The following is a 56,752-nucleotide window of genomic DNA, read 5'->3' as shown; positions in this document are numbered from 1 at the left end:
CCGGGGCCTTAATAAGGTGAGTGCCCCGCTGTTCGAAAATCGCGACACGAGCCTCTTCCCGCAGCCGTTGCTTACGCCGCGCGGTTGCCTGACCGTGGCCAATGCGGCGAGCATTGCCGATCTTGAAAACTTTGCGCGCACCAGTGTCGGTGTCGAGATCATTTCTGTCGATCGTGCCGTTGAAATGGTGCCGATACTCAACGCAGACCATATTGCTGCAGCATGCTATCAGGCCGATGCCTGGGATATCGACGTCAATGCACTGCATCAGGGCTGGTTGCGCAAGGCTGCATCTCTCGGCGTTGAAATCCATACCAAGTCTGAGGTCGCCGGGGCGGAACGCATCGGCGACGAATGGCACGTTCAAGCCGGCGGCAAGGTGTTCGTGGCGCAAACCATCGTTAATGCCTCAGGTGCCTGGGCAGATCTGACGGCTGCGTTTTTTGGTGCAAGGCCGCTCGGCCTGACGCCGTTGCGCCGCAGCATCGCAGTGCTGCCCGCACCCGAAAACCACGACACCCGCGGTTGGCCCCTGGTCGATGACGTGAACGAAGCCTGGTATATGAAGCCGGACGGCGGACGGATGTTCGTTTCGCCCTGCGATGAAACACCAGTTGATCCGCACGACGCTTTCGCCGATGACATGGTGCTCGCGGAAGGTCTCTACCGTTTCGAGCAGGCGGTGACCGTTCCAGTCACGCGGGTCGAGCATAGCTGGGCAGGTTTGCGCACTTTTGCCCCGGACCGCACGCCCGTCGCCGGCTTTGACGCTGAAGTCGAGGGTTTGTTCTGGCTCGCCGGACAAGGCGGCTATGGAATTCAGACGTCCCCTGCCCTGTCGGCGTTGGCGGCAGCGCTCATTCGCGGTGAAGCGCCGGAACCCGAGCTTGAACCACTCCTGCCGAAACTGTCGCCGGCGCGCTTTTCCTGATCAGCCGAGAATCGGTTCTCCGGCAAAAACGCTGGATTGCGTTTTCACCTCGGACTTTATGAAATCGCTCAAGGCGCGGATACGCGGCGTGCTGACGATATCCTCGTGGCAGATCATCCAATAGTCCCGGTTGAGGTGCAGGTCTTTTGGCAGGACCGGCACCAGCTCGGGATATTTGCATGCAATGAAGTATGGCAGGATGCAGAGCCCGAAGCCCGAACGGGTGGCGCTGAGTTGCGCGAAAATACTCGAGCTTTGATAGGCTGGATGGAGACCAGGCAGGATCTCGCGCATGTAGTCGAGGCCCGGCGTGAAGATCATATCCTCAATGTAACCGATAAAGCGATGATTGGAGAGGTCTGACTGCTCGCGGATTGGCGAATGGCGCGCGAGATAATCGCGCGATCCATAAATGAACAGGCGATACGGCGTCAGCTTTTCCTGGAAATATGGCCCGGTTCGTGTCGCATGAAGCGTGATCGACAGGTCTGCATCGCGGCGCGACAGCGATACGATCTGCTGGATGGTCACCATTTCAATGGAAAGGCCAGGGTAGGACTGCGCCATGCGCGGCATGCGATCGGCCAGGAAGAAGTTGGCAAACCCTTCCAGGATGCTGAGGCGGACAACCCCGGTCAGCGAGACCGTCCCCTCCGAGGCTTCGTTTTGAAAACGGTCGGCTTCCCGTTCCATGATCTCGGCCGACTCGACAAGTTTTTCTCCGAGCGCCGTCAGTACATAGCCACGAGGATTGCGTTCGAATAAACGCGCAGACAGCGATTCCTCTAGCCTGTCGATCCGCCGCGAAACCGTCACATGATTGGTGCGCAGGCGGCGCGCGGCCGTCGTCAATTGACCGGTGCGAGCGACGGCAAGGAAATACTGGAGATCGTCCCAAGTGAACTGGCGCAAAAACGGCCCTTTATGGTCTGTACATTTTCGTACTTATTCTGTGCAAAAATAGGTGTTTGTGTACCTATTTGTCAATGTTACAGTTTTTTCAAACGCGTGGTTGCCGGTCGGGAGAAACAGGGCAATCATAAGATGAATTTTGTCCGCTCCAAGGGGCGGATTGAGGAGGAACCGGAACCAGGGAACGCGGAACTGTCCGCGTGTATTCCTTGGGCATTTTCATTGAACCATTCGGCGCGCAGCAGTCCATCACCCGATGATCCTGTGAGCGTACAATCTTTGGGAGGAGTTACGAATGAGACTTTTGGCAATTGCAACAGCAGCTCTGATGGCCGCAACAGTCATCCCCGCGGCCAGCGCCGAGATATCGGACGGCAAGGTCAAGATCGGTATTCTTAACGACCAGTCGGGCGTTTACGCTGATTTTGGTGGCAAGTGGTCGTTCGAAGCCGCAAAGATGGCGGCCGAAGATTTTGGCGGCAAGGTGCTCGACGCACCGATCGAAGTCATTTCCGCAGACCATCAGAACAAGCCTGACATTGCCTCCAATATCGCGCGCCAATGGTATGACACCGAGCAGGTCGATACCATCATGGAGCTGACCACCTCCTCGGTGGCGCTGGCCGTGCAGGGCATCTCCAAGGAAAAGAAGAAAATCGATCTCGTGACCGGGGCAGCGACTGCGGAACTCACAGGCAAGCAATGCTCGCCTTATGGATTCCATTGGGCCTATGATACGCACGCTCTTGCTGTCGGTACTGGTGGCGCCCTCGTGGCGCAGGGCGGCGATACCTGGTTCTTTCTCACCGCCGACTATGCCTTTGGCTATTCGCTGGAAGAACAGACGAGCAAGTTCGTAACGTCGAAGGGCGGCAAGATTGTCGGATCAGTGCGCCACCCCTTGGCGACGACCGATTACTCGTCCTTCCTGTTGCAGGCACAATCCTCGGGCGCAAAGGTCATCGGCCTTGCCAATGCCGGTCTTGATACGGCCAATGCCATCAAGCAGGCGGCCGAATTCGGCATCGTTTCCGGAGGTCAGCGCCTCGCGGCGCTTCTCTTCACCCTTGCCGAAGTACACGGTCTCGGTCTTGAAGCCGCACAGGGGCTGACGCTGACGGAGAGCTTCTATTGGGACCGCGACGATCAATCGCGTGAGTTCGGCCAGAAATTCTTCAAGCGGACCGGCCGTATGCCAAACATGATCCAGGCCGCGACCTATTCGGGCGTAACGCAATATTTGAAGGCTATTCAGAAGGCTGGCACAGACGACACGGAAAAGGTGGCGGCCGCCATGCATGAAATGCCGGTTGATGACGTCTTTGGCCGGGGCGCAAAGGTCGGACCGAACGGGCGCCTCTTCAGCGACGTCTACCTGATGGAGGTCAAGAAGCCGGATGAGAGCAAGGCGCCCTGGGACTACTACAAGGTACTTGCAACCGTTCCGGGAGCCGAAGCTTACATCAAGCCGGAAGAGAGCGGCTGCCCGCTGGTCAAATAACGCATGGCCGCAACCCAGACCAATCCGGCGGGCGGGGGAGGAACCTCCTCTCCCCTCGCCGACCAACGACAAGGACCATCGGTGGTCCTGTCGGCGCGTGGCCTGCGTCGCGACTTTGGCGGCTTCATCGCCGTAAACAATGTCGATCTCGACGTTTACCATGCGCGCGTGCACGCCCTGATTGGGCCGAATGGCGCGGGCAAGACGACGGTTTTCAACCTTCTCACCAAATTCTTGCAACCATCGAGCGGGACGATCACGCTGCTTGGCAACGACATCACAAAGACCAACCCTGCCAAGGTCGCGCGCATGGGGCTGGTCCGCTCGTTTCAAATCTCCGCCGTTTTTCCGCATCTCACCGTGCTTGATAATGTCCGCGTCGCGCTGCAACGGCCGAGCGGCCTGTCGAACCAATTTTGGCTACCGATGACATCGCTCAACCGGCTCAACGAGCGGGCGCTGGAATTGATCGAGGCCGTAGGTCTTACTGACGCACGCAACAGCCCGGCGGCGGATCTCTCCTATGGCCGCAAGCGCGTGCTCGAGATTGCCACGACGCTAGCGCTTGATCCCAAGGTCCTCCTGCTCGACGAGCCGATGGCCGGCATGGGGCACGAAGATGTTCATACCGTTTCGGACATTATTCGCGAGGTGGCCAAGGATCGCGCCATCCTGATGGTCGAACATAATCTCAAGGTAGTTGCCGACCTCTGCCATCAGGTCACGGTTCTGCAGCGAGGCGAGATTCTGACGTCCGGTGATTATCGCACCGTCAGTCAGGACGAGCGTGTCCGCGTGGCCTATATGGGGACCGAACATGACTAAGCCGCTTCTGGCCGTACGCGGTCTCAATGCCTGGTATGGCGAGGGCCATGCCCTCCATGGCGTCGATCTCGATATCAACGAAGGCGAAACGGTGACGTTGCTTGGGCGCAACGGCGTCGGCAAGACAACGACGCTCCGCTCTATCATGGGTATCATTCGCAAACGCACCGGCACCATCACGTTCGATGGCAAGGATATGATGCGCGTGCCGCTGCATCGCACCGCCCATGCCGGCATTGGTTTCGTACCGGAAGAGCGCGGCATCTTTGCCACGCTTTCCGTCGACGAGAATCTGAACCTCCCGCCTGTGGTTGCCAAGGGCGGGATGTCGATCAACGAAATCTATGAACTCTTCCCCAACCTCAAGGAGCGGCGCAACAGCCCCGGCACCAAGCTTTCCGGCGGCGAACAGCAAATGCTGGCGATTGCCCGCATCCTGCGGACTGGTGTCAAGCTGTTGCTCCTGGACGAGCCGACAGAAGGCCTCGCGCCTGTCATCGTACAGCGCATCGGCGAGGTTCTGGTAACGCTCAAGCAGCGCGGCATGACGATCCTTCTTGTGGAACAGAACTTTCGTTTTGCCAGCAAGGTGGCCGACCGATTCTACGTGGTCGACCATGGCAGGATCATCGACAACTTTCATGTCAGCGAACTTACCGGCCGCATGTCGATGCTCAACGAAGCTTTGGGAGTCTGACGATGACCATGATATTCGGCGTTCCTCTCCAGGCGTTCCTCGGGCAATTGCTGATCGGGCTAATCAATGGCTCTTTTTATGCCATGTTGAGCCTCGGCCTTGCGATCATTTTCGGGCTGCTTCGCGTCATCAATTTCGCTCATGGCGCCCAATATATGCTGGGTGCCTTCATCGGCTACCTGCTCCTGGCCAAGCTTGGCATCGGCTACTGGCCGGCTTTGATCCTTGCGCCCCTGGCCGTCGGCCTCGCAGGAGCCGTCATTGAGCGGGTTGCGCTGTCGCGCCTATATAATCTCGACCATCTCTATGGCCTGTTGTTCACGTTCGGCCTCGCGCTCGTGATCGAAGGCACCTTCCGCTATTATTTTGGTGCCGCCGGACAGCCCTATGCGGTGCCGAATGCCCTGGCTGGCGGCGTCAACCTCGGCTTCATGTTCCTGCCGAAATATCGTGCGTGGGTGGTCGTCGCATCGCTCGTCGTCTGTCTAGGCACCTGGCTCCTGATCGAGAAGACCCGCCTTGGCGCGTACTTGCGTGCAGCGACGGAAAATCCGACGCTTGTCCGGGCCTTTGGCATCAATGTGCCTTTGCTGCTCACGTTTACCTATGGCCTTGGGGCCGCACTCGCCGGGCTCGCGGGAATCCTTGCGGCGCCGATCTATCAGGTCAGCCCGCTGATGGGCTCGAACATCATCATCATCGTTTTCGCGGTGGTGGTGGTCGGGGGCATGGGGTCGATACTCGGGGCGATCGTGACCGGTTATATGCTTGGCATTTTTGAAGGGTTGACGAAGGTCTTCTATCCCGAAGCATCGAGCATCGTCATCTTCGTCATCATGGCAATCGTGCTGCTTGTGCGCCCTGCGGGGCTGTTCGGTAAGGAAGCGTGAGATGAGCGAAGCTGCCCTATCCGCGCCGAAGGCGCGCCTCAACCGGGAAACGGTTCTGATACTTATCGGCGTGGCTCTTTTGATATTTGCGCCGTTTCATGTCTATCCCGTGTTCCTGATGAAGGTCCTCTGTTTCGCGCTCTTCGCCTGTGCCTTCAATTTGCTCCTCGGCTATACCGGCATCCTTTCCTTTGGCCACGCAGCATTTTTTGGCGGCGCGGCCTATTTTACGGCCCACGCGGTCAAGGAATGGGGCTTTTCACCGGAACTCGGCATTCTCACCGGTGTCGCCGGTGCGACCGCCCTTGGCCTGGTCATTGGGTTTCTTGCGATCCGCCGCCAGGGCATCTACTCGACGATGATTACACTTGCGATGGCGCAGATGTTTGCCTTCTTCTGTTTGCAGGCGCCTTTTACCCACGGCGAAGACGGCATTCAGGGAGTGCCACGAGGGTATCTCTTCGGGTTTATCGATCTCGAACAACCGCTCAACATGTATTTCTTCGTGCTCGGCGTGTTTCTGGTCGGGATGTTCATCATCTGGCGCATCATCAATTCGCCCTTCGGCATGATCCTAAAATCCGTCCGCGAAAATGAAAACCGCGCCATATCGCTCGGCTATTCGGTCTCGCGCTACAAACTCGCCGCCTTTGTGATGTCCGCGGCGTTGACAGGCCTTGCCGGCGGGCTCAAGGCTATTGTCTTCCAGTTCGCCACACTGACGGATGTAAGCTGGCAAATGTCGGGTGAAGTTGTGCTGATGACGTTGCTGGGTGGCATTGGTACTCTCGTCGGGCCTATCTTCGGCGCCGCACTCATCGCGACGCTGGAGAACTACCTTGCAACCTCCGAGTTTCCGGTGACGGTCATCACCGGCATCATCTTCATGGTTTGCGTCCTCGTCTTCCGACGCGGCATCATTGGCGAACTCTATGCCTCGCGCCTCGGCAGGATGCTTGCGAGCAAACCTGAGAACTGATCAAAATGGACGGAACCTATGATTACATCATCGTCGGTGCGGGAACGGCGGGTTGCACGCTCGCCAATCGCCTGTCGGCAGATCGCAACGTTTCGGTTCTGCTTCTCGAGGCCGGCGGCAAGGACAATTACCCCTGGATTCATATTCCGGTTGGCTACCTTTACTGCATTTCCAACCCCCGGACGGATTGGTGTTTTTCCACGGAGGCGGAGCCGGGCCTGAATGGACGGATATTGAACTATCCGCGCGGAAAGGTCCTTGGCGGCTGCTCCTCGATCAACGGCATGATCTACATGCGCGGGCAGGCGCGCGATTACGATCTTTGGCGGCAGGACGGGTGCACCGGCTGGGGATGGGACGACGTGCTGCCCTATTTCAGGAAATCGGAAGACTATTATCGGGGCGCTGACGAATTTCATGGTGCGGGAGGCGAGTGGCGCGTCGAGGAAGCGCGCCTCCACTGGGATATTCTCGATGCGTTTCGCGATGCCGCGGAGGCGGCGGGCATTCCGCGCACCGATGATTTCAATCGAGGCAATAATGAAGGGTCGTCCTATTTCAAAGTGAACCAGAAACGCGGTATCCGGTGGAATACCGCGAAGGCGTTTTTGCGCCCTGCCCTCAAGCGGCCGAACCTCACCGTGGCGACCAGCGCGCATGTGCGCAGACTGGTTCTCGATGGGCTCGAAGTCAAAGGCGTCGAGTTCGATCAAGAGGGCGCGGCCAGGACCGTGGATTGCCGCCGCGAAGTCATTCTCGCCGCAGGCGCTGTCGGCTCTCCGCATATTCTGGAGCTTTCCGGTATCGGACGGGGCGAAGCCCTCCAGGCGGCTGGTATCGAGACGGTGCTCGATCGGCGTAGCGTGGGCGAGAACCTGCAGGATCATTTGCAGTTGCGCTGCGCCTACAAGGTGACCGGGATTCCGACACTCAACGAGAAAGCCAACCGCTTGCTCGGCAAGGCTTCGATTGCACTGGAATATCTGCTGAGACAGTCAGGTCCCATGTCGATGGCGCCAAGCCAGCTCGGTGTGTTCACGCGTTCGGATCCATCATTTGATACACCCAACTTGCAATATCACGTGCAACCGCTTTCATTGGAGAAGTTCGGCGAGAACGTACACGCATTTCCGGCTTTTACGGCAAGTGTATGCAATCTCCGTCCCGAAAGCCGAGGGACAGTGCACGTGAAGTCGCCCGACCACCGGATGCAGCCCGCCATTCGACCCAACTACCTGATGACGCCGGGTGATCGTCATGTGGCTGCCGATTCGATCCGCATCACCCGCAACATTGTGGCGCAGAAACCATTGCAACGGTTTCAGCCGGAGGAATTCAAGCCCGGACCCTCCTATCAGACGGAAGAAGAGTTGATTGAAGCTGCCGGTGCGGTCGGCACGACAATCTTTCACCCGGTCGGGACGTGCCGGATGGGCGCGGATGAAGCCTCGGTGGTCGATCCGCAATTGCGGGTCCGTGGCATCAAGGGGCTGCGGGTGGCGGACGCATCGATCATGCCGACAATCACCTCAGGCAATACCAATTCGCCGACAATCATGATTGCGGAAAAGGCTGCGGAAATGATCGTGCGCGGTTAGCGGATCAGAAACGGGACGGTGAAGCTTTGGCGCGATACTGTGACATTGGCGGGAGCGGATGGTACTGGTGATGCCCGACGTACGGCATCGAGAACGCCCTGGTCAAGGATTGGGTTGCCAGAACTGCCAACGATGCGGGCGGAAACAATATCGCCGTCGCGCGTGACGGTAAAGCTGACGCGAACCGTGCCCTCGCCTGATGTGCGGGCGCTGCGGGTGCGGCGGATAAGATAGGCCTGGACCCGTGAACTCCACTTTTCCGCCTGCCGCGCCGACGCTGCGCTGGAAGCTGCAGGCTGCGGCTGCTGCACTGCCTGACGGGGCGTTTCAGCCTCGGTCCTTGCAACCGCCGTCTTCGGTTCCGGCCTGCGGACGGCCTTCTCCTTCTTTGGCGTGTCAGGCTTTTCCGGCTCTGGGCGGACGACGGGTAAAGGCACGTCGACATTGGGAAGTTCCACGACTTCCTCGGCCTGTTCCTGCACCGGTTCGGGCGTCACCTCCTCCACGGGCTCTGCCTCTTCAACCGGCGTTACCTGCTCTTCCGGTTCCGGCTGGACTTCGGGCAGAGCTTCGGGTGATGCAGCCTCCTGCTCGACAGCTTCCGGCTCAGTCGGTTCGGGCTCGATTGGTTGCGCTTCCGGTGCAACCGGTTCAGGCACGATCGGCGCAGGCAGTGGCTCCATGTCGATGATAATGGCGTTCGCGATATCACCTGCAGGTTCAACACTTTGCCGGCTTTGTAAATACCAGGCTCCGCCCGCGTGGAGCGCGACGACGACCAGTCCGGCTGCCGACCAGAGACCGACTTCGCGCCAATCGAGACGCGGGCCCCCTCCCCCGGCGGTGCCAGACCCATTGGACATCACTGCGCGCTTTCACCTTTGGGAGCCAGAGGTGCGCTTTCAAGTCCGACCAACGCAATCTTGAGGTAACCATGGTCCCGCAGCGCGTTCATCAGGTCCATGAGCGAACCGTAGTCAACCGCCTTGTCGGCGCGCAGGAAGATTCGCGTCTCCTTGTTGCCCGTCGTCTTCTGGTCGAGGAACTGGCCGAGGGAGTCGCGTGTCATCGTGTCGTTGCCAATGGCGATGGATTTATCGTCCTTCAAAGTCAGATAGACCGGCTGGTCTGGACGAGGCGCCGGCGTCGCCGTCGAGGCCGGCAGGTCGACATTGATGTCTACTGTCGCGAGCGGCGCCGCGACCATGAAGATGATCAGGAGTACCAGCATGACGTCGATGAATGGCGTCACGTTGATTTCGTGGTTTTCCTGAAGTTCGTCGTCGGAGACGTTGTGCCGGATGCCGCCTGCCATGGTCGTGCCGCCTATTCTGCCGCTGCGGCGCGCTTTGATGCTTGTGGGACAAGCGCATAATCGGCGTCGCGGCTGACGAGACGTTCGACGCCGGCCGATGCATCGGCAATCAATTGGCGGTAACCGGTAATCGACCGCGCAAACACGTTATAGATCACAACCGCCGGAATTGCGGCGACAAGGCCGATCGCAGTTGCCAGCAGCGCTTCAGCAATGCCCGGAGCCACGATCGCAAGGTTGGTTGTCTGCGATTCCGAGATGCCGATGAAAGAATTCATGATGCCCCAGACCGTCCCGAACAGGCCGACGAAGGGCGCGGTGGAACCAATCGTGGCGAGAACGCCAGTGCCACGGCTCATGCGCCTGCCTGCCTGCACCTCGATACGAGCAAGGCGCGAGGCAACGCGTTCCTTCAGACCGTCGGCGCCGGCATGTTCTCTCGCATCTGCGGACAGGCGGACTTCCTGGCGAGCGGCATTAACGAGTGCAGCCCCGGGCCCTCCCCTCCCCTCAAGCGCTTTTTCCGCGTCGCTCAACGTGGCTGCGTTGGTGATGATCTGGAGTGCGCGATGAGCGCGAAGGCGCGCGCCTGCAAGTTCGAGTGTCTTGGCGAGCCATACGGTCCAGGTGACGAGCGAAGCAAAGCCAAGCCCGATCATCACACCTTTGACGACCCAATCGGCCGCCATGAACATGCCCCATGGTGAGAGATTGTGCGGCAAATTCCGCAGCGTGACCTGCGGGGTTGGAGCCGCCGCATCCATCGGCAGAACCGCGCCTGAAGGCGCAGGTGATATCGTTTGTGGAGACGTGGTTACAGCAGGGTTTGTGGTTTCCGGGGCGGGCGCCGATTGTTGCGCTGAGTTGGATTCCGGAGGGGTTGCCGTTTCCTGTGCGTGTGCCGTTCCGCAAACGGTAGCCGCGAATACGAGCGCGGCCAACAATGGGCCAACCGGCAACCATTGCGAAAAACATGCCTTCGAGACTTTGTCGGCCTGTGTCTGCATCATTAGCCGTTCCTTCAACTGTAAGTAGAAAGCGGCTTATTATTTATGAGAAAATTAATCAACTATATTCTGGGGAATATTCGCTCGCTAGATGAGTCCCCATGCGCGGTAGCGCCCGCGGCCGGTCATCTCGCGCACGCCAAGTTCCGCGATAAGGTTGAGGGCGCCGCGCTGGGACACCTTGAGTTCCTTGGCAATCAGAGCCGTCGAAACCATAGGGAGTGAAAGCACAAGATCGATCATCCCCGGGAGGCTGGAGGTGGAGCGGCGGTCCTTCAATTTGCGCTCCATCTGCATGCGGGCGAGTCCAAGCCGTTCGACATCCTTGAGACCGGTCGTTGAGGAGGTCTGGACTGCCTCCAGAAACGCGAGCAGACGCGTTGTGCGGTCGCGCGAGCGGCGCCGCTCGCGTGGGACGGAACGCAGACCCGCATTCAAGGCGGCCATGTGTGATTTTGTCTTGCCGCGTTCCCGCAACATGGCGGCAACGAGCATGGGACCAAGCCAATGCTGGTGCTGTAACGGCTCGATCTGTTCCCACGCATCCCAGGCCACCGCGGCTGCAAGCAGTGGCGGTAGGCCATGCGAACGTTCATACACCTTGAGCCAACGATCCAGTCGCGCATCTTCATCCCAATCGGGATCATAAACGAGTGGGTCGCCGTCCGGGGTCACCGCCGAGGGAGGCGGTTCTGTCCCCTGCCTGGAGGGAGGATTCGGAAAAGCGGAATTTCCGGGTTCTGCGAGAAGCCGCGTCGTGCGGTCCAGCAATGTATCGAGGCGGGCCAGACCGTCCTCGAATTCATTCTCGGCTTCGGTTTTTGCAAGGTCTGTAACCGGCTCCGGGCGATGAACTGGAACGGGCGTGAGCGGGGCCTCGCTAAGTGTGCGTCCACGCAGCGCGGCAATGCCTTTTGCGCTAAGGGCCCAGCCTGGGGCGTTGCCCGCGACCTGACGCCGGCAACGCAGGATCGCATGTGCCTTGGTCAACTCGTGGGTTGGGGTGCGAATATCCATCCTGGCATCGTGAAGCACGAGGTCCTCGGTGTGGACGAGTTCGCCAGCGAGCCACAAGGCATTGCATGCTTCGATAAAGTGAGAGCGGGTTATCCAGCCTTCGTTTTCCCGCAGCAGCCCTTCGCGGGTGCGGCGGCCACTGGGCTCGCCAAGGTCCCCTTTTCGGCCGAGCCGGTCGTCGAGGCGAGCGAGAGCGTCCTCTGCGGCAACGAGCGGATCAAGCAAATCCCAGGGTGAAAAATCAGCCGAATCGTAAACCATTGAAAACATGGTAAACGAAAGGTTAAGCGGAAGCTATATGCGCATTCGCTTCCAGCCGCGCGTTGCCGATTCGTTAATGTCGAAGAGAGTGAATCAACGAGCTGGTCTAATGCCAAGTCTAGACGCTTTGGCGACGTTAGCCAACCACGACCGTCGCTTTTCCAGGGACACGATTATAAAGATCGATGATGTCCTGGTTGATAAGGCGGACACAGCCAGAGGACATCGACTGTCCAATGGACCACCATTCCGGCGAGCCATGGATGCGGTATCCGGTGTCGACGCCATCCTTGTAGATGTAGAGTGCGCGGGCGCCCAGCGGATTCTGCGGACCGGGCTCCATGCCGTTTTCGTATTTCGCAAGCTCGGGTTTGCGGCCGATCATTTCGCGTGGCGGCGTCCACCGCGGCCACTCCTTCTTGTATTGAATGTTGGCGCGACCGCTCCACAGGAAGCCGGCCTTGCCAATGCCGACTCCGTAGCGGATCGCATCACCACCCGGCTGAACAAGATATAGGTAGCGCTCCTGCAGCCGGACGACGATCGTGCCGGGTTGCTCGCCTGTCGGGTCGACAACAATCTGGCGACGAAACTGCGCTGGAATTTTCTGATAAGGAACGGCCGGAAGTGAGTACGGCCCCTCCTCCACGGCCGCATACATGACGTCGGGTGCGGTCACGGATTTGTCGACGCTGATCTGCGGGCGGATACCGCTCGTGGGGAGCGGGTCTATATTCATTTCGGGCAGCTCAAAAGTCGTTTGGGTGCAGCCCCCTACACCCGCCATTGCAAGTGAGCCGACGCCAATCAGAATTTGGCGCCTGGAAACAGAGTGAGATTTGATCTCGGTTGTGAATGCGTCGTTGCTCTGGGACACTGCAGTACTCGCTTACAAGCCGGTGCATATACGCTCTGACTGTATGGAAATGTGGTTTACAAATAGTGAAGTCGATAGGGTTCACTGAACTTGAGCGTCAATTGACAGCTGTCAACACGATGTCACCGAGGCGCGGCGTTGACAGCTGTCAACCCAGTACGTTCCGATATAGATCTAAGGTCGAATTTTGAAATCTGCTCGGCTGATTTAAGGTTTGCACAATCACTCGTTTTACTTAATTCAATTTCAACATCAGGTTGCACCTCGCCGATCTGCGAATTTCAACACTCAATAAGAGTTATCAAGAATGATAGATGACACGGCCCTGCTCTTTGGTTCCGCGCCCTCCCATTCAGGCCAAATGGATGAATCAACGCCTACGAGCGCAAGCGCGGTCCCGGCCAAAAGTCCTACGCAGCAGTTCGCTGCCGCGGAGGACTTCATTCGCCACAACCTTCTTCAGCCTATCAATCTTTCCGATATCGCCAGCGCGGCCGGGGTGAACACCCGGTCATTGCAACGCCTGTTTCGCAGGCTGAAGGGGGTAACGCCCATAAACGTGCTGCTGGATTGCCGTATCGAGGCAGCTCGAAAGATCATCGAGAATGGGGACGCAATGTCGGTCAGGGAGCTCGCCGCCCGCTTTCACTTTGCCAACCCAGGCCGGTTCTCGAAGCTTTACCGTGAGACATTTGCCTGCACACCTTCGCAGGATATTCGCCTGTATCGCCCTGTTGATGCGGCTGAGGCGGATTGAACAAGTTAGGGCGCCACACGGCGCTCGAGCAAGATAGTACCGTGCATGGAAAACACGGGGAGCGCCGCTGGCGGGCAAAGATGCCAGCGGCGCCCTTGGGGTCACAAGGTCGGGAGGTGGACTCTGCCTTGACAGCCTGATGGTACAGATCCACCTCCAATCAACAATCACCCCGGCGGGGGAAGTGGATAACGGGGAGATCGACAATAAACGCTTGGCGTCAGAGACCACGCTTGCTGAGATGTCCCTAAGTTGGAGCTAGTCAAGTACCCGCCCGCATTCAACGCAGGCTGCGATACCGACTTCGCGTCGGGTGTGGTGACGGCAGTCTTGATGAGCTAAACTCAGGGAACCGCGCGATGGCTGCAATAAAGTGGCAGCCGCACGGGCCAAACCTGGACACGCTCTATCCAATTTCCAACCGACTTCCGGGATGTCGCTCCCAGTCATTGGCATAGATCCGACACGGAAGTGGGGGAGGGCGTGCGGGATTTCCATTGCTCACGCTCTATTGAGAGGTGAGGTGATACGATTGGAAATCAACGACTCGCACTCGACTTAAAGCGCGCAAACTCTATGTCTCCGCTTATGCCATCCCGCGTAGCATCCATACGACCTGGATTCCGATTCAGATCAGGCGGGACCGGGCAAATCGGGTCAAGGTCGAACGGAAGCTAAATACTAATAAGCTTCTATTTCATTTACATACGTCAAAGAATCCGCGCGTAAATCAGCGACATTCCTTATCGCGTCAACCTACCAGCTGTCGCGGTATCATGCCTATGTCGTCCACGTTGAAAGGCGTGGTTTGATAGATCTCATTGATCCAATTGCCGAAAAGGAGATGGGCAGCGCTGCGCCACCGGTTCGCCGGCCTACATGACGAATCGTCATCGGGAAAGTAATTGCGAGGCAGCGGCATTGAAGGTGCGTTTGCGAGATCGCGGAAATACTCGTCGCCAAGTGAGTTCGTGTCATATTCGAGGTGGTTGAACATGTGGAGCGACCGGCATGAAGGATCATCGACCAGACCTAGCCCCGTCTCCTCCGCCTCAAGCAGCACGTTTATGCCGCGCCCCTGTGGGATGTCGTCGCGCCGAACCTCCGTCCATCGCGATACCGGCATAAGCACGTCATCGGAGAAACCGCGCAAATATGGCGAAGCGGGCGCGAGGTTGCCGTGGTTGAAGATGCCGAAAGCCTTTGCCGACAGGTCGTGCTTCGGGATGCCGTGAAAATGCCAAAGCGCAGCTTGGGCTGCCCAGCAGATAGTCAGGCAGTGATGGACATGTGACTGCGTCCAATCGAGAATGTGGCGGAGTTCATCCCAATATTGCACGTCTTCGAAGGCCAGATGCTCGACCGGCGCGCCGGTAATTATAAATCCGTCAAACCGCTCGGCACGGACTTGCTCCCAGGCACGGTAGAATGATGCCAGGTGCGTCACCGGCGTGTTGCGCGCCACGTAATTGGTTATCCTAACGAGGGTGAGTTCGATCTGCAGCGGCGTTGCGCCGACCAGCCTTGCGATCTGCGTTTCCGTGCTGATCTTGTTGGGCATCAGATTGAGCAATCCGATCCGCAGCGGCCTTATATCCTGACGCACGGCGTCCCGTTCGCGCATGATATTGACGCCTTCGGCTTCGAGCTGGCGGCGTGCGGGCAAGTCGTCGGGGATCTTTATCGGCATTATCGCGCGTTCCTGTTGGTTCGCTGGACAGACGCCGGTAGCTAAATCCGTATAATTGCCGGTTCGGCCACATCCTCCCTGACGGAAGTACCACCTTGCCCGGAGCGCAGGTTGGCGTTGGGCGTCAACCCAACTCTTGATGTCGAACCACTTCTAAGCACACCATCGCAACTTCGCAAGTCTCTTTTGCTACGGCATCCGGCGTTTGCGCAGGTTCTGCCGCCGCCTTTTCAACCGACTCAGCCAGGTAGTGGCTATACTGTTGGAAAGTCATGTAAATGAAAAGATTCCGAGCGCCAACGAGCATTAATCTGAGCCGCAGCAACAGAATTCAAACAACGACTCTTCATCTGATATTGAACTCGCTTCAAAAACAGCCAAGGGGCAAAATCTCGACCCAACCAACCAAGGGCAGAGGATGCGACAAGGACCTATCCGTTAGGCCTGGTGATGAAGGCCCGTCCGGAGATCGCCGACTATGCGCCAAGCGGTATTGGTACCTGGCGGGAGCTGATAGCGACGGCCGCACAGGTGCGGGGCTACCTTGGTATTTTGCCCTCGGCTTATGAGGAGTGTGTTTGGCCAGGAAAACACCGCCCCTGTCATTGCCTGCATCCTCGAGCGGGTACAAGCCATCAACTCAGCTGGGGGCTATCTGCGCGTCCTGACCGAAAAGGCGAGGGCAGGGGAGTTTACCGTAGGACCGATGCTGATAGCAGCCCTCAAAGCCAACGGCGTGCGCCCGCGACTGGTGGCGGCGACGTGAAGGATGAGCGCGTGAAGACCACTATACGCGGACGAGCCCGAGCTTTCGCGCCCGGTCAGCAGGTGCTTGACCGAGGAGGCGGCCCAGCGCGACGAAACGCGTGACGTGCCTCGTGCATCCGATGTCGCGAAGTGTCAGGTCGGGGTTTGCATTCGCAATGCCTGTGATCAGCATCATAAGCCGGTCTTCCGGTAAGCGGCGAGGGGAGGGGAGGGGAGGATAAGTCATGGATCAGCCAGTCCTTCGCTGACCAGACGCCTTACCGACCGGCGCAGGCGATCGACCGACCAATTCTGGCCGTTTTCACGGTTGAGGCTGCGCGTTACGTCTTCCATGGATGATCCGGGCGCATTCGTTGCACGATGGGCAACCAGGATGCCATGATAGTGGTGAGATCCGCTAGATGAGTGTGCTGTCGCGCTCTCGACGCCTTCGCAATGGCTTCCGGCAGTCGCGCACGCAAGCCAGGATTGCCGGGAAGCTTGCCGCGGGCCTTTGCCGCTTTGATGCCCGCCTTGGTGCGCTCGGAAATCAGGGCACGCTCGAGCTGGGCAACGGCACCCAATTCCTGCAGCGAAAACATGCCCTGGCCTGGGGCGTGGAGGTGTCGATCGGGCAACGAGCGGAAATGCGCGCCCTTGGCTTCCAGCTGTTCGATAACTTGCAGCAGATGGCTGACGGATCGCGCAGGCGATCAAGCCGTACCACTACCAGCACCTCTCTGGCTATACAGCAGCCAACCGGATCACCACGCGCAACTTTGCGGACATCCGATCGCCCTTTGTTAGTCTCCAAGGCTGCAAGCTAAATCTGAGCAGACATCGACTATCTGCTCCCGAACCCAAATATGCACAGGATCATTGTCGAATGTTTGAGGCCATGCCACCGCACATCAAACGCCCCAAAGTTGAAGGGGGGCAGCGCTATTTGGAATCCATTGGAGAATGGAGACTATGAACAGTTCGCGATTGCATTGTGAGTATCGCGTCACTCTTCTCCAAGTAAACTGGCCCCAGAAACAATTGATTGATCGTCGCGATCATCCGCCGCTTAGCCCAGTGCGCGGACCTAGGCGAAATAGCGGACGGTACCGTTGACGATGGCGGCGGCCGCGCCCCGGGTTTTCGCTCCGGTGCTCATCAATTCGCCTGGGCAAATGTTCCTGTTTGTGGTCCTTGAAATCGCACAAGCTCGGCCGAGCGCGAATCGCGCGGCCATTCTTGAGGGCGGCAAGTTGCAAGAACTCTTCCGCAGAAATCGCGAACCGGTGCGTCACACGCTCAAACCAGGTGAGTGGTTATTTCGGTTGCTATCGTGTGTGCCAAGCGAGCGGCCAACGTGATGGCGCTTAAAGTCGGATTAGCTTGCCCGGAAGTGGGGAATACGGCGCTGCTGGCAAGAAACAGATTCCTGACCCCGAATACGCGACAATTACGATCGACGATACCGGCTTTTGGGCTTAGTGCCATTCGGGCGGTTCCAATCTGATGGACGCCATCACCGGCCTGATCCATGACACTCGGTTGACGTTCTTCCGGTGGGCCATGCCAGATCAGTTCTCCTAGTCCGGTTGATTTCATCCAACGGTCAAGGTGATTATGAGTGTCGACAACGGCTTCGGCGTCTTTCGACTGAAAACGCAGGTCAAGAATCACCTTTCTTAAACCGAGCGCATCGCGTTCATTAACAAGACGGATGCGCGAATCTACGTTGGGAAGATGCTCGGCGTGATAATGCAAAGGGTAACGACGAGCACCGTTGAGCAGATGCAGACCAGGGAGCCTTCGGCTGGAAAGCGACCTGCCGTATATGAAGCGTGGGAGAAATTTCGCGATCGCCGGCAAGCCGCGAGCGACATTGAGTGCGTGCGCCGCTTTATGCCCACCGTCGCCCACATTAATGCGGCGCAGCGACTCACTTACCAAAACACGTCCCACCGGTGGTACGGATAGAGTGAGATAGGCTAGCGACAAGACTGCATCTCGATGGCTTGCATCGGCCATGGCGGGAAGCTTCGGCCAGAACGAAATATTGGTCAGGTTTTCCTTTGCCTGAAACTCACCGCTGCCGGTAATCCGCCGGCGCCCGAAAGCACCGTCCGGCCCGCGGAAGAAATCCAATGCTTTGTCGAGTCCAGCATGAGAAAAATGTATATCGGCAACATCGCCGGAAAGATGTCCCATATAGAATCTGCCGAGCGGACCCTCTTCTCCCCCAAAACGTTTTGGTGCTTCCGCTTGTGCAGCCAGTAGGAGACGGGTCGTTTCGACCCCACCGCAAGCAAAGATGTAAGCCTTGGCTTTAAGCAACCCCATCGAGCCATCGCGGCTCCTGACTTTGATTGCTTCTATACCGTCATCATGCGCGAAGCACATATCGGTCACTGTCGCACCGAGGCATGCCTTGATCAAAGGCGATCGCTCGATTTCCTTACGATAGGCCACGCCGAAGCTGACAGGCTGAGCATAGCGCATCAGATTGCCGGTAGAAAAGTTATTGTCCACGAGCTCCAGTCCGCGAACAGGCTGCTGGAATGACTCGCCGCAATTGGCATAACGGCAGGCAATCTTCAGATAATCGGCAAACTCACTGTAGGCTATTGGCCATATCGCGTCTGCAGTAATTGGGCGGTAGGCAAAGTCGATCGGATCAAGTGGAACGCAGCCCGCTCCCCAAAGATTTGATGTCCCGCCAAAACTTCTTTGAACTGAAAGCGTCATGTCGCTGTTGCGTCGGATGTCCGCGCGTTCTGCATCCGACAGCGCCTGTGCGGCGGCATCAGGCTTGAACAGGCCGGACTCGATGAGCGTTATCGATTGCCCGAGCCGCGCAAGTTCCAATGCTGTTACGATTCCTACCGGCCCTGAACCGACCACACAAATATTGTGTACCTTCGACAGAAGGTTGGTTATATCACCGACGAACATGAAATCCCCCAGTTCTGTTCTCGGTCTTCAGTGCGCATTTGAGCCTGAAGGCTCGCTGAGTATAGTTGAACGCGACACCATTGGGCAAATCATCCATTTGGGCAGGTGTGCTAGTCGTGGATTGGCAGAATGCGCCAGGGCTGAACGGTGGCGGCGTCGCCCTATCAAGCACGTTCTTGGTGCAATTCATCGCTGCCGATAACGACAGGTTTCCAAGTATCCGCGTTTTCAGATGGAAACACCACTGGCTGATCGCATCACAGCTGATTTGGGAAGCCTTGCCCTCGGAGGATATGGCAGTTACCTTTCCGCGAACCACCAAGGAAGCTCGGTTGACATCAGGATGGAAACCCCAAAGCGACGGTGGGTGGCCCGCCTTGGCGGGCCACCCACATTCAAGCTGGCCAGACCGACTGCAACTTTTCTCCCGCAAGAATACGGTTTCGCGCGGCCGCCTCGTTTTTGCCGAGTGCATCGGCGGCATCAGCAACGTCGCGCAGCCGTTCCTTGGGTATTGCTACAACACCATCGATATCGCCGAAGATGATATCGCCGGGGCTTACGGTCACCCTTCCGATTTTGACTGGTACCTGAGATTTTTTCGGTTCTTTCTTGCCGGTCACACCCACGGGGCTCGGCGACGTACCGAACAATGGATAGCCCAGTGCGCGGACCTGGGCGAGATCGCGGACGGTACCGTTGACGATGGTGGCGGCCGCGCCCCGGGTTTTCGCTCCGGTGCTCATCAATTCGCCCGAACAGGATCCATCGGCACAAGAGGCGTCACAGACCAAAATTCCGCCCTTGGGCGTATTGTCAATCGCGTTATGGTAGACGTCCTGGGGCTCTCCCTTGCGATCAGAAGGTTCGAATAGAACGGTTACCGCGGGACCGCACACGACTTCTCCCGAGCCAAGGGCCCCAAGAAGCGAAATCCCGTCGAGGTATCCCCATAGGCCAAGATGCTCCATGCTGTCGTGGACGTCGCCGGAGTACCATTTCTTAAGGCGCTCTATCGAGTCCCAATCCGTGTCCGAATAGTTGAAATCAGGCATTTTCATTTTTCCTTAGCGTTGGCATTTTCGATCGCGACCCGCAGATAAGCTGCACTGTTGTCGATTTGGGCGCGCATTAGCGTTTTCGCACCAGCCTCATCACGGTTGCGGATCATTTCGAAGATATCCGCGTGCTCCGCATAGGCGGCCGCGAGTGATTTGCTTGGGACACGGCTGGTGACTCGGATGACTTCGGTGATGAGGCCGTAGAGATTGTCGTAGAAGACAGACAGGATCGCATTTCCTGTCGAGTGTACGAGAGCCAGATGAAAGGCTGCGTCAGCCTGCGTAAATCCTGCAAAATCCTCATTGTCGCGAGCAACGCGCATCGCTTCAAGGGCCGCCTCTACCTCGGCATTCACCGGCTGTGCCTTGGCTGTCAGCAGGCCCACCACCTCGGTTTCGATCATGCGGCGTACGACCATCAACTGTAGGAGATACTCCGAGTCGCTGGCGAAGCGTTGCCGAACCGTAACGGCGAGCGTCCCCAGAAACTCAGCGACATCATCCCGGACGACGATGGTGCGTTCACCGTGTCGACGTCTGACGAGTCCCTTGGTCTCAAGGATTTGCATCGCTTCTCGCACAGACCGCGTGGATACACCAAAGTCACGGGCAATTTCACTTTCCGATGGAAGCCGCTCCCCAATCGGCAAGGCGCCCGAAATGATCTGGTCCTCGAGCGCACTCGCGACCGAGGAATGAAGCCTGCTTCGCGGCCTCGCTTCAGGCGGCGCCTGTTCGGTGGATCTCATTTTCGCCCTCTCCTTCAGTCCCACGACCGCAACTGCAACCCCAGGTGGCCGTCGCTCTTCATCACAATCATGTGCTGCAATTTATTCAGCGAACGTGCTTGACTCATACTTATGTCATAAGTCATATGTCAAGAGTTAGTTCAGGGCACGCACGGTAGGTGGCAGTCGCTCTGCAGGTCGCCCGGACGTTAGGGCGGTGGCAAGCAAACGGTACGCCACGATTAGTGCGATCCGTAACGAACGAGGGAGGAGAATAAAATGATCAAACGTTTGCGACATTTGGTCGGCGGCATCATTGCCCTGGCGGCCGTTTTGGCTGCATCTGCAACAGGTGCAAGTGCACAGACAACGGCGGATATCGCCAAGAAGGGCAGCGCCACCATCGGTGTTCTAACCGGCATCCCGCCTTATGATACGGTAGATGCCAACGGCAACACCGACGGGTTCATCGTCGACCTTGCCAAGGAGGCCGCAGCTGCCCTTGGTGTAAAGCTCGAGATTGTACCGGTGAACAACGCTTCACGGGCTGCAGCGCTTGAGTCCGGCCGCGTGGATTTCCTCATCGCGCAAATGACCGCGACACCGGAACGGGCCAAGACGTTCCTTATGACCAATCCCTACGGCGCCTATGAGATGCGCTTTGTTGCGGCCAAGGATATGAAGCTGACTTCGCTCGACGATCTCAAAGGTAAGCGAGTTTCTGTACCTAAAGGCAGTACACAGGACGTTGCAGTCAGCGGTTACGGTGTCGAAGGTCTTGAAGTCGTTCGATTCGACGACGATGCGCTTGCGATGCAGGCGCTGATCTCCGGTCAGGTCGATGCAACAGCTGCTGTTGCCGCGGTCGCCAACGACATCATTACCAAGCGTAATCTCAGCAATCTCGAAGTGAAGAAAGACGTTCCGCTCTTCACCCTCTATTGGTCGATGGCCACGCGCAAAGATGCGACTGAACTCCACCAGTGGCTGAACAACTTCATCTACTACATCGAAGTGACCGGCAAGCTTGATCAACTGCACAGGAAGTGGATCGGCATTCCTGTCCCCGGTGGCAAGCTTCCGACCTTCTAACAAAACGTCGACTTGTGCATGCCCTGTCCCGAGCCGGATCGTCAAGATCCCCGGCTCGGGCACAGCAGGAGACCGTCATGGCATACGAGATGAATTTCACGCCCGTTTTGGCGCGAACGCCGGAATTGATCAGCGGCACCATCGACACTCTAATACTGTCGAGTCAGTCCATCGGCATCGGGCTAACGATCGGACTCGCAGCCGCGTTGCTGCGCGTGGATGGCCCGAAGTGGGGCGCCGTTGTCAGCGCCACCTACGTTGAAGCCTTTCGCAATACGCCGCTGCTCGTGCAGCTGTTCCTTCTGTTTTTCGGGTTGCCCTATATGGGAATCCGACTGACTGCCAATGAGGCGGCAATCTTCGCAATTTCCCTTAACCTTGGAGCCTATTCGGCCGAAATCTTTCGAGCAGGCCTGCTCGCCATTCCGAAGACGCAAATCGAGGCGGGTCTCGCGCTGGGCCTCTCGCGCCTTCAGGTCATGCGCTATGTCGTCATTATTCCGGCACTGCGTATCATCTATCCCTCTCTAACCGGACAGCTCACGCTGACTCTGCTTGGCACGTCCATCGCGTCCGCCATTTCGGCGACCGAATTGACCCTGGCAGGCGCAAAGATCGAATCGCAGACCTTCCGCAGTCTCGAAACCTTTCTGGTTTTGGCGGCAATCTACGTCACCATGACCTTCGTTTTCCGCTTTCTCTATTGGCTGGTCGGGCTGTGGCTGTTCCGTCGCCGCGTCCCCAAGACGGGGTCTGCAGCCGCAACACTCACCCTCCCCCGCGAGGTCGAATCATGATCCAGTCCTTCGGTTGGCAGAGCGTACAATTCCTTTTCCACGGTCTTGTGTGGACCGTCGGCCTCTCCCTGTGCACATTCGTCGGCGGCGGGATCTTCGGCCTGCTCTTTGCTATTGCGCGTTCCCTCGGCCCAAATTGGCTACGGACGCTGGTGGCGGGTTATATCCAGCTCGTTCAGGCCACTCCGCTGCTGATTGTCGTCTTCCTCTCCTATTACGGATTGAGCTTTCTTGGCTTCTATTTCCCGCCGTTGGCCGCGGCAGCGATCTCGCTGACGATTTACGCCACTGCATTCCTTGCCGATATCTGGCGCGGCTGTATCGAGGCGATTCCGCGCACGCAATGGGAAGCAGCCGACGCGCTCGCACTCAGCCCGTTCCAACGCCTGCGCTATGTGATCCTGCCACAGGCATTTAAAATCTCGCTCGGTCCCACAGTCGGGTTCATGGTGCAGATCGTGAAGAATACGTCCGTGACCGCTCTGATTGGCTTCGTCGAACTGACACGGGCCGGCCAGCTCCTCAACAACATGACGTTCCAGCCCTTCCACGTCTTCCTGACGGTCGCCGCGATGTACTTCGTCATTTGCTATCCCCTGTCGTGGTGGAGCGAGAAACTCAAGGAAAGAAAACATGCCGGCACTGCGCATTGAGAATCTCAAAAAATCCTACGGCAACGTTCCTGTCCTCAAAGGCATAAATCTTGCGGTGGAAAACGGCGATGTCGTCGCGGTCATAGGCCGCTCGGGCTCTGGCAAGAGCACCATGCTCCGCTGCATCAACGGGCTTGAGCCGTTCCAGGAAGGCACGATCGAAGTTGTAGGCCACAAGCTCGACCAATCCCGCGCCAACCTGCGTGAATTGCGCAAGGAGGTCGGCATGGTGTTTCAAAGCTATAACCTCTTTCCGCACCTTTCCGTCGCCGAAAACATCACGCTTGCGCCACGCGTCGTCAAAGGGCTGCCACGTGATGAAGGTTCAGCGCTGGTGCGGGAGGTCCTGAGCCGCGTCGGATTGGCAGAGAAGGCCGATGCTTATCCGGACGAATTATCGGGCGGTCAGCAACAGCGCGTTGCCATAGCGCGATCCTTGGCAATGAAGCCAAAGGTAATGCTATTCGACGAGGTGACGTCGGCGCTCGATCCCGAACTGACAGGCGAGGTTCTCAAGACGATCGCTCAGCTCGCTGAAGCCGGCATGACCATGGTTCTGGTCACGCACGAGATGGGGTTCGCCCGCCGCGTCGCCACCCGCACCGTCTTCATGCACCAGGGCACGGTCTGGGAAGAAGGTAAATCGGAAGAAATCTTCACCCATCCAAAAACGCCGGAACTGAAAAACTTCATCGCGCCCGATCTCAAGTGAGCGGCCAAGCCATTACCACCAAGGAGACTGAGAAATTGCCCGGACCAGAGAACACCAAACTAGCCAGCAAGTTGAAAAACGGCGAGCCGACGTTCGGCGCCACTTTTTACACGGGATCGACGGCTGCCATCGAGGCCGCCGGAAACTGGGGGCTCGACTTCGCCTTCATCGACGCCGAACACACGCCGGTCAACGTCGATGCACATATGGAAAAACTGGTGCTTGTCGCGCTGCTCGCGGGAATCGCGCCTCTCGTGCGGGTACGCGGCACCAATGAATGGGACATTCGCAAGTCGCTCGAATTCGGGGCAACAGGGGTTATCGTGCCGCAAGTCGGCACGGCCGAACAGGCGCGCGCCATCGTGAGGGCGGCTAAATTCCCGCCCTTTGGCCGCCGTGGCGGTGATGCGAGTTGTCGTGCCGCCGGCTTTGCCGGGCCCGGTTTCCAGTGGTCGGCCTACATGGAGCACGAGAACGCAACCCGTCTCGTCATTCCAATGGCCGAGAGCTACGAGTTCTTCGACAATATCGACGAGATCCTCGACGTCGAAGGTATCGACGTCATCAACTTCGGACCGGCGGACTACTCGATTTCGCGGCGCATCTCCATCGACTATTCGATGTCGCATCCTGAAATCGAGGAGAAGCTCGCCGAGCTCATCGAAAAATGCCATGCGCGCGGCATCAAGGTGATGGCACCATGCATTCCGCCTGTTGCCGAGAACGTCACCGCGCTCAAGAAGAAGGGCGTCGACATGATCATCATGGGAAATGACGTCCTGTTCCTCAATGAGGGACTGCGCCGCGCGCGCGAAGCGGTTGATACATCCGCTAAGTCCGCTTGACCACCGAACATTTCAGGACACCAGGAAAAACACCATGAGTGATGCATTTGATATCAGTGGCCGCGTCGCGGTCGTCACGGGCGGTCTCGGTCAGCTAGGCACGCAATTCTCCAAGTCGCTTGCGGAGGCTGGCGTAAAGGTAGCAATCTTCAGCAGACGTCCTTTCAGCGCCGAGAAGCTTGCCGAAAAGTTCCCGGGCCTCACAGACCGCATTCGCGTCTACGAAGCAAGCGTGACCGACAAGGCCGCCCTCGAAAAGGCGACCGAACAACTGATCGACGATTGGGGTGTACCGCACATCCTCGTCAACAATGCCGGGATAGACTCCAAGCCTGACGGCTCGGCGGAGCAGAATGCGCCCTTCGAGGTCTACCCGCAGAAATATTGGGATGAAATCATCGATACCAACCTTACGGGCGTCATGCTGACGAGCCAGGTCGTCGGCAGCAAGATGGCTGAGGTTGGGCGCGGTTCGATCATCAATGTCGGCTCGATTTACGGCATCGTCTCGCCGAACCAAGCTCTCTATGCTTATCGCGAAGAGCGCGACGGCATCCCATTCGTCAAGGCGATCTCCTACGCCGCATCGAAGTCGGGCCTGGTCAACCTGACGCGCTATCTCGGCACTTACTGGGGAACGAAGAACGTTCGCGTCAACCTCATCTCCTTCGGCGGCGTAAAGACGGCAAGCTTCGATAAGGAATTCGTCGAAGCCTTCCTCGACCGCGTGCCCATGCGCCGGCAGGCCGAGATCAATGAGTACAACGGGGTGATCCGCTTCCTTGCCTCCGATGCCTCGTCCTACATGACCGGCTCGAATGTGGTCGTGGATGGCGGCTTTACTGCCTGGTAGTCGGTGCGGGAACGACACGGGAAAATCGCATGAAAGCATTTTTGGGAATTGACGTCGGGACGGGCAGTGCCCGCGCCGGCGTCTTTGATGCCCGGGGCACGCTGCTCGGAACAGGTATTGCCGCGATCGAAACGCTTCGCCCGCGCCCGAACTTCGCCCAGCAGAGCTCAGCCGGCGTCTGGCGCGCAGTTTGTATGGCGGTGGTTGCGGCGACGGAAAGCGCCGGAATCGCCCCTGCCAGCATCGTCGGTATCGGCTTCGACGCCACCTGCTCGCTCGTCGTTGTCGGTGAGACTGGAAAACCGGTAAGCGTCTGCCCCAATTCGACACCGGATAGTGACATCATCCTTTGGATGGACCACCGGGCAATTGGCGATGCCGATGAAATCAATGCAATTGGCGGCGAGGTTCTTGACTATGTCGGCGGACGTATATCTCCGGAAATGCAGATGCCAAAACTTCGGTGGCTCAAGCGCGAACTGCCGGAGAGCTGGAAGATTGCCGCTACGTTTTGGGACCTTCCCGACTGGCTCGTCCACAGGGCAACAGGCACCAGCACCCGGTCCGTCTGCTCGGCTGTGTGCAAGTGGACCTATCTCGGGCACAAGGGGTTCAATGGCGAAGGATGGGATCAAGAATTCCTCGCCGCAATTGGCCTTGGCGATCTCGGGGACAGTGATCACCTGGCGATCGGCAACCAATTTGCGCCGGCGGGAACGGCCATTGGACAATTGAGCGAGACTGCAGCGGCGGAACTCGGCCTTCAACCTGGTATTGCCGTTTCGAGCGGCATGATCGACGCCTATGCCGGCGCGCTCGGAACGTTGGGCGTCAGCGCTGCTCGCGGCGCAAGCCTTGCGCTTATTGGCGGCACATCATCATGTCACATTGTAACTTCCGAAGAACCTATCTTCGTAGGCGGTGTATGGGGACCCTATTATTCCGTGCTGCTTCCAGGAGTGTGGGCCAGTGAAGGCGGGCAATCCGCCGCCGGCGCGCTGATCGATGCTGTTATCGCTCGCCATGCCGCCAGCGCCACGCTTGGCGACAATAGTAGGCCCGCCGAACAATTGCATCGGCACCTGGCCGCTATGGCGGACGAGCCCGCCTTCTTGACGGCGGATAGGCACCTCAACCCCGATTTTCACGGAAACCGTTCGCCCTTGGCGCAAGCGTGGCGAAAAGGCGCGGTGAGCGGGCTCACCCTTGATTCCGATGTTGACGACCTTGCACTCGACTATCTCGCGACCATCCAGGCACTCGCCTATGGCACGCGCCATATCATTGAAGAGATGCAACGCAAGGGGATCGAGGTGTCGAGCCTCGTAGTCAGTGGCGGGCTCGCAAAGAATACACTTTATCTCCGGGAGCATGCCGACGCGACGGGGTGCCGTGTGGTGGTGCCGGCGCAATCGGAACCAGTGCTGTTGGGTTCTGCCATTCTCGGCGCCGTAGCGGCCGGCGCATTCAATGACATTGCTTCCGCGATGTCAGCCATGAGTGGAGACGGAACGGTTGTCGAACCACGATCGGGAAAGATTCGGCGGTATCACCAGGCAAAATACAAAGTGTTCCGCAGGATGCAGGAAGACTTTGCCGCTTACGCGCAAATGATGTCGGCCGAGCCGCTGAATTAAGAGGAACGATTATGACCAGGATAATGCTTGTCGCCAGCGGTGACCTGCGGGAGAGTGCGAATGTCAAGTGCTGGCCGGCCCAGGCGGCGATGGAGCGGAAACTCACCGAGGTATTGGCCAGTCTAGGCCACGACCTCGTGCGTGCCCATCCATTCCGAAATGATAAGGGCCACGGGTTTATCGCCTCACAGCGCGAAGGCATGGACATTTTTGCCACGATCGACCCCGCGGTGCCGCTTATTGTCGCCGAGGCGGTCTGGCAATATTCGCATCACGTGCTCGCCGGCCTCGTCAACCACAGCGGACCAATCTTGACTGTTGCCAACTGGGCCGGGGAATGGCCCGGGCTCGTCGGACTTCTCAATCTGAACGGTTCCCTCACCAAAGCCGGCGTCGCCTACTCGACACTATGGAGCGAGACATTCGACGACACCTTCTTTCGCTCTGGACTAAAGAAGTGGCTCGAAACTGGTAGATTCGAGCATGACACGTCGCATGCCATCGCACTGGACAAGGCTCGCTTGCCCGCCGAGGCAGCGAGGCTTGGCCGGGAGCTTGCAAAATCCATCCGGCGCGACAAGGTCATCCTTGGCGTTTTTGATGAAGGCTGCATGGGTATGTACAATGCAATCATCCCCGACGAACTTCTGATGCCGCTGGGCTTCTGGAAGGAACGGCTGTCCCAGTCGGCGCTCTACCACGCAACGATGCAAGTATCAGAGACCGAAGCGCGTCAAGTGTACAATTGGATGGTCGCAAAGGGCATGACATTCCACTTCGGTGACGATCCGAAAATTGAGCTTACCGAAGCGCAGGTTATCGACCAATGCCGCATGTACATCGCCGTGGTGCGAATAGCCGACGCCTTCGGCTGCGAGGCAGTTGGAATTCAGTATCAGCAAGGACTGAAGGACCTTCTTCCTGCCTCTGATCTCGTCGAGGGAATGCTCAATAATGATGACCGCCCCGACGTCATCGGCCGCGATGGCAAGCCGATCAAGCCGGGCGAAGCGATCGTCCATTTCAACGAAGTCGATGAGTGCGCAGCGCTCGATGGAGTCATGACCAATCGCGTTCATCGCGCGCTTGGCCAGCCGGTGGAAAATACCTTGCACGATATTCGCTGGGGCGACATAGACCGCTCGGGTGGCCGCGACGATTTCATCTGGGTCTTCGAGATTTCGGGAGCGGCGCCTCCGGCACACCACGAGGGTGGCTGGGCAGGATCGGAAAGCTTCCGCCAACCGGCAATGTTCTTTCCTGCCGGAGGCGGCACTCTGCGCGGTGTCGCTAAAGCCGGTGAACTCGTGTGGAGCCGAATCTTTGTGGCAGACGGCACGCTTCATATGGATATTGGTCGCGGCCAGGCCGTAGCGTTGTCAGAAGCTGAGACGGAACGACGGTCGCGGGCGACCAATCCCGAATGGCCTATCATGCACGCCGTCCTGACAGGCGTTGATCGCGACGCCATGATGGCGCGGCATAAAGCGAACCATGTTCAAGTTGTCTATGGCACCTCCGCCGAGGCGGCGGACGCAGCCATGTGGACGAAAGCAGCGCTGGCGGCTGAGTTGGGTATCTCCGTCAATATCTGCGGGTTTAATCAAAGCGCATGCGATCATGGCGGCCGATGAACCCTACCTTTCGCTACGCATTTGTTCCGTTTGAGACACCGTAATGGCGCCGGCATTGTCGTGTTCAGAGCAAAGGTCGCCCACTTGAGACCGATACTCGAGTTTGTCATGAGGACAGCCGACAATGGGTTTTCCATCCGTCGGTGATGCTACCGCTTGATCCTACTACTGCCCTCGATACCTTGTTATATACAACAGAGGGGACGACACATGGCTGGTTCACTTCTCAGAAGGGCTTCGGCTTCATTCGGCCAGATAGCGGGAGTACAGACGTGATCGTACATATTTTGGCGGTCGAGCGAGCTCCCACCGGGAGTGCCAATCAATCCCTGTCTGATAGCGTCGCCCCGGACTGGTAGAGCAAGACCGGGCGGACTTCATAGACGGCGGTCGGGTTGGCACGGCGCAAGTCGCGGGCAATGGCGATCGCTCCCTCAATTGCGGGGCACTCAACAACATAGAAGCCGAGCAATTGCTCCTTTGTTTCTGCAAATGGCCCGTCAGTGACGATACCGGCTCCCTTCCCACGCAATGTGATCGCGCGCCGGGTCGGCCCGAGGCGGGCCGCTGGGCCCAGGCTCTTTTCCTTTACGAGGCGGTCGCCGATTTCCAGAAGTTCGGCCATCAAAGATGCGTCCTCCTCTTTCGACCATGATTCGACAATCTCTTCCTCGTGATAGGCCAAGATGGCGTAGAACATGAACTGCGTCCCTCTTTTCAGACGATGATGACAGGAAAAATCGGCGGCGGTCGTCCCGATTGCTATTTCTGGCGCGCAGCCAATCCGACAAGCCATACGATTAGGGATAGCAGTCCCGCTCCGACCGCTGCCCCTCCGAGAAGCTCGACAAGATATCCTGTTGCGGGAACGCTTCGCGCCCTGCCCGTATAGAGTATCCATATGGCCATCAGCAGGCATCCAAGTATAGCGCCCCACATAACAGATCTCGTTAAACTGAGTTTCCTCATCATTTCTCCGGAAAGGTGTTAGAGGAAGCGGACGCTCACCTTGGCTATGCTGGACGATCAAACAAGGCATGCCAAATGAGTGGTACACCAAAATAGATTATCGCGGCCGCAATGAAAACCAAAGCAAAGATAAACCAGGCTGTGACGCTGCTCTTCATATGGATTCCCCCGACGTGGTGCATGTTGCCAAGCGGCCGCCAAAATAATGCTACACCATCGCGAGACCAAATCTTTATTCGCTGGGTCCCAATTCTTGGCAATCGATCCAAAATGTATAAATGCAAATTGACCGATGCGGAACTAAATTTCAGGCAATTGGTTCGAAATGAATGACACAAAGGCTGGAAACCTGCGCCTGCTTTTGCGGGCAAGTCACCGCCGAGGCCGAGGGCGAACCGTTCTGGATCTGCTACGATCACGACGATGATTGTCGCCGCGCGATCGGATCACCGCTAACGATCTGGGTGGGTTACAAAACGGCACAATTTCGCTTTACGCATGAGCCACCAAAGACCTTCTCAAGAACGAGTGGGGTAGTGCGCAGCTTCTGCGGTACCTGTGGCACCTCAATCGGGTACGAGGATGAGGGCATAGCCGGCGAGATATATTTGACGATCGGCTTCTTCGATCATCCTGAACATTTCGCCCCCGCTGCGCATGCCTATTGGCAGTTGAAGCTTCCCTGGATTGCCTTCGATGATACCTTGCCAAGAATAGATCAGTACTCGCGACCGCGCGACTCGGCCTATGGCACGCCGCGTGACCGGAAGAAGTGAGAGAACACCTCCGGGAAGTGCGCGGGTAGGCAAGGGGGCTTTTAAGTGGCGGCTGCAAATCAGCGAATGGCTTATTCCGCGGGACAAAGCTTTTTGATGGCCTGGGCTTCCCCGTTGAGCTTGGCAGATTGCCTGCGCTTCATCATATCGAATGCGATTATGGCGCCCAGTACGACGGGGCCGCCTAGAACGATGAAATACCATAGGTATAGCGTCATCGGTTTCCTTCATTTGTGACAGGAGATTGATTTCAGTCGAAAGAAATGTCTTGCCTGTAAGGCCATAGGATTGTGCCCTTTTTAGCGTGAGCAAAAGGGGCTCGAAAAAAATGTGGCTAACGGCGACTCTTTCGCGCGCTGACCGAAGCATTGATCCGCTCGCAATCACCGTTGAATTTGATGATCAACTGTTCGGCATCATCCCTGTTGAGGTTAAACGCTTCCATGAGGTGATCGACAGTGTAGGTTTCTCCGATTTTGCCCGGAGGGCGGTTCTTCCATGTGGAAGTCGTCTTATCGTTGGTCATCTGTTTTCCTCGCATGTGAATGGCTGTCTCTTATGAGCGGAATGCCATCTCCGCCTTGAGCATCGCGCCTGGCGTCGGTCAGCATGGCCTCTCGCTCGCCGCGCGATCTGTGGCGCATCGATGTGATCGATTTATTTGAAATCCGAAACTGTCCGCAGGTCGGGCAGAAGAATTCAACGAAATCGCCGTCTCGGGGTAGCACTTCATGAACAGGTTCATCGGAAATAGGGCAATTATAATAGGTTTTTAGCATATATCCTCCGTTGAGCAGTATACACCCTCCATCAGCATTCACCTAAGAAACCGCGCCCGTTCCAAAATTACGTGTTGATGTTGAATATCCGGCTTTTTCCACCCTTCAAGACGGAAGGAAGTAAACGCTCGCGCCCAGGAACACGATCAGGATCAGGGCAAAAGCGGCAATCCGGAGATACCAGGCTCTATTATTGTTCATGCCGATCGATCATCTCATATGCTGGCGTAAAATGAAAAACAGCCACACTCCGACAAAGAGAGCCATCGCAGTCAGGGCATAGAATAGCGAGCCGCCTGAAAACATATCTGCCGCAATCGTCGTCATTAGAACCGTAAATGATTAATGGTTCAGTGATGGAACGCGGGCCAAACCTGTCTGTTCCATAAGACGCAGGCGATGGAGACAAATGCTGCGGTATCGCCATATTTGCAAGTAATGCATCGTTCGGAAAGAGGGGGCGTATGAAGATGCCGCGAGTGAGCGGCAGCGATTACGGGACTATCAACAGCAAATACGATAGTGTTGGCACTACGGAATACCCGCGTCGGCCACCAAATGGGAGGCTTCGTACACAGCATAGACCCATAAAATGAGGAATTCGAACGATGCGCAATCCAGTTACAAATTCAAACGACACGTTTTCTAAGCAACTTTCCCGGAGCCGTTTCCTGCTGATCGTGGTTCCACTCATAGTGCTCGCGTCGTGTGCTTCTTCCGAAAAAAAGTGGGTCCATAGCGAGGCTCCGGCGACTCCGGCAGACAATGATATGGTGCAGTGCAAATATCAGGCCGCGAGTGCGACGGCTTCCTTGGCTTCCGATAGTTCTGCCAGACGGAAGGAAGAAGCCAATCTGATCAATAGCTGCATGCAGGCAAAGGGATACAAACAGTAATCAACAATCGGTGTGCAACTGTTGCCTGGCGCCAAGACCTGCCTTCCGGACTGACATTCATGAAATCAAACATGGCGCGGCGGTCGTGGGTCTATCGGCGTCGGTGGATGAAGGTCCAAAAGGAGTTCCAGTGCACGGGCGGCAGCAAGTACCTGTCCCTCGGCGCGGGTGCGGCCGACGATTTGTAGTCCGACCGGACGTCCATCTTTGGTGAACCCGCAAGGCAGGCTGAGCGCCGGCGCTGCTGTCAGGGAAATTGCGTAGGCTATTGCCAGCCATTCGAAATAATTAGGAAAGGCATAGCCGGCACATTCCTTCACGTATCTGTCGCTGGCAGGATAGGCGGCTACGACCGTGGCCGGACAAAGAAGGAGGTCATAAGTCTCGAAAAAGGCATGCATCCTTCGGTAAATCGCCGCGCGATTGTTTTCCGCTCGTACGATATCTGCCATCGAATAGCTGAGCCCCTTTTCAATATTCCATACGACTTCCGGCTTCATTTTGTCCCGATGTGGTTCCAGAAGCGCGCCGTAACTTATGGCAAAGGCCATGCCGCGCAGGACGCTGAACGTGTCATGGGCCTCCGAGAGATCGGGATGCGCCTCTTCAACATGCGTGCCAATTGCCGCCAAGCTTGCAGCTGCTGCGCGACAGATCGAGGCGACCTCCGGGTCAACGGGCGTAATGCCAAGATCGGCGGAAAAGGCCACCCGCGCCGGCCGCCAGCCGGAGCGCGCTGCGGCAAGGAAACTCTCGGTCCGCGGTAACGACAGAGGGTCAGCAGGGCTATCGCCGGTCATCGCATCTAGCAAAAGCGCTGTGTCTTCTACGTTACGAGCCATAGGACCGTTGACGCTCAGCAGGTCGTCGATCTTGAATCGTGCACTGCGAGGAACGCGGCCCGGGCTTGGGCGCAGGCCCACTACGCCGCAGAAGCTGGCGGGATTGCGCAAGCTGCCTCCAAGGTCGGAGCCTTGCGCGACCCAGGCCATGCCAGTGGCAAGAGCAACGGCGGCCCCACCCGAGGAGCCTGCAGCGGACAGGTTAGTATTCCAGGGATTCAATGTTGTCCCGAAGACGTCGTTGAATGTATTGCCACCAGCACCAAATTCTGGGGTGTTCGACTTGGCGTAAACAACACCGCCCTCGGCCTCCATCCTCTCGACAAGAATGTCGGATTGTTCGGGAACATGGTCTGCAAATATTGTCGAGCCATAGGTGCTGCGAGCGCCGGAAACGTCTGTCAGGTCCTTGATTGGCACAGGCAATCCCGCCAAACGACCGCGGCACCCGAGAGGCTGTTGGAGCAGGCGACGGGCTCGATCGCGGGCGCGATCGAAACAAAGGATCGGAAGTGCGTTGACGACGTTCTCGACGGCGGCAATGCGAACCTCAAGTGCATCGAGACAGTCGAGCGGTGTTACCTCACCGCCATTTAACAGATTGACCACCTCGCAGGCAGACATGCCCGTTAGACCAATATCGCCTGCCACGACGCTATTCTCCGATGGAACGTGTCCAAGCGAAAACACTATACCAATGTTCGGTGTGGTGTGTCGCAAAAATAGGCATGCCGGACGCGCTCTAGCGGGTCTGGTAGCGCTCGGTGCGGCGAAGCCCCCGAGTTGAGCATTTGTTACATGGTTGTCGGCGCGTGCCCCGGTGCATTACTGTTTCATCCCACTTGACTTGCTCGGGCAATTTGTTCTCTTTTCGTTCCCATGACAAGGACAATCAAGAATCTGGGCCAGGCGGCCCGCTACGGCATGTTCGTGCGGGTCGGTTGCCGAAAATGCGATAAGGTCGCGACCTTCACGGCGACTGACCTCGCCGCAGTTCTCGGCCACGGCCGCACACTTCCCAGCCTCACCTTCCGGTGTCGGGACTGCAATTCCATAGATTGCGAGGTCATGCCCTACGAAGACGACCGCGATCGCGTCAACAAGAAGCGCGTCATCTGGCGACCGGTGAAGGAATAAAGTACGACACATAAGTTGGGAAGCCATGTAGGCCTACCCCTATTGCCCTCAGTTCACGAACTCGACCGGCTATTTCGTCAAACTTGTTTCAGTCGGGTAATTGGCATCCTGCCAGGCTGCGATGCCATCAGCGAAATAAGAAACTCTGGGGTATCCCCAAGCCAGGGCTTTGGCCGAAGCGAAGGCCGCGTCGACGCAATATTTGGCCTGGCAAGTGAAAATGCTAGCGATCAACGGCCGCCCTCGGCAGGTTGAAGCTCACCCAGAGTCGCCGCTAAGCCGCCATCTCAGCTTTCCTTGACCACCCGAGGAACCTTCCAGCATCCATTCAGGATTGAAGGAGATGCGTCCTTGGGCCAATGCGCAGCATGAAGCGGATGGGGGCGGATAATATGCGGACCGGCTAATGCCCCAAGAGCGAAAAAAGAGCTGCGGCGGCGCGAAGCAGTTAGGTGTTCGAGCTTTCAAAGCATACAGTCGAACTTCGTTTTGCGAAATCAGGAGTTCCGGGTGTCCGTTTTAGAGCGCAACAATGTCAAACTATCCGGCGGCGGGGAACGGTCGATGGTGTTCGCGCACGGCTTTGGCTGCGATCAGAACATGTGGAAGTTGGTGGCGCCTGCCTTCGAAAGCAAGTTCAGAACCATTCTCTTCGACCATGTCGGGGCCGGTGGCTCCGATCTTGGCGCTTATGACTCCGCGAAATATGCGTCCCTGGAAGGATACGCCGACGACCTTATCGAGATTGGCAAGGAACTCGAACTCAAGGGTGCAGTGTTCGTCGGGCATTCCGTCAGCGCCATGATCGGCGTGATTGCTTCGCTCAAGGACCCGGCGATTTTCGACAGCCTGATCCTCGTCGGCCCATCGCCCCGCTACATCGACGACGGTGAATACATCGGCGGCTTCAGTCGTGCTCAGATCGACGAGTTGCTGGAGTCCCTCGCGGACAATCATCTTGGGTGGTCGGCCGCAATGGCCCCAGCCATTATGGGCAATCCGGACAGACCCGAACTTGGTGAAGAGCTAACCAACAGCTTCTGCAGAACCGACCCTGACATTGCAAAGGAGTTCGCGCGGGTCACTTTCACGTCGGACAATCGCGACGATCTTCAACGTGTGACAGCGCGAACATTGATACTTCAGTGCCGGGAAGACATTATTGCCTCAGAGAACGTAGGCGAATACGTGAAGCAACACATTCCTCACAGCCAACTGGTTATGTTGAACGCTACGGGGCATTGCCCCAATCTGAGTGCGCCCGGCGAAGTCATTGCGGCCATCAAGGCGTTTGTGTGAGTCGTGCCCGAGGATCCCAACAGCACATTCGCCGAAGATCTTGCGGAGCTGTACGAGAACGCACCGTGCGGGTACCTGTCGCTTCGCCCCGACGGCAGAATCTTCAAGTCCAATCTCACCTTCTCGCGTTGGATTGGAGTTTCACAGCTCGAGCTTGTCGACAAAAAATTCAGTGAACTTTTGACGCTTTCCGGACGAATGTTTTACGAAACGCATTTTTCGCCGCTGTTGCGCATGCAAGGTTTCCTTGAAGAGGTCGCTTTCGATTTTGTTACCGGCGACGGCAAGAAACTGCCGGTGCTTGCCAACGCGAAAGAGCGGCGGGATGACGATGGCAACCTGCAATTTACCCGTGTCGTCATCTTCCCGGCTGCTCAACGCCGCCGCTACGAACGCGATTTGGTCGACAAGCGAATCGCCGCTGAAGGTGCCAAAAGCGAAGCGATCTCCGAACGGATGCTGGCGGAGGCAGGTCTGAGCGAGGAACTGGCAATAGCGGAGTTGCGCGAACAGTTCATTGCGGTTTTGGGGCATGATCTTCGCAACCCGCTCGCTTCGATGGAGGGCGGTTCGCGCATGCTCCTGCAAGAAGACCTAAGCCCAAGGGCACAGAGGATCGTTACCCTGATGCAAGGCAGCGTGCAGCGCATGTCGGGCCTGATCGATAACGTGCTCGATTTTGCGCGAGGGAGGCTCGGCAGTGGCTTCGCGCTGCGGCTTGATGCGGACGAACTGCTCGACCCCGTCCTCAAGCAGATTGCCGAAGAGCTCCAATTGGGAACGCCCGGCATTTCCATTGAGACGAACTTCAACATCACCGAAAAAGTTTACTGCGACAGGGACCGTATTGGTCAGATGGTTTCAAACCTTCTCGGCAATGCGATTACCTATGGTGACGCGAGCCGGCCAATCCGGTTTTCAGCAGGCACGAAATCGGGAATGTTGGAGATAAGCGTCGCCAATAGCGGCGTTCCAATAGCTCAAGAGGCGATGGAACGTCTTTTCCAGCCGTTTTTTCGTGGTGGCGTTCGCGCAAGTCAACAAGGCCTGGGGCTTGGACTATATATCGCATCGGAAATTGCCAAGGCGCATGGTGGCACCCTTGTCGTAACCTCTTCTTCCATCGAAACGAGGTTTACCTTTCAGATGCCGCTACGCCCGACGACAAAATGAAGTGCCGCTCTTTCGAGGGCGCTATCATTGTCAACGGTCATCAGTCCATGCATTCATTGGCTATGCGCCCGACCAGAATCGTCAAAAACGCCGTGAATAGAGATTTGAAACTGCTGCGTCGCCTTCTGCGCGCCAAAGACCACATGGACGCGGCGCCGCAGGAGGATTGGCCGATATCCCGGTTGGCAAGGGTCAGCGGCGCCTCGGAAGCCTATTTTGCGCGATCGTTTCGGGACGCCTTCGGCATACCGCCGCATCGTTACCTGCTGACGCGGCGGGTCGAGCGCGCCGCAGCGCTCTTGCGGGATACTGACACGCCCATCATCGAAATCGCGCTGCAGACAGGCTGGAACAGTCTTGGAACGTTTGGACGCACCTTCCGCGACGTGACCGGTGAAAGCCCAAGCGAACTAAGGCGACGAATGCAGCTTGTTCCCGGAGATCTCGAGGAGGTTCCCCATTGTTTCGTGAGCGCCGCGCAAAGGCCGCACCTCAAAATGGCAGTTTCGGAGAAGCGCCGACGAACGAAAGAGGGTAGGCACGACGGGCGAAAGGGAGATGACTCATGAAAAATGGTGTTCAAGTTGCCGGCGTCTATGTCCATGACCAGGACGAAGCGCTTCAGTTCTATGTCGAAAAGCTGGGATTTCGGGTGCACACGGATGCGCGCAATGGCGACTATCGCTGGCTGACCGTCCAGCATCCCGACCAGCCGGACTTCCAGTTGGGCCTGTTCCGTCCGCAGGCTCCGACCGTCGATGACGCAACGGCTCAGGGCCTGGCTGAAGCCGTGGCCAAGGGTGCGATGCCGCCGCTGGTTCTGGTGGTCGACGATTGCCAGGCTGCATTCGAAGCCATGAGCAAGCGCGGGGTCGAGTTCACCCAAGAACCGATCGATCGATACGGCTCCGTGGATGCAAGCTTCCGCGACCCATCAGGCAATGGCTGGAAGCTGGTCCAGGCTCGTTGAGGTTGCCATGTGCCACATTCCATCCTGGATGCTCTTTCAAGGAGGCTCTCATGATCTTGCACTATTGGATACGCCAGAGCCATCGGTGGCTCGGAATTCTGCTGACCCTCACCATTCTGGCGAATTTTGTCTCGATGACGTTCGGTCCAGCGCCGCTCGCGATCGTGTACGCTCCATTGGTGCCGCTGGCTCTGCTTGTGTTCAGCGGCCTGTATATGTTCTTCCAGCGGTAGGCGAGGTTGATCCTGGTGCAAGCGGTAGGTTTGCAGCACGATGGGGGAAAATAATGGTGCGATCGCGAAACCTTTAGCGATCGCGGCAGTTATGCATGTCAATCGTCGAAAGGAATGACAACATGCCAACTGCACCGGAACTGCGGGAAAAATTCTGGAAATCCCTGAAATCCGATATGACCATGATGTTGGGATTGGTGGGCGTTGAAGAGAGCCACACTCGTCCAATGACCGCTCAACTCGAAGGCGATCACGGTCCCATTTACTTCTTCACCTCGACCGAGAATTCGCTCGTACAAAACCTGCAGGGCGAGAGCAGAGCTGTCGCGACGTTCGCGGCGAAAGGTAACGACCTTTTTGCAGCCGTTCACGGCGGGCTCACAGTCTTCAACGATCGGGAAACCATAGACCGGCTATGGAACCGGTTCGTGGCGGCCTGGTTTGAAGGCGGCAAGGACGATCCCAAGCTGACATTATTGCGGTTTGACGCCGAGCGGGCCGAGATATGGCTCAACGAATCCAGTCTGCTGGCGGGAGTCAAAATGCTGCTCGGCGTCGATCCGAAGGAAGATTACAAGGACAATGTCGCCGAGGTCCGTTTGACCTGACCTGGCGTAAATTAAGATTGAAATTGTGGCGCATGCTCCGTTTCCTACGGAGATGCGCCACAGTTTATGGCGCTATTCGAAGAGTTCGCGATTGTCGGCTTCGATCTGAGGCAGGTCGTTCAGAATGCCGTTCAGATGCTCCCTCATGGCGTTGGCTGCAGCTTCGGCGTTTCGGGAGTCGATCGCAGCAACGATTTTCTCATGCTGCTCGATGAGGTTGTTCATAGAGGCTGGGTTACGAAGCTGCAGGTTGCAGACGCGATCCATATGCGCCTTGATGTCTGAAATCGCGTTCCAGGCGAGGCCACAGCCGGCGCCCTCTGCAATGGCGATGTGGAACTGCTCATCCTCCCGGCGAAACGCATTGTGATCATGATCGGTCATCGCGATTCGCTGGCGCTCGAGGATGCTGTCAATCTTTCGCCGCGTCCAGGTATCGAAACTCTCGCTGGCCCGCCTGGCGACGGCGACCTCGATCGCCTCGCGCACGAAGCGGGCTTCCATCATCTGACGCGCCGAAATGCGGACCACGATGGTTCCCCGATTAGGGCGGATTTCGACCAGCTTTGATTTTCCAAGGGCGATCAGCGCCTCGCGGACCGGCTGGCGGGAGACGCCGAGACGAGACGCGATCTCCTGCTCGGACAGGCGTGAACCCGGCGCGAGATCGAGGCGGATGATCGCCTCGCGCAAGTCACGTTCCACCTGCGCGGCGGTCGTTTCCCCGGTCTCGATCCTCACGGGCTCGATTTTCAATGTCTCAAAGTTCATGCTTTTCGCCGCCGCCATCTCGTTGACATTTGCATGTAGCCACCATACAGTACCATACAACTCAAGGACAGCACAAGCGCGGTGGTCGATACGCCGAGCCTAAAAGGAGGAGCCGGGCTTTAAAATCCGGTCGGTTGATGACGGTACAATCCAATTTCATAACGCCCGACTCTAGTGACCCGCGTTTGCAGAGTAAATCCCGCTACCGGATGCTTGTCGATGGCAAGTCTGTTGATGCGGCCTCGGGCAAGGCGATAGATCGGGTGAGCCCGGGCCACGCCGGCGTTGTGGTCGGCACGTGGCCGGATGCCTCTGCCGAAGATGTTCGCGCAGCAATTGCGGCCGCCCGCCGGGCCTTCGACACGGGGCCATGGCCGCGCATGTCCGGCGCCGAACGATCGCGCCTGATGTTTAAGACGGCGGAGCTCATTCTCGCCCATGTGGAAGAGATCGCCCTGATCGAAAGCCTAGAGGTTGGCAAGCCGATTGCCCAGGCCCGGGGCGAGATCACCTTCTGTGCTGATCTCTGGTCCTATGCGGCCGGGCAGGCGCGGGCACTGGAAGGCCAGACCCACAATAATATCGGCGACAACCGCCTTGGCCTGGTCCTTAGGGAACCTGTCGGCGTTGTCGGCATCATCACGCCGTGGAACTTTCCCTTCATCATCGCCTCCGAGCGCGTGCCATGGGCCATTGGCGGCGGCTGCACCGTCGTGTTGAAACCATCCGAATTTACGTCCGGCACATCGATCCGCATGGCGGAACTCGCCCGCGAGGCCGGTATTCCCGACGGTGTCTTCAACGTCGTCACCGGCTACGGCGATCCTGCCGGCCAGGTCTTGGCGGAGGATCCCGGCACAGACATGGTCGCCTTCACCGGTTCGGTTCGTGTTGGAACGAAGCTCGGCGAGATCGCTGCCCGTAGCGTCAAGCGCGTCGGCCTTGAACTGGGTGGCAAGGGGCCGCAGATCGTCTTTGCCGATGCGGACCTTGAGGCGGCGGCCGACGGCATCGCCTACGGCGTCTACCACAATGCCGGCCAGTGCTGCATTTCCGGAAGCCGGCTCCTGGTGCAGGAAGGCATTCGCGATGCGCTTCTTGATCGCCTGCTCGATATTTCCCGCAAGGTTACTTTCGGCGATCCCTTGAACGAGCGAACGAAGATCGGCGCCATGATCTCGGAGGCGCATGCCGCCAAGGTGCATTCCTATGTCGAGGCAGGACAGGCTGACGGTGCCGAATTGCTGCTCGGCGGCGCACGGGTCGGGGAGGGCGCGGGGCTCTATTACGCGCCGACCGTGTTTTCCGGGGTCACCGCCGATATGTCGATTGCCCGCGAGGAAATCTTCGGGCCGGTTCTGTCGACGCTGACGTTCAAGACAGCTGACGAGGCCGTCGCTCTGGCAAACGCATCGGAGTTCGGCCTGTCGGCCAGCGTCTGGTCCACCAATCTCGAAAACGCGCTGCAGAGCATCCGGCGCATCCGGGCCGGGCGCTGCTGGATCAACAGCGTCATCGATGGCGCGCCTGAGCTTCCGATCGGTGGCTACAAGAAGAGCGGGCTGGGGCGCGAGCTCGGCCGCTACGGTTTTGACGAGTATTCGCAGTTCAAGGGCATTCACGTGACCTTGGGCCGGCCGGATCCTTGGTTCGGGTGAGATTGCTCATCGGAAACTGAGGCAGAGGAGGAAAATCTCGGCTGGCGCGATCTTTGGTCGGAGCTCGCCAGCCGAGACATGGGTCTTTCGACCCCGATTGCACATCCAAAGGGAGGATACGCAAATGAAATTGACCAAACTGAAAACCGCAATGCTTGCGGCGTGCGCAGCTATGGCCTTCACGTCCGCCGCCGTAGCGGCCGATGTCAAGGCTACGATGATTATCTATCTTGATCCGAGTGTCCAGTTCTTTAACCCGGTTGTCAAAGGCGCACAGGATGCCGCGGCACAGTTCGGTGTCGATCTCGACGTGCAATATGCCAATAACGATCCGGTCCGCCAGAACGACCTTATTGAGAGCGCCACGGCTAGCGGCGTCGACGGCATTGCAGTTGCAATTTCCAGTTCGGATGCCTTCGATGCCAGCATCTGCGCCGCCGTCAAGGCCGGCATCATCGTCATCGGTTTCAACAATGACGATCTCGACGGGGCCAAGGGCAATTGCCGCCAAGCCTATGTCGGCATGAATGAATTTGCCTCGGGTTATGAACTTGGCAATCGCATGATCGAGCAGTTTGGCCTCAAGGATGGCGACGTGGTCTTCAATCCGCGCGAGATTCCTGAAGCGAGTTTCGCCGTCGCGCGTGGCGGCGGCATCGAAAAGGCAATGAAGGAAAAAGGCATTAAGGTCGAGACGGTTCGCTCCGGGCTTGATCCGGCCGAAGCCCAGAACATCATCGCGCAGTTCCTGATCGCCAATCCCAATGTCAAGGCGCTGTTCGGCACCGGGTCCGTGACGTCGACGGTCGGCGCAGGCGCCATCAAGGATGCCGGCGTCAAGATCCCTTTCGGCGGCTTTGATCTCGCCGTTGAAATCGTCAACGCCGTCGAATCGGGCGCCATGTTCGCGACCATGGACCAGCAGCCGTATCTCCAGGGCTATTATCCGATTGCCCAGATTGCTTTGGCGAAAAAATATGGTCTGACCCCGACTGATGTCGATACCGGCCAGGGCGCGTTCCTCGATAAGACGCGCATCAGCTCGGTCAAGCCACTGATCGGCAGCTACCGATAAACGTCACGCCTGAAGACCTTCCGGCGAAAACCGGAAGGTCCCCTCGATCCTTTGAACAGAGTAAAGACAGTGACCTACGCCATGACCGACGTTGCCGTGCCCAAATCGCGCACGAAAAAACAATCGCTGCTGAAGCACATCATGACCATGCCGGCGGGCGCGATTCTCCTGGTTTTCGCGGCCCTGCAGATCGCATGTATCGCTGGCGCGCTCGCCTTTCCCGATGACTTCCGCTACCTGTCGCCGCAGAACCTGACCATCCTGATGAAGGCTATTCCGGTGCTGGGTTGCCTGGCATTGGGCGCTGGCATCCTGATGATTGCTGGTGAGTTCGACCTGTCGATCGGTTCCGTCTATACCTTGACGGCGGTCCTGATGGCGAGCCTCGTCGATGGTGGCCTGAGCGCTTTCATCGCAGCACCGCTCGGCATACTGCTGGGGGTGATGATCGGACTTCTCAACGGCACGATTACGTTGCGCTTTGGCCTGCCGTCATTCATCGTTACGCTCGGCGGCCTGCTCTTCTGGCGTGGCGCCGTGCTGCTCTATAACGGCGCCGTCCAGGTGCGTTTCGATCCGGAACCTGCCTTTTCGAGCCTCTTTGCAGGCACGCTATTCGGCATCAATGCCGCGTTCATCTGGATCATCCTGTTCGTTGTCAGCTTCTATTTACTGCTGCACCGGCACAAGTTCGGCAATCATGTCTTCGCCACCGGTGGCAATCCGGCGGCTGCAACGGCAATCGGCATCAACACCGACCGCGTCAAGTTGATTGCCTTTGCCATTGCCGGAGGCATGGCGGCGGTTGCCGGCATCATCGCCACGGCCCGCGTCGGCAGCGTCCAGCCGGGGCAGGGCGCCGGGCTCGAGCTTCAGGCAATTGCCGCTTGCGTCATCGGCGGACTGTCGCTGCGCGGCGGTCGCGGCTCGATTATCGGCATCTTCCTCGGGGTCATGCTGATCCACACAATAACCGATGTGCTTCTGCTCCTCAGGGCCCCTGGCTTCTACCTCGACATGTTTATCGCAACGCTCATCGTGATCGCTGCCGCCTTCAACCATCTCATCGAACGCCGGGGGGCCGTATGATGTTTGCGCCCCATCTTCTCGAACTGCACAATATCTCCAAGACGTTTGGCACGCTGACGGCGCTGCGGGACCTGAGCTTCCACATCGGCCCAAGCGAAGTCGTCGGGCTTCTGGGCGACAACGGCGCCGGCAAGTCGACTACCGTCAACTTGATTTCGGGGATCCACAAGCCGACCTCCGGCCACTTGAGCGTCGACGGTCGCGAGACGCTGTTCACCTGCCGGTCCGATTCCGCCGATGCCGGCATCGAAACGATCTACCAGAATACCGCGCTTGTGGATTCGCTTTCTATCACCCGCAACATCTTCATGGGGCGCGAGCGCACCAATGCCTTTGGCTTCCTGAAGCAGGCAGAGATGCGCGATATCGCCATGGAGGTGCTCGAGAAAGCTGTCCACATCTCGGGTATCGATTCTCCCGATAAGCTGGTGGGTGACCTCTCGGGTGGGCAAAAGCAGGCCGTCGCCATCGCACGCGCGGTCTTCTTCAAACGGCGGGTGCTGCTTCTCGATGAACCGACCTCGGCATTGTCGGTGCGCGAAACCGAGGCCCTGCTGGCGCAGGTGCTGAAGCTGAAAGCTGAGGGCGTGTCGAGCGTGCTGGTGACGCACAATCTCTACCATGCCTACCAGGTCTGCGATCGCTTTGTAATCATGAGCCATGGTACCAAGGTGTTCGATGTGAACAAGGCAGACACCAGCATCAGCCAACTCACCGAATATGTCGTCCTCACGTGACCCTTCCACCAAAAGCCAAGAGGCAAATGCTGTGACAATTTCCGTAAATGTGCGCCAGGTCGTTGGTCCAGAAGACGCTGCCAGGCGCGACACGAAAGGCCTGCGCGAGGGCTTCCTGATTGAAGGGCTTTTTTTGAAAGGTGAGGTCAATCTTACCTACAGCCATCTCGACCGGATGATTGTCGGGGGTATCGTGCCGCTCGCAGAAGATCTTGTGATCGACCAGGTAAAGGAAACCGGCACCAGCCAGTTCCTCGAGCGGCGCGAAGTCGCCATCCTCAACATTGGTGGCAAGGGCACGGTCACTGTCGGCGTCGTCGACTATCCGCTCGGCTTTCAGGATGCGCTCTATGTCGGAATGGGACAGGGAATGCTGTCGTTTCGCAGCGACGACCCGGCCAAGCCCGCCGAATTCTATCTCCTGAGCGCACCTGCACATCGTGCTTGCCCGACCGTGCTGATCACGCCGGAAATGGCCAAAAAGGTGCGCACGGGCTCGGCCCAAGAAGCGAACGCACGCACCATCAACCAGTACGTGCATCCGGATGTCTGCGAAAGCTGCCAGCTCCTGGTAGGCCTCACGGCATTCGAGCCGGGTTCCGTCTGGAACACCATGCCCGCGCATGTGCATGACCGGCGCATGGAGGTCTATCTCTATTTCGGCATGGAAGAGTCGACCCGCATCTTTCATTTCATGGGAGAACCGCATGAAACGCGACATCTCGTGCTGAAAAGCCATGATGCCGTGCTGTCGCCGGGGTGGTCCATCCACTCCGGCGCCGGTACCGGTCGATACTCCTTCATCTGGGCGATGGCTGGCGATAACATGAGCTTCACCGACATGGACAAGATACCGATGGAAAGTCTGAGATGAATCCGTTCGATCTTTCTGGCAGATGCGCCATCGTCACGGGGGCCAACACGGGCATCGGCCAAGCCATTGCCGTCGGTCTCGCTGGTGCCGGCGCCGACATTATCGGCGTTGGCCGCTCGCCGATGCAAGAAACGGCGTCCCTCGTCACGGCCGGTGGCCGGGCGTTTCATCCGCTTCTGGCGGACCTTTCCAAGATGGATGAGGTGCGCGCCGTCATCGGGCGGGCTGCCGCCGTTCGTAAGCGCCCGGACATTCTGGTCAATAATGCCGGGATAATCCGCCGGGCTGATACGATCGATTTTACCGAGGAAGACTGGGATGCCGTCATGGACACCAACCTGAAGTCGGCATTCTTTCTCTGCCAGTCCTTTGCCAGGATGGCGATGGCTGAGAAGTTACCGGCCAAGATCATCAACATTGCCTCGCTCCTGTCGTTCCAGGGTGGCATTCGTGTTGCATCCTACACGGCAGCAAAGAGCGGCCTTGCAGGCCTGACGCGGCTGATGGCCAATGAGTGGGCGGCGCATGGCATCAACGTCAATGCAATTGCTCCCGGCTATGTCGAGACCAACAACACGACTGCGCTGCGGGCGGATGCCGCACGCAATGCCGATATCCTGAAACGCATTCCGGCCGAACGCTGGGCTCGGGCGGATGATATGGCCGGAGCGGCCGTCTTTCTCGCATCCCGCGCATCCGACTATGTGCATGGCGCGATCCTACCCGTCGATGGCGGATGGCTGGCGCGATAAATGGAGGTATCATTGTCCGATCACTACACATTGCCTGACGGCCTGGTCTGGACGGAAACCTCGCCGGGCAATCGTCGCGCCGTTCTTTCGCATCGTCCCGAAATGATGCTCGTCGCCTTCAGCTTCGACAAAGGCGCGATCGGCGCGCTCCATTCCCATCCGCATACGCAGGTGAGTTATGTGGCCGAGGGTGCCTTCGAGGTGACCGTCGACGGCGTGACCACGACGCTGCCTGCCGGCAGCAGTTTCATCGTTGCCCCCTATCTCGTCCACGGCGTCGTTGCGCTCGAGGATGGATTGCTGATCGATACGTTCACGCCGCGGCGTGACGATTTTCTGTAGCGCGTCCCGCCGTGCCACACGGCCGGTTCAAACCTGCCTTATATGAACAATAATAACGCGTTTCAGATCTTCAATGTCCTTCGCTTCGAGGGCGTCGATCATCTGGTGATGCTCGCGTGACGACTGTTCGATCCGCGCGCGTGTTTTCCATTGTGAGACCGGCGCTGACGACGTCCTTTGGCGGATCTCGGTAACAAGGTTCACCAGTTCATTGTTGCCGCACAGCGCCAGCAGTTCGCGGTGAAAGGTAAGATTGGCCTCGTAGAGCTCGATCATCGTTCCGTTCATGATGAGATCGTCAAAACGGTGTGCGAGGTCGCGAAGTTTTTTCGTCGTCAACTCCGAGGCATTGGCAACGATCTTGTCCGCCACAGCCGTTTCAAGGATGACGCGAATGTCGCTTACTTCATTCGCCTGCTTACCATCCGGTTCGAATACGTGATAACCGCGGTTCGGGACGTGCTCGACAAGCCGCTTCTGCACCAGACGATCGAGTGCACGCCGTACTTCCGGCCTGGTGCTCTGATAGCGCTGCTCGAGGTCGATCTGCTTCAGCCAGACACCCGGCGCCAAAACACCGGCGAGAATGTCGTGCAGGATAGAGTCGGTAACATCGACGGATTTGAGTTGTGATTTTCGCTTGGCTCTTGCTTCACTCATTCGTCTCTCCAAATTCCATCGAATGCGCGCCTCCTAGAGTTAGTGGCCCACCCGCGAGATGTACGCCAGACAAATAATTTTACACAGAGGTTGCGTAAAAAATATTTGCGTCTAAATTGGTGCCAATTTTGGTTACTAACATAAAACGACCAATCGGGAAATCATGAAGAATTCGGCAGAAGTCTGGGAAATCGTCGAAGCCAAGCGCGCTGCGTTTTTTGAACTCAGCGATCGCGTCTGGGAGATGCCCGAAACCAACTACGAAGAGTTTCGCTCGTCGAACGAGCATGCCGACCTCCTCGAACGCGAAGGTTTTCGCGTTACGCGCGGCGTTGCAGGCTTACCGACTGCCGTCATGGGCGAAGCAGGCGAGGCCGGCCCAGTCATTGCCATTCTCGGTGAATTCGACGCGCTGCCCGGATTGAGCCAGGTCGCTGGCCTCGCGGAAGAGCAACCTGTCGTGCCGGGCGGCAATGGTCATGGCTGCGGCCACAATCTGCTCGGTTCCGGCTCGATGCTGGCGGCTGCTGCGGTGAAGGACTACCTTGAACGCAACGGCCTAAAGGGCCGTATCCGCTACTACGGTTGCCCAGCCGAGGAGGGTGGCTCGTCCAAGGGCTTCATGGTGCGCGCCGGCGTCTTCGACGACGTGGACATTGCCATTTCCTGGCATCCTGCTGCGTTTGCCGGTGTCAACAACCCGATCTCGCTTGCCTGCAACGAGATCAATTTTCACTTCAGCGGTCGTGCTTCACATGCGTCCGCAACGCCGCATCTTGGCCGCAGCGCTCTCGATGCCGTGGAATTGATGAATGTTGGTGTTAACTACATGCGCGAACATATGCCGTCTAGCGCCCGCATCCACTACGCCGTTACAGACACGGGCGGTTCCGCTCCGAATGTCGTCCAGGCCCGGGCAACGGTGCGCTATCTGGTGCGGGCCCGCGATCTGCCGGAACTCAACGGCCTTGTGGCGCGGGTCAAGAAGGTTGCCGCCGGCGCCGCATTGATGACCGAGACCACGGTTCGCAGCCGCATCATCAGCGGCGACGCCAATCTGGTCGGCAACACCCCGCTCGAAGCTCTAATGCATTCGCACCTCGAGCGTCTCGGCCCGCCTGCCTTCGACGAGCACGACCATGCCATCGCACGGAAATTTCAGGAGACGTTCTCGCAAGAAGACATTGCATCCTCGTACAAGCGGTTTGACGTCACGCCGAAGAAGGGCCAAGCCTTGTGCGACAGCATCTTTCCGCCCGAAAGCGGCGACGGCGCGATTGTCGGCTCAACGGATGTCGGCACGGTAAGCTGGGTCGTTCCGACAGTCCAGATGCGCGGCGCGACCTATGCCATTGGCACGCCGGGGCACTCTTGGCAGCTTGTAGCGCAAGGCAAGCTGCCAGCGGCTCACAAGGGCATGGAACACGCGGCGAAAGTGATGGCGGGCACGGCCATCGACCTCCTCGCCAACCGGGATCTCATTGATGCCGCCAAGGCCGACCATCGCAACCGCCTCGAGGGAAAGCCTTTCGTCAATCCGATTCCCGATGACGTTCAGCCACCCTTGCCGGAGAACACGGATGTCTGAGACGGCCTTGGCACGGGATCGACAGCAGCTGACGGGCCGTATCAGCGAGTTGTCGCAGCGAAAGTCGAGCAAGCTCGATCTTTCGCCGGCACTTCCCGGAAACTGAACGCTCAAGGAACAGATCAAGGAAATGCTCTTCAACCTTTCCCCTGAAGCCGGATCGTAGGCTATGAACCAGCCAAGCTTCCTTGACGTCATCAGCTTTGGACCTGGAGGATGGGGTGCTGCACTCCTCACCGGCGCCGTGATGACGATCCTCATCGCCTTAAGCGGCTTTATGATCGGCTCGGTCATCGGCACATTCGGCGCATGGGCCAAGATTTCCGGTGGCAGGACAATACGGGTGCTCGCCGATGGTTATACGACGGTGCTGCGCGGTATTCCCGACCTTCTCGTGATCTATCTCTTCTATTTCGGGGGCAGCGCGGCCGTGACGGCGATCGGCCGGTTCCTCGGTTCCGAAGGCTTTATCGGCTTTCCCGGCTTCCTTGCTGGTGCGCTTGCGGTCGGGATCACCTCAGGCGCCCAGCAGACGGAAGTCTATCGTGGCGCTTTCAGAGCCGTGCACCGCGGCGAAATCGAAGCAGCCATCGCCTGCGGCATGTCGCGGCCGCTGCGCTTCAGACGCATCATCGCGCCGCTGACCTTGCGCCACGCACTTCCCGGCATGGGCAATGTCTGGCAGGTGGTCTTGAAGGAATCGGCGCTCGTTTCGATCACCGGTGTCGTCGAACTTCTGCGCCAGGCGCAAATCGGTGCGGGCTCAACGGGCATGCCGTTCAATTTTTACATCGTTGCCGGCGGCATCTATTTGATGATCTCCACACTCTCGGGCGCGATCTTGCAGCGGTCGGAACGGCATTTCTCACGCGGCGTGAGGAGAGGCTGATGGATTGGTCATTTATGCTCGAGACCTTCGTCAGCCTCGTCAAGGCTATACCCCTGACGCTCCAGCTTGCGGCGACGGCGATTTTCCTCGGTGCGTTCGTCGCCCTTGCATTGGCGCTGTTCCGGCTTTCGGGCGTCGCCGTATTGGACTGGTTTGCGAGAACCTATGTATTCGTTTTCCGCGGCACGCCGCTTCTCGTTCAGATTTTCCTCATCTACTACGGCCTAAGCCAGTTTCCGGCGGTTCGGCATACGGTGCTCTGGCCAATCTTGCGTGAGCCCTATTGGTGCGCCGTCATCGCGCTGACGCTGAACACAGCCGCCTATGCCAGCGAGATCATTCGCGGCGGGCTCCTGTCCGTTCCGCATGGACAGATCGAGGCTGCCCGCGCCTGCGGCATGCCACGCCTCATGATCTTCCGGCGCATCGTCATGCCGCTGGCAATCAGGCAGGCGCTGCCGGGCTATGGCAATGAAATGATTTCCAGGGTCAAGGCGACGTCGCTTGCATCGATCATCACGCTGATGGAAGTCACCGGCGTTGCCGCGAAGATCATCTCCGAGAGCTATCGCGCCATCGAGGTGTTTATCGTCGCCGGCCTGATCTACCTCGCCATCAACTTCATGCTGACGCGCCTCGTACAATTCGTCGAGCACCTGCTCAGTCCCCACCTTCGCGCTCCCCGGCTGATGACGCCGGTTCCAGGAGAAGCCAAATGAACGCTCAGTCACATCCGGCCACGCCCTTGGCGCTTCGTGTCAATGACCTGCACAAGAGTTTCGGTGACGTCGAAGTCCTGAAAGGAATCTCCCTTACCGCCAATGAAGGCGAGGTGGTCTCGATTCTCGGTTCCTCGGGTTCCGGCAAGTCCACCCTGCTTCGTTGCATCAACCTGCTTGAGGTTCCGGATTCGGGCGAAGTAACCGTTGGCTCGGAAACGATCCGCATGCAGCGCATGCGTGACGGCAAGAGCCGTCCGGCCGATCAGGCCCAGGTCGAGCGCGTGCGCTCACGTCTCGGCATGGTGTTCCAGAGCTTCAATCTCTGGTCGCACAAGACGATCCTCGAAAACGTGATCGAAGCGCCCATCCACGTGCAGAAGCGACCGCGGAAGGAGTGCATCGAAGAAGCCGAGGCATTGCTCGCCAAGGTCGGGATCGCCGACAAGCGCAATCACTATCCCTCGCATCTCTCCGGAGGCCAGCAGCAACGCGCCGCCATTGCCCGCTCGCTCGCCATGCGCCCGCAGATCATGCTCTTCGATGAACCGACGTCGGCGCTCGATCCCGAACTTGTCGGCGAAGTCCTGCGCGTGATGCGCGGCCTCGCCGAAGAGGGTCGCACCATGCTCGTCGTCACGCATGAGATGGGTTTCGCGCGCGATGTCTCGAGCCGCGTCATTTTTCTCCACAAAGGACTGATCGAGGAAGAGGGGACACCAGAACAGGTGTTCGGCAACTCCAAGTCCGATCGTTTCAAACAGTTTATCCAAGGCTGAACCACCAGTCACAAACCAAGGGGAATACCTCGAATGAAAAAACTGACCGTCTTTCTGAAGGCACTGACGCTTTCAGCTCTCGTCCTTGCTTCCGGCGCCCACGCCGAAGAAAAGAAATGGACGCACGTTACGATCGCGACCGAAGGCGCGTTCAAGCCGTACAATTTCACCAATCCCGACGGCACGCTCGACGGCTATGAAATTGAACTCTCGAAGTATCTTTGCAACCACATGAAAGTTGAGTGCAAGATCGTCGTGCAGGATTTCGACGGCATGATCCCGGCTCTCAATGCCGGCAAGTTCGACGCGATCATCTCCGGCATGTCGGCAACGGCAAAGCGCGAGGAAGTCATCGATTTCAGCCAGTCGTACGGCTCGACCGGACAGGCATTTGCGACGTTGAAGTCAAGTCCGCTGGCCGGCATGGATCTCAAGGGCAAGGTATTCTCGCTGGCTTCCAACGAGGCAGGCGCCGTTGAAGCGCTCGAAAAGCTGAAGCCGCTTTTGCAGGGCAAGATCATCGGTGTCCAGACCGCATCGACGGGCGCTACCTTCGTCGACAAATATCTCAAGGGCGTCGTCGAGGTGCGCGAATACAAGACCACCGAACAGCATGACCTTGACCTTGCCGCTGGCCGCGTCGATCTGGTGATGGCATCGATGGCGTATCTGACCACCGCTTCCGCCAAGCCCGGGAACGAGGAAATGACCGTTGCCGGTCCCCGCTTCCAAGGCGGCTTCCTCGGTAAGGGAAGCTCGGTCGGCCTGCGCAAGAACGAACCTGAACTGAAGGCGATGTTCAACGAAGCAATCGACGCCGCCAAGGCCGATGGCACGATAAAGTCGCTATCGCAGAAGTGGTTCGGTTTCGACGTCACACCGCTTTAAACATCTGCAAGTCCGCGCCGCGGCGGGTGATGAACCTGGCCGCGGCCGCAATTCGAATTCGCGTCGGTTTGCGAGGCAGACCGCTTGCCGTGGCAATTAATCTGCGACCCGCTGGAATGTGACGCCGGTGCTCGCCGCTAATCGCCGCAAGGCTAATCCTGTGATCCTCGACTTCGTTCCGGGAGACCATGCCACGCTGACAAAACGCGGGTCAGCCAAAAATGCCCTGAGCTCCTCAAATTATGGCGCGACCTTTCGGCGTGCGAACTGCTCGCCATAGCCCCAGGCAGTTGACCTCAAGCCCAGTCACCGCTGTTGAAGCCGACGCTGCCACTGATGCTTTTGTGCTTGCGGTCGGCCGGCAAGCTTGGGGAAGACCGCGCCCTCGTTGATGACATTCTTTTAGTCACGCGCATACGCCACACCTGATACCAAAGACGGCTTGGCTGCAACCGGCCGAGCCGCGAAAAAATCGATTGCAAGAAAATGATTAGGATGCTATTAATTTCCTATGCAAGAAATAGATCAGCTCCGCCGCGCCTTTACCACCAGTCTTCTCCAAACGGGACGGCAGTGGCGGCGCATTACCGATCAAGCGTTGATGTCGTCGAACATCTCCGAAGCCTGTGCTGCGCCGCTATTGTGGATCGGACGGCTTGGCGGAGGGGTGCGTCAGATCACTCTTGCTTCCTATATCGGGATCGAGGGCCCGTCGCTGGTCCGGTTGATTGACCAGCTGGAAGCGGCCGACCTCGTCATCCGCAAGGAAGACAAGAGCGACCGGCGCGCGAAGACCCTGTGGCTGACGCCCAAGGGCAAGCAATACGCCTCCAGACTCGAGGATATCCTCGTCGGCTTGCGCGCCCAGATTCTTGCCAACGTGAGCAAGGAAGATCTCAATGCGGCACTGCGGGTTCTGGCGGCGTTCGACGCTGCAAGCAACTCTCCTGCCGCTGAACCTTTGAGGCGCGAGGTCGAGTTGACGCCGTGATGTTTCCGTCCTGGCGGGATTGGGTGTTTTCAGCCAAGGCCTTTCTCGCATCGATGATGGCGCTCTATATCGCCCTGTGGTTCGACCTGCCGCGTCCGTACTGGGCGATGGCGGCTGTCTATGTGGTTGCAAATCCATTGGCCGGGGCAACAAGCTCAAAGGGTCTCTATCGCGCGCTCGGTACAATCATCGGCGCCAGCGCCGCCGTGTTTTTCGTGCCGCTCTTTGTAAACGCGCCCGAGCTTCTCGCCCTCGTCGTCGCATTATGGACCGGCTGCCTCCTCTATATATCCATGCTCGACCGCACGCCGCGCAGTTACGTCTTCATGCTTGCAGGCTATTCGCTTCCTTTGATCGCCCTGCCAACCGTTGGAACGCCCGAACTGATTTTCGATACGGCAGTCGCACGCACCGAAGAAATCATCATCGGCATTACCTGCGCCACTCTCGTTGGCCTCCTGATCTTTCCAAGCAGCGTCGGGACCGTTCTCGGTGGCCGCATCACTGATTGGCTGGATGATGCAGCCGACTGGGCCAACGAAATTCTGCGCGGCGAGGGGGCAATACCGGCAACGCCGGCAAGGCGCCAGAAGCTCGCTGCAGATATTGCCGGCCTTGATCTCATCATTAGCCAATTGTCCTTTGACGCCGGCACCCGCGACGTCGCCCGCCATGCGAGAGAATTGCGCGGTAGGCTCATGATGCTGTTGCCGTTGTTCTCGTCACTGGCGGACAGGCTTCATGCCCTGAAGTCGGGCGACCGGCCCCTGCCGGCCAAGCTCGGTTCGTTGCTCCATGAAGTGGCCGATTGGCTGCAATCACCCGATGCAGCGTCCGCGGACGCTCCGCAACGATTTGCCAGGACGATCGAGGAGCTTAAATCGGCTGATCGATCAGAGAATTGGGACCACCTGATCCTGTCGAGCGCGCTCGCGCGGCTTTTGGAAATTATCAACCTCTGGCACGATTGCCTTGCGTTGCGCGAACAGATCGCCCGCGGGCAGTATTCGGGCCGGTGGCGGCCAACATTTCGGCATCGGCAAGTCGTCGGCCGCACCCGCTATTACGATTATGCCATGATGCTGTTTTCATCCGGATCGGTCGTCGTCGCTACGCTCGTTGCAAGCTTAATATGGATCGAAACGGGATGGCAGAGCGGCGCAGGCTTCGTCATGATGACCGCCGTAGCCTGCTCGTTCTTTGCGGCAATGGATCAACCTGCACCATTCATTTTCAAGATGTTCCTGTGGTGCGGCGTCAGCCTCATCGCAGCATTCGTCTACCAGTTTGCGATCCTGCCGGCGATCAGTGGCTACGAAATGCTCGTCCTCGTCTTCGCGCCGTCGTTCCTTCTCATTGGACTTCTTATTCCACGTCCGCAATTCAACATGCTTGCCATGCTGCTCACGGTAAACACCGCCTCGTTCGTTGCCATGCAGAATCGTTTGACTGTCGACTTCGCCTCGTTCGCCAACGAGGCGATCGCGGCCATGGCGGGTATCGCCTTCGCGCTGGTCTGGACGCAGGTCGCAAGGCCATTTGGCGCCGAGATAGCTGCGCGCCGCTTGGTGCGGGCCGGCTGGTCGGATCTCGCCGAAACCGCGGCTGGTTTGCGGCGAAGCGATCATGAAAAACTTGCCGGAAGAATGCTCGATCGCATGGGCCAGCTTGTTCCCCGGCTGGCTGCGCTGGAGGATCGGTATCTCTCCGAGATCGATGGCTTTGCCGAAGTACGTCTCGGTTTCAACATCGTCGCTATCCAGCGTGCGCGCCGGCATCTCGATGGCGACGGCCAGTCGAGCGTGAATGCAGTGCTTTCCGGTATTGCCGACCTGTTTCGCCAGCGTGTCGTACGCCGCGAAGCGGTCGCGCCCGATGCTCGCCTGCAGGAGCGCATCGATCAGGCACTGAGCCTGCCAGGTCTGCAGCAGACAATGCAGGGCCGCAGCATACTCGATGCGCTTGTCGGCCTGCGCCGTGCCCTTTTCCCCTACGCGCCGTCCCCGAAACCTATGGGCGGCGACATCGTCAAAACGTCATCACCGCAAATGCTGATGGCTGCGGAGTAGAACCAATGCTTGGTGATTTCGATATTTACGGCGTCTACATGCCCGGGCTCCTCGGCATGATGTTTCTGACGCTCCTCCTCTCGGCGATAGTCCGCCGCGCACTTGCCTGGGTCGGCATCTATGCCTGGGTCTGGCATCGTGGACTATTCGACGTCGCGCTCTACGTCGTGCTTCTCGGCGCGACAGTCTCACTTACGCAATGGTTAGTATCATGATGAAAAATCTTCAAACAGCTGGCAGGGTAGTTGTCACCCTGGCATTGGTCGTGTGTGCATTGTTCGTGGGTCGCGAACTCTGGAACCACTATATGAACGATCCGTGGACTCGCGACGCGAGGGTGCGCGCGGATGTCGTGGCCGTAGCGCCGGACGTCTCCGGTCTCGTCAGTGAGGTTCTCGTCAAGGACAATGATGTCGTCCGGAAGGGCGACATACTGTTCAAGGTCGATGAGCGGCGCTTTGAAATCGCCGTGACACAGGCCGAAGCGGCGGTCGAAGGCGCAAAAGCAACGCTGGAGCAGGCAAGCCGCGACCGCAAGCGCCGTGAACAGCTCGGTGGTGTCATTTCCGAGCAACAAAAGGAGGCGGCGCAATCCGCCGAGGCGACTGCCCAAGCGAGCTATCTGCAAGCTACCGCCAGTCTTGAACTCGCCCGCCTCAACCGCGAGCGGTCGCAGATAAAGGCGCCGGTCAACGGTACCATCACCAACCTGTCGCTCCGGCCGGGCAACTATGTGACCACAGGTAGTTCCCAGATGGCGCTGGTGGATACCGATTCAATTCGGGTCGAAGGCTATTTCGAAGAAACCAAGCTGGCCCGTATCCGTGTCGGGGACTTCGTGAAGGTCAAGCTGATGGGCCAATCAGAAGCCATTACCGGCCACGTCGACAGCATCGCCGCAGGCATTGAGGATCGTGAGCGAACTGCAGGTTCGGGTCTTCTTGCCAATATCAATCCAACGTTCAGCTGGGTGCGGCTGGCGCAGCGCATACCGGTGCGGATCGCGTTGGACCAGATCCCGCAAAAAACGCAGCTCGTGGCCGGCATGACTGCGACGGTCACTGTCGCGCCCGACGCCGCAGTCTCGGTTGCGCGTCTGCCCGGTGCCGGAGACATCGAGCAGAACTGACGCTCAACGGGTCGGTAGTAGTGGTGCAATCGTTGATGTAGGATGCCGGCGTCATCGGTGGTCGGAAAACATGAGGCGTGTTCTTCTAGCCTTGGTCGCCTTCAGTGCCCTTTTCTTGGGGGCGGTCATTGTCGTTGTCGGTCAGACCAAGGTTCCCGCCGACGCCATAGCGAATGCCGTCACCCGGTCACCCGACATGCTTGCACAAGCTTGGAAGCTTCCGGCGGCCAAGACATTTGGATTGACGGTCAGCTACCAGTCCAACCCCTCAAAATGCGGTCCCGCCAGTGTCGCCAACGTGTTTCGCTCCCTCGGGGAGGACGAGACCACCGAGGCGGCCGTCCTCGAAGGCACCGGCAAATGTTGGACCGGCCTGTGCATCATGGGTCTTACGCTTGACGAATTGGCCGGTGTAGCAAAGCAGCATACCGATCGGAAAGTCACGGTCATTCGCGACATATCGAGCGAAGAGTTCCGCGAGCACTTGCGACATTCGAATGATCCGGACCGTCGCTACATCGTCAACTTTACCAGAGAGAAAATCTTCGGCGCTGGCGCAGGGCACTTCTCACCGATTGGGGGCTATCTCGAGGGGGCCGATATGGTCCTCGTCCTTGATGTGAACGAAAACTACCGGCCGTGGCTCGTTGAACGCGAACGCCTATTCTTGGCAATGGACACATTCGATGGCGACAAGAAGCGCGGATTACTTCTGATCCAGTAGCTTGTTCAAAGCCCGATTGTAACAGTATGTATCCGGTACGCTGCTACTTACACGCGCATGCAAATTGCCCTTTGACGGACACACGGGGTATACGTTCGCCATGCATTGCAGTGGTCGCATTTACCGAATCGGAGAAGTAACAATGTCGGAAGAGGTCAACCGTCGCAATTTCCTCAGTATTGCCGCGGTGACGGCAGTCGCTGTGGAATTTCCACTGATAGGCGCAGCGAACGCGCAGGCCGGCAAGGTAGCGCCTGCAGTCAAGCCGGGGACGCATACGAGCTTCGCACCCCTTAAGCAGGTGAACGCCGGGCAGCTCAGCGTCGGCTATGCGGAAGCCGGCCCGGCGGATGGCCCGGTGGCGATACTGCTGC

General features: G+C 58.1%; 59 protein-coding genes, 2 pseudogenes and 1 riboswitch (2 of these 62 running past the window's edge). Of the genes and pseudogenes, 44 read left to right on the top strand and 17 right to left on the bottom strand.

The genetic code is table 11. The features are described 5' to 3' along the window. Nucleotides 1-931: the 3' portion of an FAD-binding oxidoreductase gene (locus GF108_RS18775; RefSeq protein WP_153669850.1), read on the top strand. The gene continues 182 nt to the left of window position 1, outside the view; 931 of the gene's 1,113 nt are visible here — the last part of the coding sequence; its start codon lies beyond the left edge, outside the window; the stop codon is at nt 929-931. Here the strand turns inward: GF108_RS18775 and GF108_RS18770 are convergent, their stop codons facing one another. Next, a complete protein-coding gene (locus GF108_RS18770) occupies nt 932-1,843 on the bottom strand; it encodes a LysR family transcriptional regulator (RefSeq protein WP_153669849.1) in 912 nt (303 codons plus the stop codon). It abuts the gene before it with no gap. Nucleotides 1,844-2,138: 295 nt separating this feature from the next. On the opposite strand from GF108_RS18770, the gene GF108_RS18765 reads away from it, so the two are divergent. From GF108_RS18765 to GF108_RS18740, 6 genes are read left to right on the top strand one after another with little or no spacing between them, the layout of a single operon-like run. Beyond that, on the top strand, nt 2,139-3,344 hold the full coding sequence (locus GF108_RS18765) for an ABC transporter substrate-binding protein (RefSeq protein ID WP_091951006.1): 1,206 nt from the start codon (nt 2,139-2,141) through the stop codon (nt 3,342-3,344). Between the two features lie 3 nt (nt 3,345-3,347). Further along, nucleotides 3,348-4,169 carry an ABC transporter ATP-binding protein gene (locus tag GF108_RS18760; RefSeq protein ID WP_246664026.1) on the top strand — a complete coding sequence of 274 codons (822 nt, stop codon included), beginning with the start codon at nt 3,348-3,350 and terminating at the stop codon, nt 4,167-4,169. After that, nucleotides 4,162-4,866 (top strand): ABC transporter ATP-binding protein, encoded by a 705-nt coding sequence (locus tag GF108_RS18755; RefSeq protein WP_153669847.1) that lies wholly within the window; start codon nt 4,162-4,164, stop codon nt 4,864-4,866. Before GF108_RS18760 ends, GF108_RS18755 begins: the two co-directional genes overlap by 8 nt. A 2-nt stretch (nt 4,867-4,868) precedes the next feature. Next, nucleotides 4,869-5,756, top strand: a complete 888-nt coding sequence (locus GF108_RS18750) for a branched-chain amino acid ABC transporter permease (RefSeq protein ID WP_153669845.1) — start codon at nt 4,869-4,871, stop codon at nt 5,754-5,756. 1 nt (nt 5,757) lies between these two features. After that, on the top strand, nt 5,758-6,735 hold the full coding sequence (locus GF108_RS18745) for a branched-chain amino acid ABC transporter permease (RefSeq protein WP_153669843.1): 978 nt from the start codon (nt 5,758-5,760) through the stop codon (nt 6,733-6,735). Between the two features lie 5 nt (nt 6,736-6,740). Continuing rightward, nucleotides 6,741-8,333, top strand: a complete 1,593-nt coding sequence (locus GF108_RS18740; protein WP_153669841.1) for a GMC family oxidoreductase — start codon at nt 6,741-6,743, stop codon at nt 8,331-8,333. Here GF108_RS18740 and GF108_RS18735 read toward each other — a convergent pair. From GF108_RS18735 to GF108_RS18715, 5 genes are all read right to left on the bottom strand, one after another. After that, nucleotides 8,330-9,196: an energy transducer TonB gene (locus GF108_RS18735; protein ID WP_153669839.1), complete on the bottom strand. Its 867-nt coding sequence runs from the start codon at nt 9,194-9,196 to the stop codon at nt 8,330-8,332. The two genes, GF108_RS18740 and GF108_RS18735, sit on opposite strands and share 4 nt — an antisense overlap. Next, complete coding sequence (exbD, locus tag GF108_RS18730) at nt 9,196-9,648, bottom strand: TonB system transport protein ExbD (RefSeq protein ID WP_027232164.1); 453 nt, start codon at nt 9,646-9,648, stop codon at nt 9,196-9,198. The genes GF108_RS18735 and exbD overlap by 1 nt, the downstream gene beginning before the upstream one ends. A gap of 11 nt (nt 9,649-9,659) precedes the next feature. Next, nucleotides 9,660-10,655: a tonB-system energizer ExbB gene (gene exbB / locus GF108_RS18725; RefSeq protein ID WP_246664055.1), complete on the bottom strand. Its 996-nt coding sequence runs from the start codon at nt 10,653-10,655 to the stop codon at nt 9,660-9,662. 87 nt (nt 10,656-10,742) lie between these two features. Beyond that, nucleotides 10,743-11,933: an RHE_PE00001 family protein gene (locus tag GF108_RS18720; protein ID WP_153669835.1), complete on the bottom strand. Its 1,191-nt coding sequence runs from the start codon at nt 11,931-11,933 to the stop codon at nt 10,743-10,745. 136 nt (nt 11,934-12,069) lie between these two features. Next, complete coding sequence (locus tag GF108_RS18715; protein ID WP_370462255.1) at nt 12,070-12,777, bottom strand: L,D-transpeptidase; 708 nt, start codon at nt 12,775-12,777, stop codon at nt 12,070-12,072. 394 nt (nt 12,778-13,171) lie between these two features. On the opposite strand from GF108_RS18715, the gene GF108_RS18710 reads away from it, so the two are divergent. Continuing rightward, a complete protein-coding gene (locus GF108_RS18710) occupies nt 13,172-13,567 on the top strand; it encodes a helix-turn-helix transcriptional regulator (protein ID WP_172982674.1) in 396 nt (131 codons plus the stop codon). Nucleotides 13,568-14,318: 751 nt separating this feature from the next. On the opposite strand, the gene metA is transcribed toward GF108_RS18710, so the two are convergent. Continuing rightward, complete coding sequence (metA, locus tag GF108_RS18705; RefSeq protein WP_153669831.1) at nt 14,319-15,257, bottom strand: homoserine O-succinyltransferase; 939 nt, start codon at nt 15,255-15,257, stop codon at nt 14,319-14,321. 41 nt (nt 15,258-15,298) lie between these two features. After that, nucleotides 15,299-15,405, bottom strand: a riboswitch (SAM-I-IV-variant riboswitch). Between the two features lie 302 nt (nt 15,406-15,707). Here metA and repC point away from each other — a divergent pair. Beyond that, nucleotides 15,708-16,023, top strand: a pseudogene (repC, locus tag GF108_RS22540) (replication initiation protein RepC). 21 nt (nt 16,024-16,044) lie between these two features. Here the strand turns inward: repC and GF108_RS18695 are convergent. The 4 genes and pseudogenes from GF108_RS18695 to GF108_RS18675 all read right to left on the bottom strand — a co-directional run. Further along, nucleotides 16,045-16,743, bottom strand: a pseudogene (locus GF108_RS18695) (recombinase family protein); the annotation flags it as partial. A gap of 560 nt (nt 16,744-17,303) precedes the next feature. Further along, the gene (locus GF108_RS18685; protein WP_153669827.1) at nt 17,304-18,950 is read right to left on the bottom strand and encodes a GMC family oxidoreductase; all 1,647 of its coding nucleotides are present in this window, start codon (nt 18,948-18,950) and stop codon (nt 17,304-17,306) included. A gap of 395 nt (nt 18,951-19,345) precedes the next feature. After that, entirely contained in the window at nt 19,346-20,005 is a 660-nt protein-coding gene (locus tag GF108_RS18680; RefSeq protein WP_051615048.1) for an RraA family protein, read from the bottom strand. A gap of 2 nt (nt 20,006-20,007) precedes the next feature. Continuing rightward, nucleotides 20,008-20,760 carry a FadR/GntR family transcriptional regulator gene (locus GF108_RS18675; protein ID WP_153669824.1) on the bottom strand — a complete coding sequence of 251 codons (753 nt, stop codon included), beginning with the start codon at nt 20,758-20,760 and terminating at the stop codon, nt 20,008-20,010. 258 nt (nt 20,761-21,018) lie between these two features. On the opposite strand from GF108_RS18675, the gene GF108_RS18670 reads away from it, so the two are divergent. The 9 genes from GF108_RS18670 to GF108_RS18630 all read left to right on the top strand — a co-directional run bounded on the left by GF108_RS18670 (nt 21,019) and on the right by GF108_RS18630 (nt 29,321). Further along, nucleotides 21,019-21,831 carry a transporter substrate-binding domain-containing protein gene (locus GF108_RS18670; RefSeq protein ID WP_153669822.1) on the top strand — a complete coding sequence of 271 codons (813 nt, stop codon included), beginning with the start codon at nt 21,019-21,021 and terminating at the stop codon, nt 21,829-21,831. Between the two features lie 77 nt (nt 21,832-21,908). After that, entirely contained in the window at nt 21,909-22,628 is a 720-nt protein-coding gene (locus tag GF108_RS18665) for an amino acid ABC transporter permease (protein ID WP_153669820.1), read from the top strand. Beyond that, nucleotides 22,622-23,281 (top strand): amino acid ABC transporter permease, encoded by a 660-nt coding sequence (locus GF108_RS18660; RefSeq protein ID WP_370462254.1) that lies wholly within the window; start codon nt 22,622-22,624, stop codon nt 23,279-23,281. The genes GF108_RS18665 and GF108_RS18660 overlap by 7 nt, the downstream gene beginning before the upstream one ends. Then, nucleotides 23,262-23,993 carry an amino acid ABC transporter ATP-binding protein gene (locus GF108_RS18655; RefSeq protein WP_091923277.1) on the top strand — a complete coding sequence of 244 codons (732 nt, stop codon included), beginning with the start codon at nt 23,262-23,264 and terminating at the stop codon, nt 23,991-23,993. Before GF108_RS18660 ends, GF108_RS18655 begins: the two co-directional genes overlap by 20 nt. Nucleotides 23,994-24,028: 35 nt before the next feature. Further along, nucleotides 24,029-24,838, top strand: coding sequence for an HpcH/HpaI aldolase/citrate lyase family protein (locus tag GF108_RS18650; RefSeq protein ID WP_153669816.1), 810 nt, complete (start codon nt 24,029-24,031; stop codon nt 24,836-24,838). A gap of 34 nt (nt 24,839-24,872) precedes the next feature. After that, nucleotides 24,873-25,691, top strand: a complete 819-nt coding sequence (locus GF108_RS18645; RefSeq protein WP_091946751.1) for an SDR family oxidoreductase — start codon at nt 24,873-24,875, stop codon at nt 25,689-25,691. Nucleotides 25,692-25,720: 29 nt separating this feature from the next. Then, complete coding sequence (locus tag GF108_RS18640; protein ID WP_153669814.1) at nt 25,721-27,328, top strand: FGGY-family carbohydrate kinase; 1,608 nt, start codon at nt 25,721-25,723, stop codon at nt 27,326-27,328. 11 nt (nt 27,329-27,339) lie between these two features. Beyond that, on the top strand, nt 27,340-28,962 hold the full coding sequence (locus tag GF108_RS18635) for a fucose isomerase (protein ID WP_153669812.1): 1,623 nt from the start codon (nt 27,340-27,342) through the stop codon (nt 28,960-28,962). Between the two features lie 146 nt (nt 28,963-29,108). Next, entirely contained in the window at nt 29,109-29,321 is a 213-nt protein-coding gene (locus GF108_RS18630; RefSeq protein WP_153669810.1) for a cold shock domain-containing protein, read from the top strand. Here GF108_RS18630 and GF108_RS18625 read toward each other — a convergent pair. Together GF108_RS18625 and GF108_RS18620 are read right to left on the bottom strand one after the other, a co-directional pair. Then, complete coding sequence (locus GF108_RS18625; RefSeq protein ID WP_153669809.1) at nt 29,285-29,662, bottom strand: YciI family protein; 378 nt, start codon at nt 29,660-29,662, stop codon at nt 29,285-29,287. The two genes, GF108_RS18630 and GF108_RS18625, sit on opposite strands and share 37 nt — an antisense overlap. Before the next feature lie 62 nt (nt 29,663-29,724). Beyond that, nucleotides 29,725-29,871, bottom strand: coding sequence for a hypothetical protein (locus GF108_RS18620; protein WP_153669807.1), 147 nt, complete (start codon nt 29,869-29,871; stop codon nt 29,725-29,727). A 389-nt stretch (nt 29,872-30,260) separates the two neighbouring features. On the opposite strand from GF108_RS18620, the gene GF108_RS18615 reads away from it, so the two are divergent. Next, nucleotides 30,261-30,707: a GFA family protein gene (locus GF108_RS18615; RefSeq protein WP_153669805.1), complete on the top strand. Its 447-nt coding sequence runs from the start codon at nt 30,261-30,263 to the stop codon at nt 30,705-30,707. Between the two features lie 334 nt (nt 30,708-31,041). On the opposite strand, the gene GF108_RS18610 is transcribed toward GF108_RS18615, so the two are convergent. Together GF108_RS18610 and GF108_RS18605 are read right to left on the bottom strand one after the other, a co-directional pair. Then, entirely contained in the window at nt 31,042-31,233 is a 192-nt protein-coding gene (locus GF108_RS18610; protein WP_113281297.1) for a hypothetical protein, read from the bottom strand. A gap of 1,214 nt (nt 31,234-32,447) precedes the next feature. Beyond that, the gene (locus tag GF108_RS18605) at nt 32,448-33,848 is read right to left on the bottom strand and encodes an amidase (RefSeq protein ID WP_153670271.1); all 1,401 of its coding nucleotides are present in this window, start codon (nt 33,846-33,848) and stop codon (nt 32,448-32,450) included. Between the two features lie 255 nt (nt 33,849-34,103). Between GF108_RS18605 and GF108_RS18600 the strand changes: the two genes are divergently transcribed. The 7 genes from GF108_RS18600 to GF108_RS18570 all read left to right on the top strand — a co-directional run bounded on the left by GF108_RS18600 (nt 34,104) and on the right by GF108_RS18570 (nt 38,644). Further along, entirely contained in the window at nt 34,104-34,361 is a 258-nt protein-coding gene (locus GF108_RS18600; protein WP_027232142.1) for a hypothetical protein, read from the top strand. 510 nt (nt 34,362-34,871) lie between these two features. Further along, nucleotides 34,872-35,660: an alpha/beta fold hydrolase gene (locus GF108_RS18595; protein WP_370462253.1), complete on the top strand. Its 789-nt coding sequence runs from the start codon at nt 34,872-34,874 to the stop codon at nt 35,658-35,660. Between the two features lie 3 nt (nt 35,661-35,663). After that, nucleotides 35,664-36,833 (top strand): ATP-binding protein, encoded by a 1,170-nt coding sequence (locus GF108_RS18590; RefSeq protein WP_370462227.1) that lies wholly within the window; start codon nt 35,664-35,666, stop codon nt 36,831-36,833. Between the two features lie 104 nt (nt 36,834-36,937). Beyond that, entirely contained in the window at nt 36,938-37,402 is a 465-nt protein-coding gene (locus GF108_RS18585) for a helix-turn-helix domain-containing protein (protein ID WP_246664025.1), read from the top strand. Continuing rightward, a complete protein-coding gene (locus GF108_RS18580) occupies nt 37,399-37,803 on the top strand; it encodes a VOC family protein (protein WP_153669801.1) in 405 nt (134 codons plus the stop codon). Before GF108_RS18585 ends, GF108_RS18580 begins: the two co-directional genes overlap by 4 nt. A gap of 50 nt (nt 37,804-37,853) precedes the next feature. Beyond that, on the top strand, nt 37,854-38,036 hold the full coding sequence (locus GF108_RS18575) for a hypothetical protein (RefSeq protein WP_036814642.1): 183 nt from the start codon (nt 37,854-37,856) through the stop codon (nt 38,034-38,036). 122 nt (nt 38,037-38,158) lie between these two features. After that, the gene (locus GF108_RS18570) at nt 38,159-38,644 is read left to right on the top strand and encodes a pyridoxamine 5'-phosphate oxidase family protein (protein WP_153669799.1); all 486 of its coding nucleotides are present in this window, start codon (nt 38,159-38,161) and stop codon (nt 38,642-38,644) included. Between the two features lie 72 nt (nt 38,645-38,716). Here GF108_RS18570 and GF108_RS18565 read toward each other — a convergent pair whose 3' ends face one another. After that, on the bottom strand, nt 38,717-39,433 hold the full coding sequence (locus tag GF108_RS18565) for a GntR family transcriptional regulator (protein ID WP_153669797.1): 717 nt from the start codon (nt 39,431-39,433) through the stop codon (nt 38,717-38,719). A gap of 119 nt (nt 39,434-39,552) precedes the next feature. On the opposite strand from GF108_RS18565, the gene GF108_RS18560 reads away from it, so the two are divergent. From GF108_RS18560 to GF108_RS18530, 7 genes are all read left to right on the top strand, one after another. After that, entirely contained in the window at nt 39,553-41,073 is a 1,521-nt protein-coding gene (locus tag GF108_RS18560) for an aldehyde dehydrogenase family protein (RefSeq protein WP_153669795.1), read from the top strand. 124 nt (nt 41,074-41,197) lie between these two features. Next, entirely contained in the window at nt 41,198-42,148 is a 951-nt protein-coding gene (locus GF108_RS18555) for a substrate-binding domain-containing protein (RefSeq protein ID WP_027232132.1), read from the top strand. An 81-nt stretch (nt 42,149-42,229) separates the two neighbouring features. After that, a complete protein-coding gene (locus GF108_RS18550; protein ID WP_091923253.1) occupies nt 42,230-43,237 on the top strand; it encodes an ABC transporter permease in 1,008 nt (335 codons plus the stop codon). Continuing rightward, nucleotides 43,237-43,974, top strand: coding sequence for an ATP-binding cassette domain-containing protein (locus tag GF108_RS18545; RefSeq protein ID WP_027232130.1), 738 nt, complete (start codon nt 43,237-43,239; stop codon nt 43,972-43,974). The genes GF108_RS18550 and GF108_RS18545 overlap by 1 nt, the downstream gene beginning before the upstream one ends. Nucleotides 43,975-44,005: 31 nt before the next feature. Continuing rightward, nucleotides 44,006-44,848 carry a 5-dehydro-4-deoxy-D-glucuronate isomerase gene (gene kduI, locus GF108_RS18540; protein ID WP_370462226.1) on the top strand — a complete coding sequence of 281 codons (843 nt, stop codon included), beginning with the start codon at nt 44,006-44,008 and terminating at the stop codon, nt 44,846-44,848. Further along, on the top strand, nt 44,845-45,600 hold the full coding sequence (gene kduD, locus GF108_RS18535; protein WP_153669791.1) for a 2-dehydro-3-deoxy-D-gluconate 5-dehydrogenase KduD: 756 nt from the start codon (nt 44,845-44,847) through the stop codon (nt 45,598-45,600). Before kduI ends, kduD begins: the two co-directional genes overlap by 4 nt. Continuing rightward, nucleotides 45,601-45,942, top strand: a complete 342-nt coding sequence (locus GF108_RS18530) for a cupin domain-containing protein (RefSeq protein ID WP_153669789.1) — start codon at nt 45,601-45,603, stop codon at nt 45,940-45,942. A gap of 27 nt (nt 45,943-45,969) precedes the next feature. On the opposite strand, the gene GF108_RS18525 is transcribed toward GF108_RS18530, so the two are convergent. Next, complete coding sequence (locus tag GF108_RS18525; protein WP_027232126.1) at nt 45,970-46,602, bottom strand: GntR family transcriptional regulator; 633 nt, start codon at nt 46,600-46,602, stop codon at nt 45,970-45,972. 163 nt (nt 46,603-46,765) lie between these two features. On the opposite strand from GF108_RS18525, the gene GF108_RS18520 reads away from it, so the two are divergent. The 11 genes from GF108_RS18520 to GF108_RS18470 form a co-directional block, all read left to right on the top strand. Next, the gene (locus tag GF108_RS18520; protein ID WP_153669787.1) at nt 46,766-48,190 is read left to right on the top strand and encodes a M20 family metallopeptidase; all 1,425 of its coding nucleotides are present in this window, start codon (nt 46,766-46,768) and stop codon (nt 48,188-48,190) included. A 169-nt stretch (nt 48,191-48,359) separates the two neighbouring features. Further along, nucleotides 48,360-49,079 carry an ABC transporter permease gene (locus GF108_RS18515; RefSeq protein WP_153669785.1) on the top strand — a complete coding sequence of 240 codons (720 nt, stop codon included), beginning with the start codon at nt 48,360-48,362 and terminating at the stop codon, nt 49,077-49,079. Further along, nucleotides 49,079-49,798 carry an ABC transporter permease gene (locus GF108_RS18510; RefSeq protein ID WP_153669783.1) on the top strand — a complete coding sequence of 240 codons (720 nt, stop codon included), beginning with the start codon at nt 49,079-49,081 and terminating at the stop codon, nt 49,796-49,798. The genes GF108_RS18515 and GF108_RS18510 overlap by 1 nt, the downstream gene beginning before the upstream one ends. Then, nucleotides 49,795-50,577, top strand: coding sequence for an ABC transporter ATP-binding protein (locus GF108_RS18505; RefSeq protein WP_153669781.1), 783 nt, complete (start codon nt 49,795-49,797; stop codon nt 50,575-50,577). The genes GF108_RS18510 and GF108_RS18505 overlap by 4 nt, the downstream gene beginning before the upstream one ends. Nucleotides 50,578-50,610: 33 nt before the next feature. Then, nucleotides 50,611-51,465: a transporter substrate-binding domain-containing protein gene (locus tag GF108_RS18500; protein ID WP_153669779.1), complete on the top strand. Its 855-nt coding sequence runs from the start codon at nt 50,611-50,613 to the stop codon at nt 51,463-51,465. A 511-nt stretch (nt 51,466-51,976) separates the two neighbouring features. After that, nucleotides 51,977-52,456 (top strand): MarR family winged helix-turn-helix transcriptional regulator, encoded by a 480-nt coding sequence (locus GF108_RS18495; RefSeq protein ID WP_153669777.1) that lies wholly within the window; start codon nt 51,977-51,979, stop codon nt 52,454-52,456. After that, entirely contained in the window at nt 52,453-54,525 is a 2,073-nt protein-coding gene (locus tag GF108_RS18490; protein WP_370462225.1) for an FUSC family protein, read from the top strand. The genes GF108_RS18495 and GF108_RS18490 overlap by 4 nt, the downstream gene beginning before the upstream one ends. Before the next feature lie 5 nt (nt 54,526-54,530). After that, on the top strand, nt 54,531-54,740 hold the full coding sequence (locus tag GF108_RS18485) for a DUF1656 domain-containing protein (RefSeq protein ID WP_153669776.1): 210 nt from the start codon (nt 54,531-54,533) through the stop codon (nt 54,738-54,740). Then, nucleotides 54,740-55,654, top strand: a complete 915-nt coding sequence (locus tag GF108_RS18480; RefSeq protein WP_153670267.1) for an HlyD family secretion protein — start codon at nt 54,740-54,742, stop codon at nt 55,652-55,654. The genes GF108_RS18485 and GF108_RS18480 overlap by 1 nt, the downstream gene beginning before the upstream one ends. 70 nt (nt 55,655-55,724) lie before the next feature. Then, entirely contained in the window at nt 55,725-56,378 is a 654-nt protein-coding gene (locus GF108_RS18475) for a phytochelatin synthase family protein (RefSeq protein ID WP_153669774.1), read from the top strand. Between the two features lie 142 nt (nt 56,379-56,520). Beyond that, a protein-coding gene (locus GF108_RS18470) for an alpha/beta fold hydrolase (protein WP_153669772.1) crosses the window boundary here: on the top strand, nt 56,521-56,752 show its 5' portion. Its footprint extends 803 nt past the window's final position; the window shows 232 of its 1,035 coding nt (coding positions 1-232); it begins with the start codon at nt 56,521-56,523; the stop codon falls past the right edge of the window.

It is taken from the genome of Phyllobacterium sp. SYP-B3895 (assembly GCF_009647635.1).
Taxonomy (GTDB): domain Bacteria; phylum Pseudomonadota; class Alphaproteobacteria; order Rhizobiales; family Rhizobiaceae; genus Phyllobacterium; species Phyllobacterium pellucidum.
Note: the sequence above shows the minus strand (reverse complement) of the source record. Positions and strands in the feature narration are given on the sequence as shown.

Coding starts and splice junctions, on each gene's coding strand:
- GF108_RS18765 (WP_091951006.1), top strand. CDS start 2,139: ATGAGACTTTTGGCAATTGCAACAGCAGCTCTGATGGCCGCAACAGTC.
- GF108_RS18760 (WP_246664026.1), top strand. CDS start 3,348: ATGGCCGCAACCCAGACCAATCCGGCGGGCGGGGGAGGAACCTCCTCT.
- GF108_RS18755 (WP_153669847.1), top strand. CDS start 4,162: ATGACTAAGCCGCTTCTGGCCGTACGCGGTCTCAATGCCTGGTATGGC.
- GF108_RS18750 (WP_153669845.1), top strand. CDS start 4,869: ATGACCATGATATTCGGCGTTCCTCTCCAGGCGTTCCTCGGGCAATTG.
- GF108_RS18745 (WP_153669843.1), top strand. CDS start 5,758: ATGAGCGAAGCTGCCCTATCCGCGCCGAAGGCGCGCCTCAACCGGGAA.
- GF108_RS18740 (WP_153669841.1), top strand. CDS start 6,741: ATGGACGGAACCTATGATTACATCATCGTCGGTGCGGGAACGGCGGGT.
- GF108_RS18735 (WP_153669839.1), bottom strand. CDS start 9,196: ATGTCCAATGGGTCTGGCACCGCCGGGGGAGGGGGCCCGCGTCTCGAT.
- exbD (WP_027232164.1), bottom strand. CDS start 9,648: ATGGCAGGCGGCATCCGGCACAACGTCTCCGACGACGAACTTCAGGAA.
- exbB (WP_246664055.1), bottom strand. CDS start 10,655: ATGCAGACACAGGCCGACAAAGTCTCGAAGGCATGTTTTTCGCAATGG.
- GF108_RS18720 (WP_153669835.1), bottom strand. CDS start 11,933: ATGGTTTACGATTCGGCTGATTTTTCACCCTGGGATTTGCTTGATCCG.
- GF108_RS18710 (WP_172982674.1), top strand. CDS start 13,172: ATGGATGAATCAACGCCTACGAGCGCAAGCGCGGTCCCGGCCAAAAGT.
- metA (WP_153669831.1), bottom strand. CDS start 15,257: ATGCCGATAAAGATCCCCGACGACTTGCCCGCACGCCGCCAGCTCGAA.
- GF108_RS18685 (WP_153669827.1), bottom strand. CDS start 18,950: ATGTTCGTCGGTGATATAACCAACCTTCTGTCGAAGGTACACAATATT.
- GF108_RS18680 (WP_051615048.1), bottom strand. CDS start 20,005: ATGCCTGATTTCAACTATTCGGACACGGATTGGGACTCGATAGAGCGC.
- GF108_RS18675 (WP_153669824.1), bottom strand. CDS start 20,760: ATGAGATCCACCGAACAGGCGCCGCCTGAAGCGAGGCCGCGAAGCAGG.
- GF108_RS18670 (WP_153669822.1), top strand. CDS start 21,019: ATGATCAAACGTTTGCGACATTTGGTCGGCGGCATCATTGCCCTGGCG.
- GF108_RS18665 (WP_153669820.1), top strand. CDS start 21,909: ATGGCATACGAGATGAATTTCACGCCCGTTTTGGCGCGAACGCCGGAA.
- GF108_RS18655 (WP_091923277.1), top strand. CDS start 23,262: ATGCCGGCACTGCGCATTGAGAATCTCAAAAAATCCTACGGCAACGTT.
- GF108_RS18645 (WP_091946751.1), top strand. CDS start 24,873: ATGAGTGATGCATTTGATATCAGTGGCCGCGTCGCGGTCGTCACGGGC.
- GF108_RS18640 (WP_153669814.1), top strand. CDS start 25,721: ATGAAAGCATTTTTGGGAATTGACGTCGGGACGGGCAGTGCCCGCGCC.
- GF108_RS18635 (WP_153669812.1), top strand. CDS start 27,340: ATGACCAGGATAATGCTTGTCGCCAGCGGTGACCTGCGGGAGAGTGCG.
- GF108_RS18630 (WP_153669810.1), top strand. CDS start 29,109: ATGCTACCGCTTGATCCTACTACTGCCCTCGATACCTTGTTATATACA.
- GF108_RS18625 (WP_153669809.1), bottom strand. CDS start 29,662: ATGTTCTACGCCATCTTGGCCTATCACGAGGAAGAGATTGTCGAATCA.
- GF108_RS18620 (WP_153669807.1), bottom strand. CDS start 29,871: ATGGCCATATGGATACTCTATACGGGCAGGGCGCGAAGCGTTCCCGCA.
- GF108_RS18615 (WP_153669805.1), top strand. CDS start 30,261: ATGACACAAAGGCTGGAAACCTGCGCCTGCTTTTGCGGGCAAGTCACC.
- GF108_RS18610 (WP_113281297.1), bottom strand. CDS start 31,233: ATGACCAACGATAAGACGACTTCCACATGGAAGAACCGCCCTCCGGGC.
- GF108_RS18605 (WP_153670271.1), bottom strand. CDS start 33,848: ATGTCTGCCTGCGAGGTGGTCAATCTGTTAAATGGCGGTGAGGTAACA.
- GF108_RS18600 (WP_027232142.1), top strand. CDS start 34,104: ATGACAAGGACAATCAAGAATCTGGGCCAGGCGGCCCGCTACGGCATG.
- GF108_RS18580 (WP_153669801.1), top strand. CDS start 37,399: ATGAAAAATGGTGTTCAAGTTGCCGGCGTCTATGTCCATGACCAGGAC.
- GF108_RS18575 (WP_036814642.1), top strand. CDS start 37,854: ATGATCTTGCACTATTGGATACGCCAGAGCCATCGGTGGCTCGGAATT.
- GF108_RS18570 (WP_153669799.1), top strand. CDS start 38,159: ATGCCAACTGCACCGGAACTGCGGGAAAAATTCTGGAAATCCCTGAAA.
- GF108_RS18565 (WP_153669797.1), bottom strand. CDS start 39,433: ATGGCGGCGGCGAAAAGCATGAACTTTGAGACATTGAAAATCGAGCCC.
- GF108_RS18560 (WP_153669795.1), top strand. CDS start 39,553: ATGACGGTACAATCCAATTTCATAACGCCCGACTCTAGTGACCCGCGT.
- GF108_RS18555 (WP_027232132.1), top strand. CDS start 41,198: ATGAAATTGACCAAACTGAAAACCGCAATGCTTGCGGCGTGCGCAGCT.
- GF108_RS18550 (WP_091923253.1), top strand. CDS start 42,230: ATGACCGACGTTGCCGTGCCCAAATCGCGCACGAAAAAACAATCGCTG.
- GF108_RS18545 (WP_027232130.1), top strand. CDS start 43,237: ATGTTTGCGCCCCATCTTCTCGAACTGCACAATATCTCCAAGACGTTT.
- kduD (WP_153669791.1), top strand. CDS start 44,845: ATGAATCCGTTCGATCTTTCTGGCAGATGCGCCATCGTCACGGGGGCC.
- GF108_RS18530 (WP_153669789.1), top strand. CDS start 45,601: ATGGAGGTATCATTGTCCGATCACTACACATTGCCTGACGGCCTGGTC.
- GF108_RS18525 (WP_027232126.1), bottom strand. CDS start 46,602: ATGAGTGAAGCAAGAGCCAAGCGAAAATCACAACTCAAATCCGTCGAT.
- GF108_RS18520 (WP_153669787.1), top strand. CDS start 46,766: ATGAAGAATTCGGCAGAAGTCTGGGAAATCGTCGAAGCCAAGCGCGCT.
- GF108_RS18515 (WP_153669785.1), top strand. CDS start 48,360: ATGAACCAGCCAAGCTTCCTTGACGTCATCAGCTTTGGACCTGGAGGA.
- GF108_RS18510 (WP_153669783.1), top strand. CDS start 49,079: ATGGATTGGTCATTTATGCTCGAGACCTTCGTCAGCCTCGTCAAGGCT.
- GF108_RS18505 (WP_153669781.1), top strand. CDS start 49,795: ATGAACGCTCAGTCACATCCGGCCACGCCCTTGGCGCTTCGTGTCAAT.
- GF108_RS18500 (WP_153669779.1), top strand. CDS start 50,611: ATGAAAAAACTGACCGTCTTTCTGAAGGCACTGACGCTTTCAGCTCTC.
- GF108_RS18495 (WP_153669777.1), top strand. CDS start 51,977: ATGCAAGAAATAGATCAGCTCCGCCGCGCCTTTACCACCAGTCTTCTC.
- GF108_RS18485 (WP_153669776.1), top strand. CDS start 54,531: ATGCTTGGTGATTTCGATATTTACGGCGTCTACATGCCCGGGCTCCTC.
- GF108_RS18480 (WP_153670267.1), top strand. CDS start 54,740: ATGAAAAATCTTCAAACAGCTGGCAGGGTAGTTGTCACCCTGGCATTG.
- GF108_RS18475 (WP_153669774.1), top strand. CDS start 55,725: ATGAGGCGTGTTCTTCTAGCCTTGGTCGCCTTCAGTGCCCTTTTCTTG.